This is a genomic window from Photorhabdus heterorhabditis (genome assembly GCF_001280945.1).
Lineage (GTDB): Bacteria > Pseudomonadota > Gammaproteobacteria > Enterobacterales > Enterobacteriaceae > Photorhabdus > Photorhabdus heterorhabditis.
This window is the reverse complement of record NZ_LJCS01000012.1, coordinates 1-57,671: the sequence shown is the minus strand read 5'-3', so window position 1 is coordinate 57,671 and position 57,671 is coordinate 1. Positions and strand designations below refer to the sequence as shown.

At 39.9% G+C, this 57,671-nt stretch carries 48 protein-coding genes and 1 other annotated feature (1 of these 49 running past the window's edge); of the genes, 17 read left to right on the top strand and 31 right to left on the bottom strand.

Annotation, left to right across the window (positions count from 1 at the left end; translation table 11 throughout):
- Positions 1-456: the start of a molecular chaperone DnaK gene (gene dnaK / locus AM629_RS06765; RefSeq protein WP_054477361.1), read on the bottom strand. Its footprint begins 1,455 nt before the window's first position; only the first 456 of its 1,911 coding nucleotides appear in the window; the start codon lies at positions 454-456; the stop codon falls past the left edge of the window.
- 439 nt (positions 457-895) lie between these two features.
- Between dnaK and satP the strand changes: the two genes are divergently transcribed.
- On the top strand, positions 896-1,468 hold the full coding sequence (satP, locus tag AM629_RS06760; protein WP_054477359.1) for an acetate uptake transporter: 573 nt from the start codon (positions 896-898) through the stop codon (positions 1,466-1,468).
- Between the two features lie 200 nt (positions 1,469-1,668).
- On the opposite strand, the gene mog is transcribed toward satP, so the two are convergent.
- The 5 genes from mog to AM629_RS06735 form a co-directional block, all read right to left on the bottom strand.
- Positions 1,669-2,244: a molybdopterin adenylyltransferase gene (gene mog, locus AM629_RS06755; protein WP_054477403.1), complete on the bottom strand. Its 576-nt coding sequence runs from the start codon at positions 2,242-2,244 to the stop codon at positions 1,669-1,671.
- Between the two features lie 89 nt (positions 2,245-2,333).
- On the bottom strand, positions 2,334-3,287 hold the full coding sequence (gene tal / locus AM629_RS06750; RefSeq protein WP_054477357.1) for a transaldolase: 954 nt from the start codon (positions 3,285-3,287) through the stop codon (positions 2,334-2,336).
- 167 nt (positions 3,288-3,454) lie between these two features.
- Complete coding sequence (locus tag AM629_RS06745; RefSeq protein ID WP_054477355.1) at positions 3,455-4,666, bottom strand: MFS transporter; 1,212 nt, start codon at positions 4,664-4,666, stop codon at positions 3,455-3,457.
- Between the two features lie 23 nt (positions 4,667-4,689).
- Positions 4,690-5,970, bottom strand: coding sequence for a tRNA lysidine(34) synthetase (locus AM629_RS06740; RefSeq protein ID WP_054477354.1), 1,281 nt, complete (start codon positions 5,968-5,970; stop codon positions 4,690-4,692).
- Between the two features lie 51 nt (positions 5,971-6,021).
- Positions 6,022-6,204: a hypothetical protein gene (locus AM629_RS06735; protein WP_054477352.1), complete on the bottom strand. Its 183-nt coding sequence runs from the start codon at positions 6,202-6,204 to the stop codon at positions 6,022-6,024.
- Positions 6,205-6,556: 352 nt separating this feature from the next.
- Here AM629_RS06735 and yaaA point away from each other — a divergent pair, with 352 nt between their 5' ends.
- Positions 6,557-7,333, top strand: coding sequence for a peroxide stress protein YaaA (yaaA, locus tag AM629_RS06730; RefSeq protein ID WP_054477351.1), 777 nt, complete (start codon positions 6,557-6,559; stop codon positions 7,331-7,333).
- A 176-nt stretch (positions 7,334-7,509) separates the two neighbouring features.
- On the opposite strand, the gene thrC is transcribed toward yaaA, so the two are convergent.
- The 3 genes from thrC to thrA are packed head-to-tail and all read right to left on the bottom strand — an operon-like array spanning position 7,510 to position 12,197.
- On the bottom strand, positions 7,510-8,802 hold the full coding sequence (thrC, locus tag AM629_RS06725) for a threonine synthase (RefSeq protein ID WP_054477349.1): 1,293 nt from the start codon (positions 8,800-8,802) through the stop codon (positions 7,510-7,512).
- A 3-nt stretch (positions 8,803-8,805) separates the two neighbouring features.
- Positions 8,806-9,735 (bottom strand): homoserine kinase, encoded by a 930-nt coding sequence (gene thrB, locus AM629_RS06720; protein ID WP_054477347.1) that lies wholly within the window; start codon positions 9,733-9,735, stop codon positions 8,806-8,808.
- Positions 9,736-9,737: 2 nt separating this feature from the next.
- Complete coding sequence (gene thrA, locus AM629_RS06715; protein WP_054477401.1) at positions 9,738-12,197, bottom strand: bifunctional aspartate kinase/homoserine dehydrogenase I; 2,460 nt, start codon at positions 12,195-12,197, stop codon at positions 9,738-9,740.
- Positions 12,198-12,222: 25 nt separating this feature from the next.
- Positions 12,223-12,342, bottom strand: a sequence feature (Thr leader region).
- 665 nt (positions 12,343-13,007) lie between these two features.
- Here thrA and arcA point away from each other — a divergent pair.
- Positions 13,008-13,724: a two-component system response regulator ArcA gene (gene arcA / locus AM629_RS06710; protein ID WP_054477346.1), complete on the top strand. Its 717-nt coding sequence runs from the start codon at positions 13,008-13,010 to the stop codon at positions 13,722-13,724.
- A 53-nt stretch (positions 13,725-13,777) separates the two neighbouring features.
- Here the strand turns inward: arcA and creA are convergent, their stop codons facing one another.
- Together creA and AM629_RS24970 are read right to left on the bottom strand one after the other, a co-directional pair.
- On the bottom strand, positions 13,778-14,263 hold the full coding sequence (creA, locus tag AM629_RS06705) for a protein CreA (RefSeq protein ID WP_072161831.1): 486 nt from the start codon (positions 14,261-14,263) through the stop codon (positions 13,778-13,780).
- Positions 14,264-14,538: 275 nt separating this feature from the next.
- On the bottom strand, positions 14,539-14,673 hold the full coding sequence (locus tag AM629_RS24970) for a hypothetical protein (RefSeq protein ID WP_262499887.1): 135 nt from the start codon (positions 14,671-14,673) through the stop codon (positions 14,539-14,541).
- A 100-nt stretch (positions 14,674-14,773) separates the two neighbouring features.
- On the opposite strand from AM629_RS24970, the gene robA reads away from it, so the two are divergent.
- On the top strand, positions 14,774-15,658 hold the full coding sequence (gene robA / locus AM629_RS06700; RefSeq protein WP_054477345.1) for an MDR efflux pump AcrAB transcriptional activator RobA: 885 nt from the start codon (positions 14,774-14,776) through the stop codon (positions 15,656-15,658).
- Here the strand turns inward: robA and gpmB are convergent.
- The gene (gene gpmB, locus AM629_RS06695; RefSeq protein ID WP_054477342.1) at positions 15,647-16,294 is read right to left on the bottom strand and encodes a 2,3-diphosphoglycerate-dependent phosphoglycerate mutase GpmB; all 648 of its coding nucleotides are present in this window, start codon (positions 16,292-16,294) and stop codon (positions 15,647-15,649) included. The two genes, robA and gpmB, sit on opposite strands and share 12 nt — an antisense overlap.
- A 54-nt stretch (positions 16,295-16,348) precedes the next feature.
- On the opposite strand from gpmB, the gene yjjX reads away from it, so the two are divergent.
- Positions 16,349-16,879, top strand: coding sequence for an inosine/xanthosine triphosphatase (yjjX, locus tag AM629_RS06690; RefSeq protein WP_054477340.1), 531 nt, complete (start codon positions 16,349-16,351; stop codon positions 16,877-16,879).
- Between the two features lie 35 nt (positions 16,880-16,914).
- On the opposite strand, the gene trpR is transcribed toward yjjX, so the two are convergent.
- Together trpR and sltY are read right to left on the bottom strand one after the other, a co-directional pair.
- Positions 16,915-17,235 (bottom strand): trp operon repressor, encoded by a 321-nt coding sequence (gene trpR, locus AM629_RS06685; RefSeq protein ID WP_054477338.1) that lies wholly within the window; start codon positions 17,233-17,235, stop codon positions 16,915-16,917.
- A 58-nt stretch (positions 17,236-17,293) separates the two neighbouring features.
- Positions 17,294-19,210: a murein transglycosylase gene (sltY, locus tag AM629_RS06680; RefSeq protein WP_054477336.1), complete on the bottom strand. Its 1,917-nt coding sequence runs from the start codon at positions 19,208-19,210 to the stop codon at positions 17,294-17,296.
- Between the two features lie 373 nt (positions 19,211-19,583).
- Here sltY and ettA point away from each other — a divergent pair, with 373 nt between their 5' ends.
- Positions 19,584-21,251 (top strand): energy-dependent translational throttle protein EttA, encoded by a 1,668-nt coding sequence (ettA, locus tag AM629_RS06675; RefSeq protein ID WP_054477334.1) that lies wholly within the window; start codon positions 19,584-19,586, stop codon positions 21,249-21,251.
- A 37-nt stretch (positions 21,252-21,288) separates the two neighbouring features.
- Here ettA and AM629_RS06670 read toward each other — a convergent pair whose 3' ends face one another.
- The 4 genes from AM629_RS06670 to serB all read right to left on the bottom strand — a co-directional run bounded on the left by AM629_RS06670 (position 21,289) and on the right by serB (position 26,474).
- Positions 21,289-22,071 carry an ABC transporter ATP-binding protein gene (locus AM629_RS06670; protein WP_235525409.1) on the bottom strand — a complete coding sequence of 261 codons (783 nt, stop codon included), beginning with the start codon at positions 22,069-22,071 and terminating at the stop codon, positions 21,289-21,291.
- A gap of 758 nt (positions 22,072-22,829) precedes the next feature.
- A complete protein-coding gene (gene nadR / locus AM629_RS06665) occupies positions 22,830-24,077 on the bottom strand; it encodes a multifunctional transcriptional regulator/nicotinamide-nucleotide adenylyltransferase/ribosylnicotinamide kinase NadR (protein WP_054477332.1) in 1,248 nt (415 codons plus the stop codon).
- Positions 24,078-24,089: 12 nt separating this feature from the next.
- Positions 24,090-25,472 (bottom strand): DNA repair protein RadA, encoded by a 1,383-nt coding sequence (radA, locus tag AM629_RS06660; protein ID WP_054477331.1) that lies wholly within the window; start codon positions 25,470-25,472, stop codon positions 24,090-24,092.
- Positions 25,473-25,496: 24 nt separating this feature from the next.
- On the bottom strand, positions 25,497-26,474 hold the full coding sequence (gene serB / locus AM629_RS06655) for a phosphoserine phosphatase (RefSeq protein WP_054477330.1): 978 nt from the start codon (positions 26,472-26,474) through the stop codon (positions 25,497-25,499).
- Between the two features lie 116 nt (positions 26,475-26,590).
- On the opposite strand from serB, the gene AM629_RS06650 reads away from it, so the two are divergent.
- The 3 genes from AM629_RS06650 (at position 26,591) to AM629_RS24515 (ending at position 28,343) form a co-directional block, all read left to right on the top strand.
- Complete coding sequence (locus tag AM629_RS06650) at positions 26,591-27,229, top strand: YtjB family periplasmic protein (protein ID WP_054477328.1); 639 nt, start codon at positions 26,591-26,593, stop codon at positions 27,227-27,229.
- A 578-nt stretch (positions 27,230-27,807) separates the two neighbouring features.
- A complete protein-coding gene (locus AM629_RS06645) occupies positions 27,808-28,155 on the top strand; it encodes a hypothetical protein (RefSeq protein ID WP_072161830.1) in 348 nt (115 codons plus the stop codon).
- The gene (locus AM629_RS24515; protein ID WP_235525408.1) at positions 28,152-28,343 is read left to right on the top strand and encodes a hypothetical protein; all 192 of its coding nucleotides are present in this window, start codon (positions 28,152-28,154) and stop codon (positions 28,341-28,343) included. Before AM629_RS06645 ends, AM629_RS24515 begins: the two co-directional genes overlap by 4 nt.
- 381 nt (positions 28,344-28,724) lie before the next feature.
- On the opposite strand, the gene AM629_RS23920 is transcribed toward AM629_RS24515, so the two are convergent.
- The 5 genes from AM629_RS23920 to AM629_RS06620 form a co-directional block, all read right to left on the bottom strand.
- Positions 28,725-28,868, bottom strand: a complete 144-nt coding sequence (locus tag AM629_RS23920; protein WP_161804217.1) for a hypothetical protein — start codon at positions 28,866-28,868, stop codon at positions 28,725-28,727.
- 133 nt (positions 28,869-29,001) lie between these two features.
- Entirely contained in the window at positions 29,002-29,472 is a 471-nt protein-coding gene (locus AM629_RS06635) for a MarR family winged helix-turn-helix transcriptional regulator (protein ID WP_054477324.1), read from the bottom strand.
- Positions 29,473-29,614: 142 nt separating this feature from the next.
- Positions 29,615-30,004 carry a nuclear transport factor 2 family protein gene (locus tag AM629_RS06630; RefSeq protein WP_054477322.1) on the bottom strand — a complete coding sequence of 130 codons (390 nt, stop codon included), beginning with the start codon at positions 30,002-30,004 and terminating at the stop codon, positions 29,615-29,617.
- Positions 30,005-30,013: 9 nt separating this feature from the next.
- Positions 30,014-34,408, bottom strand: coding sequence for a non-ribosomal peptide synthetase family protein (locus tag AM629_RS06625; RefSeq protein ID WP_054477321.1), 4,395 nt, complete (start codon positions 34,406-34,408; stop codon positions 30,014-30,016).
- Positions 34,398-36,236 carry a non-ribosomal peptide synthetase gene (locus AM629_RS06620; RefSeq protein ID WP_054477319.1) on the bottom strand — a complete coding sequence of 613 codons (1,839 nt, stop codon included), beginning with the start codon at positions 36,234-36,236 and terminating at the stop codon, positions 34,398-34,400. The genes AM629_RS06625 and AM629_RS06620 overlap by 11 nt, the downstream gene beginning before the upstream one ends.
- A gap of 810 nt (positions 36,237-37,046) precedes the next feature.
- Here AM629_RS06620 and AM629_RS25200 point away from each other — a divergent pair.
- From AM629_RS25200 to AM629_RS06605, 4 genes are read left to right on the top strand one after another with little or no spacing between them, the layout of a single operon-like run.
- Positions 37,047-37,274 (top strand): 3-deoxy-7-phosphoheptulonate synthase, encoded by a 228-nt coding sequence (locus tag AM629_RS25200; protein ID WP_152911980.1) that lies wholly within the window; start codon positions 37,047-37,049, stop codon positions 37,272-37,274.
- Positions 37,275-37,294: 20 nt separating this feature from the next.
- The gene (locus AM629_RS06615; RefSeq protein WP_054477318.1) at positions 37,295-38,080 is read left to right on the top strand and encodes an SDR family NAD(P)-dependent oxidoreductase; all 786 of its coding nucleotides are present in this window, start codon (positions 37,295-37,297) and stop codon (positions 38,078-38,080) included.
- A gap of 25 nt (positions 38,081-38,105) precedes the next feature.
- Entirely contained in the window at positions 38,106-38,738 is a 633-nt protein-coding gene (locus AM629_RS06610) for an isochorismatase family protein (RefSeq protein WP_054477316.1), read from the top strand.
- Positions 38,739-38,787: 49 nt separating this feature from the next.
- Positions 38,788-40,809 (top strand): chorismate-binding protein, encoded by a 2,022-nt coding sequence (locus tag AM629_RS06605; protein ID WP_083451887.1) that lies wholly within the window; start codon positions 38,788-38,790, stop codon positions 40,807-40,809.
- Between the two features lie 441 nt (positions 40,810-41,250).
- Here the strand turns inward: AM629_RS06605 and AM629_RS06600 are convergent, their stop codons facing one another.
- Complete coding sequence (locus AM629_RS06600; protein WP_054477315.1) at positions 41,251-43,509, bottom strand: ATP-binding cassette domain-containing protein; 2,259 nt, start codon at positions 43,507-43,509, stop codon at positions 41,251-41,253.
- A gap of 5 nt (positions 43,510-43,514) precedes the next feature.
- Complete coding sequence (locus AM629_RS06595; RefSeq protein WP_167338259.1) at positions 43,515-44,759, bottom strand: multidrug effflux MFS transporter; 1,245 nt, start codon at positions 44,757-44,759, stop codon at positions 43,515-43,517.
- A gap of 460 nt (positions 44,760-45,219) precedes the next feature.
- On the opposite strand from AM629_RS06595, the gene AM629_RS06590 reads away from it, so the two are divergent.
- A complete protein-coding gene (locus AM629_RS06590; RefSeq protein ID WP_054477312.1) occupies positions 45,220-45,594 on the top strand; it encodes a hypothetical protein in 375 nt (124 codons plus the stop codon).
- 132 nt (positions 45,595-45,726) lie between these two features.
- Here AM629_RS06590 and AM629_RS06585 read toward each other — a convergent pair whose 3' ends face one another.
- Together AM629_RS06585 and AM629_RS06580 are read right to left on the bottom strand one after the other, a co-directional pair.
- Entirely contained in the window at positions 45,727-47,781 is a 2,055-nt protein-coding gene (locus AM629_RS06585; RefSeq protein ID WP_054477310.1) for a hypothetical protein, read from the bottom strand.
- A 2-nt stretch (positions 47,782-47,783) separates the two neighbouring features.
- Positions 47,784-49,049, bottom strand: a complete 1,266-nt coding sequence (locus tag AM629_RS06580; protein ID WP_054477308.1) for a hypothetical protein — start codon at positions 49,047-49,049, stop codon at positions 47,784-47,786.
- Between the two features lie 477 nt (positions 49,050-49,526).
- Here AM629_RS06580 and AM629_RS06575 point away from each other — a divergent pair, with 477 nt between their 5' ends.
- Together AM629_RS06575 and AM629_RS06570 are read left to right on the top strand one after the other, a co-directional pair.
- Positions 49,527-50,894 carry a pyridoxal-phosphate dependent enzyme gene (locus tag AM629_RS06575; protein WP_054477306.1) on the top strand — a complete coding sequence of 456 codons (1,368 nt, stop codon included), beginning with the start codon at positions 49,527-49,529 and terminating at the stop codon, positions 50,892-50,894.
- A 21-nt stretch (positions 50,895-50,915) separates the two neighbouring features.
- Positions 50,916-52,070 carry a trans-sulfuration enzyme family protein gene (locus tag AM629_RS06570; RefSeq protein WP_054477304.1) on the top strand — a complete coding sequence of 385 codons (1,155 nt, stop codon included), beginning with the start codon at positions 50,916-50,918 and terminating at the stop codon, positions 52,068-52,070.
- A gap of 91 nt (positions 52,071-52,161) precedes the next feature.
- On the opposite strand, the gene deoD is transcribed toward AM629_RS06570, so the two are convergent.
- The 4 genes from deoD to deoC all read right to left on the bottom strand — a co-directional run bounded on the left by deoD (position 52,162) and on the right by deoC (position 56,440).
- A complete protein-coding gene (deoD, locus tag AM629_RS06565) occupies positions 52,162-52,878 on the bottom strand; it encodes a purine-nucleoside phosphorylase (protein ID WP_054477302.1) in 717 nt (238 codons plus the stop codon).
- 76 nt (positions 52,879-52,954) lie between these two features.
- The gene (gene deoB / locus AM629_RS06560; protein WP_054477300.1) at positions 52,955-54,178 is read right to left on the bottom strand and encodes a phosphopentomutase; all 1,224 of its coding nucleotides are present in this window, start codon (positions 54,176-54,178) and stop codon (positions 52,955-52,957) included.
- A 67-nt stretch (positions 54,179-54,245) separates the two neighbouring features.
- Positions 54,246-55,571 carry a thymidine phosphorylase gene (gene deoA / locus AM629_RS06555; RefSeq protein WP_054477298.1) on the bottom strand — a complete coding sequence of 442 codons (1,326 nt, stop codon included), beginning with the start codon at positions 55,569-55,571 and terminating at the stop codon, positions 54,246-54,248.
- A gap of 71 nt (positions 55,572-55,642) precedes the next feature.
- Positions 55,643-56,440: a deoxyribose-phosphate aldolase gene (gene deoC / locus AM629_RS06550; RefSeq protein WP_054477296.1), complete on the bottom strand. Its 798-nt coding sequence runs from the start codon at positions 56,438-56,440 to the stop codon at positions 55,643-55,645.
- Between the two features lie 690 nt (positions 56,441-57,130).
- On the opposite strand from deoC, the gene AM629_RS06540 reads away from it, so the two are divergent.
- Positions 57,131-57,671, top strand: a 541-nt coding sequence (locus AM629_RS06540) for a contractile injection system protein, VgrG/Pvc8 family (protein WP_268794955.1), incomplete at its 3' end; no start/stop codon positions are given.

Here is a 57,671-nt window from a genome sequence, read left to right as displayed (position 1 = left end):
CTGACGCTGAGCATCGTTAAAATATGCAGGTACAGTGATTACCGCTTCAGTTACTGGCTCACCCAGATAATCTTCAGCTGTTTTCTTCATTTTTTTCAGAACTTCAGCAGAAACCTGAGGAGGAGCCATTTTCTGGTCTTTCACTTCCAACCATGCGTCACCGTTATCTGCCGCAATGATTTTGTATGGCATGATAGCTACATCGCGTTGTGCTTCATCGTCCTGAAAACGACGACCAATCAGACGCTTAATAGCAAACAGCGTATTTTGCGGGTTAGTAACAGCCTGACGTTTAGCCGGTTGACCAACCAGAGTTTCACCATCCTGGGTATATGCAATGATGGAAGGAGTTGTACGATCACCTTCGCTGTTTTCTAATACACGAGCTGTCGTGCCATCCATAATAGCTACACAAGAGTTGGTAGTTCCCAGGTCGATACCAATAATTTTACCCATCTAAACGCCTCCACAAGAAATTCGTAATCAGTCAAGTTGCTAATCAATATGAGGATAAGTATCTGCTTTTCAATGGCACCTATTTTTATGCCTTTATGCGATTCCTCACCTTTGCTTATATACATCAGCTGTATAAGACAGCGGTTAGCAACTGCGGTTGATTATAAGATGGGGCCGTTAAAACCAGCATCAAGGGGGGGAGTGAAAAAAAAACCTTTTTATTATTTCACAGGTCATTGTTTCCTTGCTGACAGATCATTATGATTCGCCACCTTTGCTATTTATTACTTTTATACCCAGTAGATTTCAATTTGCAGCACGGTGGCAAGTGAACGCATTCTCAGGCGCATAGATAACGATGTGACTGGGGTAAATGAAAGCAGCCAACAAAGCAGCGACTTGAAGGATGAAGGGTATACGATTTTCTTTCAGAGGACTTATGAGCACTAATCAGTTGGCAAATCCCGGCCCTTTAGGTTTGATGGGATTCGGCATGACAACCATTCTGCTTAATCTGCATAACGCAGGTTTCTTCCCACTGGCATCAGTTATCCTGAGTATGGGTATTTTTTATGGCGGCCTAGCTCAAGTCATTGCGGGGCTTTTCGAATATAAGAAAGGCAATACTTTCGCCGCTACCGCTTTCACCTCCTATGGACTGTTTTGGCTCAGTCTGGTCGGGTTGTTATTCCTACCCAAAATGGGACTGGCAGAAGTCACCAGCAGTCAGTATTTAGCGGTATATCTTGGCCTGTGGGGTATTTTTACTCTGTTTATGTTCTTTGGCACTTTTAAAACTAACCGCGTGCTACAATTTATCTTCGGCGGCCTAACGCTGCTATTTGCTATGTTAGCTATCGGAAACTTTACCGGAAATACCGCTCTGCTAACCATTGCCGGTTATGAAGGGATAATTTGTGGTGCCAGTGCATTTTATCTGGCAATGGCAGAAGTGCTGAATGAGCAATATGGCCGTACTGTCCTACCAATTGGCGAAATAAAACCGTCATAAACCAAGTTTTTACCTTGCACGCCATAACCTATAACTCATCAAGGGCCGTTGCCCTGATATTATGGGTTATTTTTAGCCTGTTATGGGGTGTCAGCCCCAATAACAGGCAATCAATCTTTGTGGATTTATTTTCAGTGCTAGTCTTGATAGATGTCAGATTAAGCTCGATTTTTTGATTATTTCTACAGTTAGCTCATTGCTCAGCGACGAGCACTCTTCGGTCTAAAAGCAGCAACTACCTTGTCATCGGTTTCAACATACGGGCCATCCAGCAGTTGGATACAATACGGCACGCTGGCAAAAATGCCGGGTACCAGAACTTCACCATGTTCGCCTTTCAAGCCTTCCAGCGTTTCTGCTATTGCTTTTGGTTGCCCTGGTAGGTTCAGGATAAGAGCCTGCTTGCGGATCACGCCAACCTGACGGGACAAAATTGCTGTTGGAACGAATTTTAAGCTAATTTGGCGCATCTGTTCGCCATAACCCGGCATTTCACGGTCTGCAACCGCCAATGTGGCATCAGGAGTCACATCCCGACGAGCTGGGCCAGTTCCACCAGTAGTTAGAACTAAATGACAACCGATTTCATCCACCAATTCACACAGGGTTTGTTCAATAATGATCTGCTCATCAGGGATTAAACGAGTTTCTACATGGAAAGGTGTCGTAATAGCACTTTTCAACCACTCTTCCAGCGCTGGAATCCCTTTGTCCTGATAAACACCGCTTGATGCACGATCAGAGACAGATACCAGACCAATGCGCAACTCATTCATATAAACCTCAATCAACACAATTAACTAATAGCAAAAAGGCGGCTAATTATGCCGCCTTTAAAACTAAAAGAATAGTTTATGACCTATCATTACAGCAGATCAGCGATCATCTTCTCAAGTTTGCCCTGATCTACAGCAAATTTACGGATACCATCCGCCAGTTTTTCTGTTGCCATTGCATCTTGATGGTGTTCCCAATAGAACTGAGCTTCATTCAGTGGCTCTGGACGCGCTTTAACGTCACCGGTATAACCCAATTTACATTCAATCTCACCCTGAGCTTCAGATAATTCTTTCAACAGCGCAGGGGCGATAGTCAAACGGTCACAACCAGCCAATTCCAGGATCTCACCGGAATTACGGAAACTTGCTCCCATAACAACGGTGTCATAGCCATGTTGCTTATAATATTGGTAGATCTCGGTCACAGAAATAACGCCTGGATCTTCGTGTGGCGCGAATTCTTTTTTATCGCTGTTCGCTTTATACCAGTCAAGGATACGACCAACGAATGGCGAAATCAGGTAAACTCCCGCTTCGGCACAAGCACGCGCCTGAGCAAAGGAAAACAACAGAGTCAGGTTACAGTTAATACCTTGTTTTTCTAACTGCTCAGCCGCACGGATACCCTGCCAGGTTGAAGCCAGTTTAATCAGAATACGATCATTGCTGATACCCGCTTCGTTATACAGCTTTATCAGGCGCTTAGCTTTAGCGACACTGGCTTCGGTGTCATAAGATAGACGAGCATCTACTTCAGTAGAGATACGGCCTGGGATCAATTTCAGAATTTCCAAACCAATATTCACCGCCAGTTTATCGCTGGCATCTACAATCTGCTGCTCACGGGAGTTACTCTGTTCGCGCGCCCACGCAATTGCTTCATCAATTAGTTTACGGTATTCAGGGATCTGTGCAGCGTTAAGGATCAGAGATGGGTTAGTTGTCGCATCTTGTGGCTGATAAAGTTTCATCGCCGCAATATCCCCGGTATCTGCTACTACTGTTGTCAGTTTACGCAGGGAGGTTAGTTTATCGGTCATTTTGTCATATCTCATCGTTATGCGTGAAATTGTGGCATTGTGGCTGCGCCATCCATTGATAATAACACGGTAAGATCTTGCTGCAAGGCGGTAAAACGATCACTCACACCGGTCACAGAGTTATACTATGCTCCCGGGAATTAGAAGATAAATTTTTTCACAAAAAATTACTTTAATGTGAGTTTATTCTCAACGTCGGCACTTATTTTCTTTGCAACAAAAACTGAGCTCAAAGAACACATTGCAAAAAAGAGAAATAAAATACTACTTCCTAGCAAAGGGATTAACCCTATTATGATAATACCAAAGGCTGACTGGTAACTTCTTGAAATTGCATCCGAAGACGATATTATTCTAGCAAAATATTTTTCTGGGGTCAGCTCTTGCCCTGATGTATAGAGAGATATCCTTAAAAAAGAGAGTCCGATAAAAATAAGCATAGTTCCCAAAGTATAAAATAACAGGACACTTTTTGACAAAGGCATAGCCCAAAGAATACTCCCAACTGCAATCAATAGAGAACCAAGAAAGAAAGATTTTTTTAATTTACTTATATTGAAATAGTAGCTAGAAAAATAAGATCCAAATAACATCGAAACAGAAGCTAAAAAGGAAAAATAAGCAATTAAATCAGAAAAAGAAAACGAATATAATTCACTAAATAAAGAGACAATTGTTGCATAGTGAGAAGTCATTATATAGGTTGAAATCACTTGGTATGACACCATTGCAGTTAAAATACTTATCCTGAATAATAATATATTTCTCTGAGTATTATTCTTGATAATATATTCTAAACCACCATATTTCATAGAAATATCTTTTTCCTTTATTTTAGTTCCCCAATCACTGATAAAAAATAAAAATATAATTGATAACATAAAGCACATTGATTCAATAAGAAATAAAGATCGTATTGAAATCATATTTATCAAAAAACCTGCTATCAACGGAGAGGATATAGAGAGCAACCCATAATAGAATTGTTGCTTTGATATAAAAGCAACTCTTTCTTCTGAGCTGACAAATACTTGGTACGCCACTGACCTTATCGATATATTTAAACCTGAAAAAAATGACAGCAGGAAAGATATGAAAAATAATAAATACATATTATTGACAAATACAGCAAGAAATATTGTTACTGCCCGGAAGAAATCCGAAGAAATACAAATAGCCCGCATACTCAACCGAGCAGTTAGCCCGCCAATAACTACAAAAACTAATATACTCGCTGTTAACCTTAAAGATACCATTAAAGACGTATCTATCTCCGACTTGGTAATTGAATATACAAGTGAAAGAAGCGCTATTTCACTTATTCCTGTACCAAAGATAGATATTACATCAGAGGATAATAGCTTGTTTTTATTCTCCATATCTTATCCCATTTATATTTTATTTATCCAATCGATTTCATTAATGGTATTTCCCCGATTTCAATTAAATAAGAACAATGATTACAAACATGCCTAAATTTCCTATTATCAAAATCATCACCGTAAGCATGTGTATATGTAATTCCACAATTATCACATACATCATATTTAGGATTTTCTACATTATAATTTTTATATAATCGCTCAAGTGACTCAAAAAAATTGAATCCCAACCCTGGCCAAACACCCGATAATAAATCAGCTATAAAATAATTTATATCCCTATTATGATCTCCTCTATCATAGTCTGTAGGCGATCCCTGTTTCGAATGGTGTTCAGGAGCCACAATTTTAAGATATAATGTCAATTCTTTTTTAGTTATTGTCCATAATGGTGATACATGCGTAAACTCTCCCCACGTTTTCAATGGAGCCGACTCACCTAATAAGATTCCCAAAGTATATGTTCTAAATATACTGGTAAATAAATCTTCAAAATGGTAACCAAACGATAAATTAAAAACTCCCTTTTCTCTTGCAAATCTTTCAACACAAGCTCTCATAATGGTATGCCACAAAGTAATTGAACGCCCACGTCCACTTGTTACAAGCACTTTTTCAATAACGTTTTCAAAACCATTTGTAAAATGCATCGTTTCATTAACATAAGAAAGTGGTAATATTGTATAGTCTCTTACACCCAAATTTGCGATAGCCTCAGCAGCCACTTTAACATCTGCGCCTGATGCTGCCGTATCAGCAACAGTAACTCCAATTAACTCATGCTTTGGCAATTTATCCACATTTCTTCTCAAAAGATATAATAATGCCAGACTATCTCTACCTCCAGATAAGGCAAGTACAATTTTATCATTTTCCTTAATCAAAGACTTAGTAAGAATCCCTTGAACAAACATGTCATCAATATATTTTACAAAACTATCCTCATTAAATTGTGTTTGTTTTAGATCGCAAATACCATTCTCTTTAAACCAGAGTATTCTCTTAGTATAAATTGAATCTGTATTTTCCTGTGTTACCTCAACGCCATCATCTTCCCATAAACGTAAAGTTCTGCAATATTCTGGGAGTTGATATGCCCTTACCATATCCAAAACTATTTTATCGCTTTCTTTTACTACATAGCTTTGATCATCTGTTATTTTATCATTCACATAGCAAAGTATAGAGTCTTGGGGTATGTAATTCTCCTTCAGGAATCTTCTCAACGGGATCCCAGACTTTGCAGAAAGCACATGAATTTTATCTAACCTATCTTTAAGCAACACGGTATGTTTTTTCATAATAATCTCTTACAAGAAAGAGCCTGTTGTTAGATACAACAGGCTTCTATTTTAAATATGGGCGATACTCTCACCGACACTCATGAGCAAGTCAGCATCACGTTTAATACGTCCAATAATCATTTGATTGATTTCTTCGAAACCAATTTCATCCTGCGAAACACTAAATAACCTTATAGGTTCAGCTTTACGAGTAAATATAGGCTGAAATAGCTTTTGAGCTGTTGATTGCATCTCTATTCCTCCAATTTTATAAAAAACAAATTTGCAAGAAGTGCTCTCACCTTTAGAATAACTACACTATTACAGCTCAAGAAAAATAGATCAAACGCACAAAAATTAACATTTAAATAACTGCAAAAACTTAATTTAAATTTACATATAAATTTAAATTAAAATATATCTTAAGAAATCATTTAAATATTATTATCATTAAAGATAATATCGAACAATAAAATGGAATGTAAAATTATCAGCTGGTTACGCCACAGATAGCACGCACACAGTTTCTGTTATCATTGTTATTCATTCTCTATTATCCTATCTTTTGTTAAAGTCACTTAATCTGAACAACCGGGATAACATTATGCTTATCACTATTTCACCAGCAAAAACCCTTGATTATGAAAGCCCACTTGCCACGGAAAAATATAGTCAGCCAGCATTACTTAATCAGTCAGAACAGCTAATTAGCATCTGCCGTAAACTAACACCTGCCCAAATTGCCAGTTTGATGGGTATCAGCGATAAACTTGCCGGTCTGAATGCGGCCCGCTTTGGCGAATGGCATGCTGATTTCACGCCAGAAAATGCACGTCAGGCTATTCTGGCATTTAAAGGTGATGTGTATACCGGTATGCAAGCTGAAGGTTTTTCCGACAAGGATTTTGATTTTGCTCAGGATCATCTGCGTATCCTGTCTGGCCTTTATGGCATGCTTCGTCCTTTAGATCTGATGCAACCTTACCGGTTGGAAATGGGGATCAAGCTGGAGAATCAACGTGGCAGAGATCTTTATTCTTTCTGGGGAGAGCTGATCACAGAAAAACTTAATGAAGCCCTGGATCAGCAAGGCGATAATGTATTGGTTAATCTGGCTTCCGATGAATATTTCAAATCCGTTAATACAAAAAAATTAGCCGGTAAGATCATTAAACCTGTATTCCTTGATGAAAAAAACGGTAAGTATAAGATTATCAGCTTCTATGCGAAAAAAGCCCGTGGGCTGATGAGTCGGTTTATTATTCAGAATCAGTTAACACAAATTGACCGTCTGGTGGAATTCAATCTGGATGGTTACGCTTTTAATGAATCGTTATCCAAAGGGAATGAACTGGTATTTAAGCGACCGGAACAACATTAAAAAATTTTTGCGATATATACCAATGGATTTCAAGATGGATCGCGACGGCAAGGGGCGAATCCCCGGGAGCATAGATAACTCAGTGACCGGGGTGAGTGAGTGCAGCCAACCAAGAGGCAACTTGAAAAATAACGGGTATAAACGCCGCATGATCTGTGCGGCGCCTATTTTCTTGATTACTTAGGTGCTCTTTCCATCAGGAAAGTACGCAATTTAGCAAAATCTGCCAGTAAGTAATGAGATAACAATGTCAAATCAGCTCGTTCTGCCAGAGCTTCAGGCAGTGGTAATTCCTCACCCAGAATCTGCTCCACACTCTCTTTAAATTTCGCCGGATGAGCTGTACCGAGAAATAATCCGTATTCATCTTCCTGTAATTGATCACGCAAAACTCGGTAAGCAACGGCTGCATGAGGCTCAGAGATATAATCCAGTTTAGCCAATTCCTTGATGGTCCCTTTAGTGACTTCATCACTGACTATGCCATACCCCAATTCACTTAATTTCCAGGAGCGACGACAAAATAGTTCTTCAATACGCGGCCAGTTGTTTGGCTGACTCACATCCATTGCGTTGGAAAGCGTAGCAACCGTCTGATGAGGAAGCCATTTTCCATCCGCCAGATAACGTGGAACTGTGTCGTTAACATTAGTCGCTGCGATAAAACGTTTTACCGGCAATCCCATTGATTTTGCCAATAAACCGGCAGTTAAATCACCAAAATTCCCACTGGGTACAGAAATAACTAATTTTTTACGCTTATCTTCCGGTACCTGAGCCACCGCCTCAAAGTAATAGCAAATTTGTGCCAGCAAGCGACTAATGTTAATTGAGTTAGCTGAATTGAGATACAGAGCCTGTTTCAACTCTTGATCATCAAACGCCTGTTTAACCAGCGCCTGGCAATCATCGAAATCGCCATCAATTGCAACTGTGTGAATGTTACCGCCCAATGTACAGAAGAGTTTTTCCTGTAACGGGCTAATTTTACCCTGCGGATAGAGAATAACCACCTGTACATTATTCAATCCATAGAAAGCATGCGCTACTGCTGCACCAGTATCGCCAGATGTCGCGGTTAAAATAGTCACAGGCTGTTCACCCGCAACCTGTGCCAGTATTTGTGCCATAAAACGGCCACCAAAATCTTTGAATGCCAGAGTCGGGCCGTGGAATAATTCCAGCGTTGCAATATCATCTGTCACTTTTGCAACAGGTGCTGGAAAAGTAAAAGCATTCTCAATTCGTGCCGCCAGTTGTTCTGGCGGAATTTCATCACCAATAAACGCTGAAAGAATGCGACCACTGCGGGTAACAAAATCCAGTTTCAACAGTTGGTCAATTTCTTCACGACTGAATTCAGGTAAATCTTGCGGGAAGAAAAGTCCTTGCTGTTTACCTAACCCCTGTTTTACTGCCTGCGCAAAACTCACCTGCTCGCTGTTGTCTTTTAAGTTATACAGTTTCATCAGTTACCCTATCTGTCGTGCGCCTGCGAGATCCAGACGGCAAATGTGTACAAAACCTTCATCATTCTGAACATAATGCTGTTGCAGCCACTCAGCCATTTTCTCTGCGGTAGCCATATCATTACAAATGGAAAACAACGTCGGGCCGGAACCAGAAATACCACAGGCCAATGCGCCTATCTCTTTTGCTGCTTCACGAGCTTTATTAAAACCTGGTAACAGTTGTCTACGGTACGGCTCAGCAACAACATCTTTCATCAATCTGGCTGCCAGTTCAGGTTGCTGTGTATGACAAGCATGAATAAAACCAGCAAGAAAACGCCCATGGTCGATAACATCCCGCTTCGAGTACTTAGCAGGTAAAATTGCTCTGGCTTCTGAGGTAGAAACTTTAATGCCCGGATAAGCCATCACCCAGAGCCATTCATCAAATGAAGGCACTGACTGACAGATAATATCCCCTTGTTCCATAATCAGTTGCAAACCGCCAAGGTAACATGGCGCGACGTTATCATAGTGAATGCTGCCTGAAATACGCCCTTCCAACTCGCCCATCATTTCCAGTAATTGACCTTCGCTGAACGGGCGTCCCGTAAATTCGTTGAGTGCCATTAAACCCGCTACAACAGAACAAGCGCTGGAACCAAGACCAGAACCAATTGGCATATTCTTTTCTAGCGTCATCTCCACAGGTAATTGTTTACCTAAACGCTGGCAGAATAACTGCCAACATTGATAAACGATGTTGTTCTCCTGTTTTTCAGGTAGCTTCCCCACAAATCGTCCTTCATTACGCAAACTGAAACTATCCGCCGCACGAACAGCAACACAGTCACCTAACAAAGTCCCATCAACTGGAGAAACTGCGGCTCCCAGTACATCAAACCCAACACTGACATTCCCAATAGATGCGGGAGCATAGACTTTAATCACAATTAAACTCCCTGTTTCCAGGATAAAGTACGCAGCATATCGGCAAAAACCCCGGCGGCTGTAACATCATTACCGGCTCCGTAACCACGCAGTACCAACGGTATCGGCTGATAGTAACGAGTGTAGAATGCCAGCGCATTTTCGCCATTTTTAACTTTATAAAGCGGGTCATTGCCATCTACAGCAGCAATTTTTACTCTGCAACGACCATTCTCAATCATGCCAATATAACGTAACACTTTCCCTTGAGCTTTCGCTTCTGCTACACGCTGGTTGAAAACCTGATCAAGCGAGGATAGACGTTCAAGGAAAGTCTCCACATTGCCGCTATCATCAAAGGAAGCGGGTAACACCGGCTCTACATCAATATCATCCAATTCAAGCTCACAACCTGACTCACGTGCGAGGATTAACAGCTTACGGGCAACATCCATACCAGAGAGATCATCACGAGGATCTGGCTCGGTATAACCTTTCTCTTTCGCCAGTAAAGTTGCCTGAGATAATGATATCCCTTCATCCAACATACCGAAAATAAAGGAAAGAGAGCCGGAAAGAATGCCATTAAACTGAACCAACTCATCACCCGCATTCAGCAAATTCTGTAAGTTTTCAATAACAGGTAGACCCGCTCCCACATTGGTGTCATACAGGAATTTTCGTTTGGATTTTTCTGCTGCCTTACGGATCTGATGGTAATAAACCATTGATGCAGTGTTAGCTTTCTTATTCGGCGTTACTACATTAAACCCATCACTCAGGAAGCTAGCATACTGATCTGCAATTTGCTGATTAGAGGTACAATCCACTATCACCGGATTAAGCAAATGATACTCTTTCTCCAGGCGGATCAGACGACTCAGGCTAAATGGCTCTTTAACTTCTGACAAACATTGCTGCCAATTATCGAGACAAATACCTCTCATATCCGTCAGCATAGCCCGTGAATTAGCGATACCACATACCCGTAAATCAATGTGTTTTTGTTTTAACCACGCTTGCTGGCGACGGATTTGCTCAATTAAAGCGCTACCAACACCACCGACGCCGACAACAAAAACCTCGATCACCTGATCAGTGTTAAATAACATCTGATGGCATAGGCGAACTGCGGTAGTAGCAACTTCATTGTCGATAACCGCCGAGATAGAACGTTCAGAAGACCCTTGTGCAATGGCAACAATATTGATGTTACCGCGAGCGAGAGCCGAGAAAAAACGGGCAGAAATGCCGCGCAGAGTACGCATACCATCACCCACAACAGAGATGATAGAGAGATTTTCCATCACATCCAAAGGATCAAGTACACCATCTTTCAGTTCTAGATAGAATTCTTCACTCAATGCCTGACGTGCACGTTCCAGTTCACGTTGAGGCACACAGAAACTGATGCTGTATTCTGAAGATGACTGAGTGATTAACACAACAGAAATCCCTTTGCGGGACATAACCGCAAATACTCGTGCGGCCATACCAACCATACCCTTCATTCCGGGACCTGATACGTTAATCATGGCCATATTGCTGAGGTTGGTAATACCTTTCACTGGTGTACTTTCATCTTTCTGCCCATCACCGATAAGTGTTCCCGGCGCATCAGGATTGGCTGTATTTTTAATCAAACAAGGAATCTGAAATTGAGCAATCGGAGCAATAGTCCGCGGATGGAGCACTTTAGCCCCAAAATAAGAGAGTTCCATTGCTTCCTGATAGGACATTCCTTTTAATAAACGTGCATCTGGCACAATTCTTGGATCACAGGTATAGACACCATCGACATCAGTCCAGATTTCACAACATTTAGCACGCAAACAAGCAGCCAAAACAGCGGCAGAATAGTCAGAACCATTACGTCCTAAGACAACCAACTCTCCTTGATCATTCCCAGCGGTAAAACCCGCCATCAGGATAATATGATCATCAGGAATATTTAGAGAAGAAATGCGCGTTGTAGACTCATTAATATCTACTGTAGATTCAAGATAATGACCTTGTGCCAACAGATTTTTTACCGGATCAATCACTGTGACCTTATGACCACGCGCCTGTAATACAGATGCCATAATGGCGATAGAGAGTTTTTCACCACGGCAAATCAGAGAAGCGTTAATACTGTCCGGGCATTGGCCCAATAATGAGATACCATGCAAAACCTGTTTTAATTGAGCAAATTCTTGCTCAACCATCATTTTTAACCGTTCATAATCAAAACCGGGTTGCGCCTGTACTAGCCCCTGCAATAAATCAGCAAAGATCTGTTCAGCATCGTGCATATGGGTAATAACGTCTTGCCCAACCACAGTTTTTTCGATCATGGCGACTAAATGATTAGTTATTTTTGCCGGGGCAGAAAGCACTAACGCAACCCCTCCTTGAGAAAGCTTTTTCTCAGCGATATCGGCGACACTCAGCATACGCTGGCAGTTAGCGACCGAAGTCCCTCCAAATTTAAGCACTAGCATTGACATTTTTCTCCTGATTCAGCGCCAAAAAAAAACCCGCATCTGATTTAGATGCGGGCTTTTTTATCTGTTTTGTGTATGCGTCAGCCCGCCCCGCAACTTGTAGTTCCGGTGGTAGTAATAATTGTGGTTTTCAGGCTGATTGTTTGCATAAGTTCCTGTCTGTCATTTAATGAGTTCGACCCTATATTGGTTAAAGGAATCTGTGCGCAAAGTCAAACATTTTCTTTAGACAACCTTATATTTTCGATATTTCTTGCATTGAAATAATTTATTCTATAGTCACCAATGCAAACAAATATATCCAATTTAATGCCTTCGTTCAGTTGTTAACTCTATTTTTAACAAAATTAACAATATATTTTGTCTTTTAGTAAAAATCAGGTATTTTTGTTCACCGGCAAGCACAAGAAAGACTATTTTTTATACAAAAGTATTTTGCATGTTAACAGAAATTTTTCATTTTCCTGCATAATACAAAGTATAAAATAACAAATATAAATAATATTAACGTGCTACAATCAATTTTGATGTACGTCAATAAAAGGTAGTTTTTTTAGATGGTAAATGCATTGCAAGCTGTTATATTGCTGTTAATAGACTAACATAACACTGTTTAACCAGTTTTTTCGGGTACATGCCCACCAAAGGAAAAACAACTTTTACTTTCAGTGTAAAACATATCAATAAATGTTATTACTGACTTAAACTATAATTTCAGTGATGACAAACAATAACCAGTAAATATCCTGAGATAAGAGTAGTTTGAGTCATTCTGATTTTATTTTTAAGCGATTTTAGGTAGCAACCATGCAAACCCCGCACATTTTGATTGTTGAAGACGAAATTGTCACTCGCAACACCCTGAAAAGCATTTTCGAGGCTGAAGGGTATGTTGTTTATGAAGCCACCGATGGTTCAGAAATGCATCATATTCTGTCAGACAACGACATTAACCTGGTGATTATGGATATCAATCTTCCAGGCAAAAATGGCTTGTTACTTGCCCGCGAATTGCGTGAACAAGCGAATGTTGCTTTGATGTTCCTGACCGGCCGTGATAATGAAGTGGACAAAATCCTTGGGTTGGAAATTGGGGCAGATGATTATATCACCAAACCATTTAACCCACGTGAACTGACCATTCGCGCCCGTAACCTGCTTTCTCGCACCATGAATTTGAGTAACGTCAGCGAGGAACGCCGCCAGATTGAAAGCTACAAATTCAATGGTTGGGAATTAGATATCAATAGCCGCTCTCTGATCAGCCCTGCTGGTGAACAATATAAATTGCCACGTAGTGAGTTCCGCGCCATGCTTCATTTCTGTGAAAATCCGGGCAAAATCCAGACTCGCGCAGACTTGCTGAAAAAAATGACAGGCCGTGAACTGAAGCCCCATGATCGTACTGTTGATGTGACAATTCGTCGTATCCGTAAGCATTTCGAATCTACCCCAGATACTATGGAGATCATTGCCACTATTCATGGTGAGGGTTATCGTTTCTGTGGTGATTTAGAAGCGTGATTTGAATTAAATAACAGGATGGGATGTCTTTGTAGAAACCCCATCCTATTCTCTCAATTTTCCGCAACCTTCCACGGCATAATTGGCACAGCACTGAGTGCGTTCTTCGGCGAACCATCAATTACTTTGTCTGAATAAGTCAGATAAACAAGTGCATCACGGTTTGCATCATAGAAACGGACAACCTGGAGTTTTTTAAACACCAATGAAGTTCGCTTCTGGAAAACAACCATGCCTTTCTTACCACTCTTTTTAATCTTGTCTGTTAGCTCAATAGGACCCACCTGTTGGCAGGAAATAGCCGCATCAGCGGTATCTTCCGCAAGTCCTAAGCCACCTTTGATTCCACCTGTTTTTGCCCTACTTAGATAACAAGTCACATTTTTCACATCAGGATCATCAAACGCTTCAACCACAATTTTATGATCAGGCCCGATAAATTTAAAAACAGTATCTACCGAACCAATCTCTTCGGCCTGAGTTGCCAGAGGTATGAACAACAATATGGTTGCTACGAATATCTTTCTGATCTTTAACATATATAATCCCATACCTTAATCAATTCAGTGTAAAACTTCACCACAGTGATACCAGATAGAATGGTAATACTATCAATAACAATAGTTACATATAAATATAATTTCACAAAGTAATGAGTGAAATAATAATCTTAACAAGTATCCTATTGTAAATAGGAGACTTGTTTTACACTTAGTGCTTATATCCAGTAGAGTTATTGCTGAATGCTATTCTTGTCAATAAATTGTGAACATGGGCAGCACGTGGAAACCAGAACGTACATACCCAATAGATTTCAAGATGCATCGCGACGGCAAGGGAGCGAATCCCCGGGAGCATAGATAACTCTGTGACTGGGGTGAGTGAGTGCAGCCAACAAAGAGACAACTTGAAAGATAACGGGTATATGTAATACACGAGAATGACTCATCTCGCTCACCCTACGTATTTGTTCAGAATGGCAAACAAAATAGCCTGGTGGTATAGGCTCTTATATTATTCTTTCTGGTCTTACATGACTAAGGAGATGTATGGATCAAACCAACATCATTCGTGATTTATTGCGTTGGCTAGATAATCACTTAGATCAACCATTATCACTCGACAATGTTGCAGCCAAAGCAGGCTATTCTAAATGGCACCTGCAACGTATGTTTAAGGACGTTACCGGCCAAGCTATCGGCTCTTATATCCGTGCCAGAAGGTTGTCACGGGCAGCCGTTGCCTTACGTTTAACCAGTCGCCCTATTCTGGATATTGCTTTGCAATACCGGTTTGACTCCCAACAAACTTTTACCCGTGCATTTAAAAAGCAGTTCAACAAAACACCTGCATTTTATCGACTCAGTGAGGAATGGTGTGCCACAGGTATCTGCCCCCCGATATTACTGGATAAAAGGCATATTCCTGAAGCAACATATATCACGCTGGAAGAGCTGCAACTGGTTGGTATAGAGCAGTCCTGTTCCTATATGCTGGAACAATGGTCAAGTTTTTGTACTGAAATGCGCCACAATTTCTGGACATACTATCTGCAAAATGCAGAAGTGCTACCGCCAGTGCTTTATGGTCTTCACCATGCGATTCCCAATCCAGAAAAAGAGGATGAGCAAACCGTATTTTACACCACTGCGGTAGAACCCAAATATGCACAGTTTGATGTGGTCGGCAGCCAGCCCGTTACATTACCGGCTGGGGAGTATGTCTCATTCAGTTACTATGGCACCAAAGAAGGCTTACAGAATTTTCTGTTCACCGTCTATGGTATTTGCCTGCCAATACTGAATCTGACCCGCAGAAAAGGATACGATATCGAGCGTTATTATCCCACTCATATAAATGACAGAGACAAGGAAGCGAAGAATCATATCATAGAATTTCAGTATCTTATCCCCATCCAACCGTTAACGCTGTAATTCATCCAGTGCAGGCGTATCCAAATGTGTGATATCGCCTGCCATTTCTACAATCCAACCAGATGCCAGCCATGGACTGTTTTGGTAATCCACTCTGGACAAAGAGCAATTACGCAAACGAAGACGACGTTCAGCATGAGCGGGTAATCCTAATATTGTGCCAACTAAACATCCCAGAGCAATTCCATGGCTAACTAATAACGGGCGACTGCCACCAGGCAGATTACGGCAGTTTTCCAGCGCGGCTCTCATGCGCACTGCCAATTCATCCATAGATTCGCCTTCAGGGATACGCCCGCCAGGTGTACCATCAAGCATTTTCTTACGCCAGATTTCCTCTTCAGAGGTTAGTGAATCAATATTTCTGCGCTCAAGCACTCCCATATTCAATTCACGTAAACGTGGCTCCAGAATAATTTCACAACCACAAACCTCAGCAATGATTTCTGCGGTACGGCGTGTGCGTCCGAGATCACTGGTAATAATATGAGTAATACTTTCAGACTTTACTCTTTGCGCCACTAATCTGGCCTGATATTCGCCTGTTTCAGTTAAAGGGCTGTCAGATTGTCCCTGAATACGACGCTCCGCATTCCATTCTGATTCCCCGTGGCGAACAAGATATACCTGTAACATTTTCATTTTCCGTTATACTGCGTAAATATTAGTTCAAAGGATAACTTATCTATTATGTATCACGTTATTGCTGCAACCACCAACCCCGCCAAAATTAAGGCCATTAGTCTCGCATTTGATGATATTTTTGGGCCAGGTGCTTACCGGATTGAAGATATCAACGTAGACAGTAGTGTCCCACAACAACCCATTGGTAACACAGAAACCCGTACTGGTGCCCGTCAGCGTGTAATGGCTGCCAGACAGGTTCGCCCCGAAGCAGATTTTTGGGTTGGTGTGGAAGCAGGTATTGAAGATGATATGACATTTGCCTGGATGGTAGTAGAGTATCAGCAAATTCGTGGAGAATCTCGCTCAGCCAGTCTGATGCTACCAGAAAAAATTCTTAATGGTATCCGTGAAGGCCGAGAATTAGGGCATGAAATGGCTTACCTTACAGGTATTGACAACATCAAGTGGAAAGGCGGTGCCATTGGCTTTTTCACCAATGGTATCCTGACTCGTACCAGTGTATACCATCAAGCCCTGATACTCGCTTTAGTACCTGTATATCATGAAATTTATAAAGAACTGGATGGCCGCTAAACAAGCATTCATCATGGGCCGCAGCCGGCGGCCTGTTATTTCAATAATTGCTCTTCTAACCAAGCTTTCACATCATTTGGTGCAGATTTTAGACTATTAGAGCCACGTGTGATAGTCGCAATTCCAACCCCAAGTTCATTTTTCAACTCACGTTGGCTCATTTGCCCACTCATCAATTCCTGGATAATTCGGACTCTTGTAGCCAGCGCTGTTCGTTCATCCGGTGTCAATAATAACTGCAAAATCGGGTGCTGTAAATTTTGTGTAAAAGCCTGTTGGAGTAACGTCACAAAGCGTTGCCAGTCTTCATTATTTTGTGGCGAAAGTGCCGGATCTGTCAGATGATTTGGAGTCATAATTAATCAGTTTCATACTATTCAACTAGTACGGCAGAATAACATAGTTTGCCATAAATCAGTAACGCCTTTGCCATTCTGCGTTAGTCAACACATTTGATGATTTACCCATGAAATTACCGTAGAAAACATCATAAGCCAAAACATTTTTGACATAATTCCGAGTTTCGGAAAATGGAATACTTTCAATAAAGGCTATCGCGTCCAACCGTCCACCGCTGTCAGATAACCAGCGATCTACACGAGTTGGGCCTGCATTATAAGCAGCACTGGCAAGTATCCGATTATTCCCAAAACGCTGATAAACAGACTCAAGATAAGCAGTACCAATTTCAATATTAGTCAATGGGTTTATCAGTTGGCTACTGTTTGCATATCCCTGAATACCATTTTGCTTAACCGTATATTCCGCCGTTTCCGGCATCACCTGCATCAAACCAACTGCACCGACAGAAGAACTCGCTTGCGGGTTCCAAGCACTTTCCTGACGCGCTATCGCCATTGCATAACTCTGAGAAATGCCTTTATCTGACGTAAAATGGTTAAATTCCTGCTGCCATGCCAATGGGAAACGCTCTTCAAGGTGGTCCCACATTTTTCCGGTTATTGTCGCCTGTACACTAAGAGCCGCCCATTTTTGGTTAAAAGCATAACGGGCAAGTTGCTCTTGTTTTGATTTACTCTGACTAGCAACCAGATAGCTCCACTCTATACGAGCAAGATTATCCATTTGCCAATATATCAGTTCCCTTACTCTCCGCACTTCAGGTATTGCAGCAATAGCAGCATCTGGTTTCTTTGCTGTATTAATGATTAGTGGATAGCTGATATTCAGTTTTTGCGCAGCAACCATTGGATAAAAACCACGACCTTCTGTCAGCTTACGCAGTATTGCCTCACCTGCACTTTTTTTACCCTGTGCCAATAAAATATTAGCTCGCCAATAACGCCAGTGCTCTTTATTCTGGTTCTCTGACGGTAACAATTTGATCCACTGATCCAGACCACGCTCATCTGCGTTACCCAATGCCAAACGAACACGACGCTCAAGCAGTGAAACAGATTGGGTATCGCGGATTACATCATCACGCCACTTTTCCTGTTCATAGGTCACATTCCCCATCAACTGCCATGCAACAATCTCTTTTAACCGCTGGCGCTCACTTTCATTCATCTTTTGCACTCTAACAATTGATGGAATGATCGTTCTTGCCTGATCCGGATCTTGACGGGCAAAACGTAAGAAGGCGGCTACGGTAGCTGCACGAGTAAAATCAGTCGGTCCAGCATTATTAGCAAAATCTAATACAGTAGCAGGATCATCCTGCAACTTAATCAGGCCATCACTGATACTTTTGTATCCTGGTGACAATCGCTTAGCGAGGTAACTGACCAGAGAAGTATCCCCTGCTTTCAAGGCGAGATTAATACGCTGTAATACCAATTCCACCGATAAATAGCCTGCCTGCTGCCAGACATCCAATAATTTATCGCAGCTGGCTGGTAAAGAGCGCCCATTCAACCAGACATCTTTTGCTCCCTGCCAAGCAACCGACTTCTCACCTGTAGCCCATTTAGCAAAATAGTAATTACAACGGGCCGTAATAGATTTCGGGACCGTGGGACTGAATACCAGCACACCACTCCAATCTTCACGACGTGCAAGCTCATTGATAAAACGGGATGATAAAGAACGTGCTGGTGGTAAATTAGGATAACGATCAATAAAGTCACGGATCTGTTCTGATGTCACAAGAGCGAGATCATAATTCAATTCTCGATATTCCAAGTAAGGATAAAGCGGATAATCTTTTAATGTTGGCATCAATCTCGCGACTTCAGCCATATCGCTGGCATCCCACGCTTGCTTAATCTGCTGATATCTTTGTCGCTGATTATCCAGAGAATCAGCGTTTGCTGCTACAGATACAAAAACCAACCCTACAGTCACCGCAAGGTGTTGCCATCTAGCCATTACCACACTCCTCCCGGAGATCAAGTTGAATAGGTTGATATTCGCACACACATGAACATCATAATAATATGATTAATACTAATTACCACATTAATTTATCCCATTATGAAATATTTAACCATATATCTCATTAAGGTAAGCTTTTTATCTAAATAAATTAATCACACTTAATAAATTCAACCCAGCATCATTTCATTCCGGCAATTGGGTTATAGAGTTTATTAACTTAAATCGGGTAAACTGTGACAAATCGTGTTCAAATGAGCATAAATAACCTAACTTGATATAATCAAACACCAACACGCCCTGTTCTTACAACTTACTTTGCAAAACAGGCATTATAACAATCAGAGATAGCGAGGCTCATAGCAACGTGGCTCAATATGTTTACTCCATGCATCGGGTCGGTAAAATTGTTCCCCCGAAACGTCATATTCTGAAAAATATCTCCCTGAGTTTCTTCCCGGGAGCAAAAATTGGTGTTCTTGGTCTTAACGGCGCAGGGAAATCCACCTTATTACGTATTATGGCCGGTATTGACAAAGACATCGAAGGAGAAGCCCGTCCACAGCCAGGGATTAAAATTGGCTATCTACCACAGGAGCCAAAATTAAACCTTGAGCATACTGTGCGTGAAGCTGTGGAAGAAGCGGTCAGTGAAGTAAAACATGCACTGACGCGTTTAGATGAAGTCTACGCAGCCTATGCTGACCCTGATGCTGATTTTGACAAACTGGCTAAAGAACAAGGTGAACTAGAAGCGATTATTCAGTCACATGATGGTCATAACCTTGATAATCAGCTTGAACGTGCCGCTAATGCGCTACGTCTGCCATCATGGGATGCAAAAATTGAGCACCTATCCGGGGGTGAACGCCGCCGCGTAGCAATCTGCCGTTTACTGCTAGAAAAACCAGATATGCTGCTATTAGACGAACCAACTAACCACCTTGATGCCGAATCTGTTGCATGGCTGGAGCGCTTCCTGCACGATTATGAAGGTACTGTTGTTGCAATCACTCACGATCGTTACTTCCTTGATAACGTTGCAGGCTGGATTCTGGAGCTTGACCGTGGTGAAGGTATCCCATGGGAAGGCAACTACTCTTCATGGTTGGAGCAAAAAGATGCTCGTCTGGCTCAGGAAGCATCGACAGAAGCCGCCCGCCGTAAATCTATCGAGAAAGAATTAGAATGGGTTCGCCAAAATCCAAAAGGCCGTCAAGCGAAAGGTAAAGCACGTCTGGCACGTTTTGAAGAATTGAACAGCGTTGAATATCAGAAACGTAACGAAACCAGTGAACTGTTTATCCCACCGGGATCACGCTTAGGTGACAAAGTTCTGGAAGTGGAAAATTTGACCAAATCCTATGGCGACCGGGTTCTTATCGATAATTTGAGTTTTTCCCTACCAAAAGGGGCGATTGTCGGGATTATTGGGCCTAACGGTGCCGGTAAATCTACCCTATTCCGTATGCTTTCCAACCAAGAGCAACCTGATTCCGGCACTATCACGTTAGGAGAAACCGTCAAACTAGCTTCTGTAGATCAGTTCCGTGACGATATGGATGACAAGAAAACCGTCTGGGAAGAGATTTCTAATGGTCAAGATATCATGCGTATCGGTAACTTTGAGCTCCCAAGTCGCGCCTATGTTGGGCGTTTCAACTTCAAAGGTGTTGATCAAGGTAAACGTGTCGGTGAACTGTCTGGCGGTGAAAGGGGCCGACTGCACTTGGCCAAACTGTTGCAAGTTGGCGGTAACATGCTGCTGCTCGACGAACCAACCAACGATCTGGATATTGAAACCCTGCGCGCATTAGAAAATGCCCTATTGGAATTCCCAGGCTGTGCAATGGTTATCTCCCATGACCGCTGGTTCCTTGACCGTATCGCAACCCACATCATTGATTATCAGGATGAAGGAAAAGTGACCTTCTTTGAAGGTAACTTCAGTGAATACGAAGACTATAAAAAGCGGACTCTGGGAGCTGAAGCACTAGAACCACATCGCATTAAGTATAAGAGAATTAGCAAATAATCATATTAAGAACGGCCTGACAACAGGCCGTTTTCCTCTAATTATTATCCTCATATAAACTCATAGTCTTATTCACAATGCTATATGTAAGATGCGTATCATGGATAATTTTCCCTTCTTTCAGCGTAATAATACGATCTGCATGTCTAATAAGCCTATTATCCTGTGAAGCTACAACAACCGTTCCCCTTTGATGATGAGCAATAAATCTTAAGATATCAATGGCTGTCTGACAGTCATATTTATCAAGATAACAAGTTGGCTCGTCAGCAAACAAATACCGGGGACTATTCACAATTGCTCTGGCTATTGCTACGCGTTGTTTTTCACTATCACATAATTCCCTGGGATATATATCTTTCTTATGTTTCAGACCAACAGTATTGAGTGCCTTAGTTGCCCTAGCTATCGATTCCTGATGAGAAGCAGTGATTCCACAGGACAGGGATAATAGCAAATTATCCAATGCTGTGAGTTCATTAGATAAATTAATTCTTTGAAAAATAAAACCACAATTTATCGAATGAAATCTATCTAATTCACAGTGATTCAGTTTACCCAATTCGTGATCAGCAATTAATATTTTTCCGCTGTCGAGACGCAACAACCCAGAAGTCATTGCCAGCAAAGTACTTTTTCCTGAACAGAGATCCCCAGTAATCAAAGTAAATTCACCTGGAAAAATAGAAAGATTGATGTCCGAAATCATTTTTTGGTTAGTTTGACTGTTTGAAAAACCATATGAAATGTCAATGGCTTCAATCGTAGCGATTTGATTCAAATTCATTATCTCAGCATAATAGTGTAAGAAATCTGGCATTATCGGTAACACTTACAGCCAGAACAATCCGTAAAAATACAGATATTCATCATTATAAGATTACACAAACGAAGGGAAATCATATAAGAAATATCTTAATTAAAAGTATATCAATATTTCTACCAGTGACTATTTCAAATGGCTACCTGTATGCTAAAATCAAAATTTCACTAAACAAGATCAACCCATTCCTATCAAAAATTCATTAACAGCAGAGCATTATTTGGTTAGTTCAAATACAAAAATAACATCAGATAAATAATTTTTTATAGATAAAAACACCCTAATATCATAACAACAGGTTAAAGTTAATATTTAATTTCCGTAATAACAAAGACACATCAAACATTAAAATATTTAATATAAAAATCAACCTTATCTTATTTTCAAATAAACCACAAAGCCAAAAAATTTATTTATAAATCAACAGGGAAGTATTTAATTATTAATTTTGTTTTTATTCAAGAAATAAATAATCAATAGAAGTATCAAAAATATTAATAGCTATTATATATTTTATTACTTATAAGAAGTAAGAATATCCAACCACAACTCACATCGCAGTCAGACATATATTTAATATATTTATTAGTTTATCATATAAAATATTATATATGAATCTAATTATACCCAATAGATCTCAAGATGGATCGCGACGGCAAGGGAGCGAATCCCCGGGAGCATAGAGAACTCTGTGACCGGGGTAAGTGAACGCAGCCAACAAAGCAGCAGCTTGAAAGATGAAGGGTATAAACGATTCAACTGATGTTCGGCTTAGGGTTAACAGCTAAAAGTTGCTGAATAAGGTCAATACAACGCAAGAAACGTTGGTCATAATCTGGTGAATCCACCTTAACATATTCAGTATTATTGTCTTTTAGAATATCCTCCAACAATTGCTGGAACGCTTTACGATCCTGATCGCTACCGAGGCTACGCAAACCATCAGCAACCCAAGGGGTATTATTTTCTAGTAGAATGACTAAATCAAATCGGTATTCATCAATCAATGCCTGAACAAACGGATGCTCACGCCCTTCATATCGCTTGCAGAATGCTTGGGTAGTCACGAAATCAGTATCTACAAATGTAACCTTATTCGCATATTTTACTGCAAAATCAATATACTGTGCTTGACCCAATGCGATTTTGTCATAGTCTGAATATTGTAACGCCATCTCATCACCTCCCAGATGAGAGAAAACATAATCACGACCATACTCCCAAGCACTGGTAGTATTAAAAATATTTGCCAATTTGTTAACCAACGTGGATTTACCACTAGATTCTCCACCAAGAATAGCTACTGTACGGACAAAGAAAGGTTTTACTTCTGTAGGAATATATTCCCAATGACGGAATGGGTCTTGGCGAATCTGTCGACCACAGATCTTCATAAATGATCGTTGTGGATCGATAAGAATAGTTTCAATTCCCAATTGTTCTTTATAACGGGGAGCATCCTGAGTTTCACTGGAATAGATATAACTTGGATTAATCCCCTCCTTTGACATAAAGGCTTTCATGCCTTTACTCCACACATCCCAACCATGTGGATATGGCTCAATTCCCTGTTCATCAAAAGAATGAATATGAATATTTTTCTGATATTTAAATGTCTGAAGTAACCAACGCAGACGATCACTAACAGTAGGTTGCTGCGACATGGAGCTATTCACAAACAGCTCTTTATCCCTCGGTTCATCATGACAAAGGATGATATGTAATTCATCGACCTGACTACAAGCCCGTTGAATGAGATAAATATGCCCGGTATGCAATGGATAAAACTTACCAAATATCACGCCAACTGTTTTATTCTGCACAGGATATTGCAACCCCAGATAGTTATGGAGAGAAGCCAATTTTTTGGCACTCGGGCTTTTGATTTTGTCATTAATTAACTGGCTGAGATAACCTTTAGTCATACCGCTTGCATCAGCAACCTGTTGCAACGTACAACCCGTTTGTTTAATCGCTTTTTTAAGGTAGTCAAATTGACCCATATCTCCCCCAGTTTAATCAAGATCTTCCATAACAGATAAAGCATCTGCCAGCTTTCTCACACCAAAAACTTTCATCCCTGGCAGCTCTTTTTTCGGCATATTGGCATAAGGGACTATCGCCCGTTTAAAACCATGTTTAGCCGCTTCCGATATCCGTTCCTGCCCACTCGGTACAGGACGGATTTCACCGGCCAGCCCCACCTCACCAAATACAACCAAATCACGGGGTAAAGGCCGATCCCGAAAACTGGAAACTAAAGAGAGAAGTAAAGCGAGGTCTGCACTGGTTTCCGCTACCTTAACGCCACCGACCACATTGACAAACACATCCTGATCGGACATTTGCAAACCACCATGACGATGAAGAACCGCCAGTAGGATAGCCAACCGGTTTTGCTCTAAACCAACAGCCACACGGCGTGGATTATTCATCATCGAATGATCCACCAGCGCCTGAATTTCCACCAATAAAGGACGGGTACCTTCCCATACCACCATGACCGAACTGCCAGCCGTCACTTCATCACCACGGCTAAGGAAAATCGCTGACGGGTTACTCACTTCGCGCAACCCCTGCTCTGTCATAGCAAATACTCCCAGCTCATTGACAGCACCAAACCGATTTTTATGGCTGCGTAAAGTACGGAAACGAGAATCAGCCTCACCATCAAGCATTACTGAACAGTCAATACAGTGTTCCAATACTTTCGGGCCGGCCAGCGAACCATCTTTAGTTACATGACCCACCATAACAATGGCAACACCACGGGTTTTAGCAAACCGAGTAAGATAAGCAGCGGTTTCCCTGACCTGAGCAACACTCCCAGGAGAGGATTGAATATCCGCCATATGCATCACCTGAATGGAGTCAATCACCATCAGTTTTGGCTGTTCCTGCTCTGCAATCAAGCAAATCTGCTCAATGCTGGTTTCTGACAACATATTCAGATTATCAACCGGCAACCCCAAGCGGTGAGCACGCATAGCAACCTGTTGTAACGACTCCTCTCCAGTGACGTATAACATTTTCATTTGCGTGGATAACTGACACATCGTCTGCAACAGTAAGGTACTTTTTCCGGCTCCTGGGTTACCACCAATCAGAATGGCACTACCAGGTACAACACCACCGCCCAGAACCCGGTCAAATTCTTTGAATCCAGTGGAAAAACGAGGAAGTTCTTCCAGACTAATCTCTGATAATTTTTGAACCCTGCTAACACCCCCATCTCCCGCATAACCACTGAATCTGTCACTACGAGAGGAAGATGCAGCGGCTAAACGCATCTCAGTAATAGTATTCCAAGCATGACATGCACTACATTGACCCTGCCAGCGCGGGTAATCTGCCCCACACTCATTACAGACAAACGCTCGTTTTGCTGCTTTCGCCACTCTGCACTCCCTAAAACAACTTCATTAACGTTCTTCGTGTTTAAGACCACCACTTAACACACACAATACCCCCATCAGATCAGCATGCCGAATTGTCACCTTCGACTGAGCATAAACCTTTGGTTTCGCATGATAAGCAATACCCAGTCCCGCTTTACGGATCATTTTTAAATCATTAGCACCATCACCAATAGCCACAGTTTGTTCCAATGGGATATTCAGTTTTTTCGCCAATCTCACCAATGTGGCAGCCTTATATTTGGCATCAACAACTGGCCCTTTAACCTTACCTGTCAACTTGCTATTTTTTACTTCTAACTGATTTGCTACCGCAGCAACCAAACGTAAATTCTGGCGCAGGTGATCCGCAAAATAGGTGAATCCCCCTGACGCGATTGCCACATGCCAATCAAAGGACTGCAACTTACGCACCAGACTGGTCAACCCTGGCATAAGTGGTAAATCTTCTACAACCTGCCGCAGAATATCAGCATCAGCTCCTGCAAGCTGAGAAACCCGCTCCCGCAGACTCTCAGAAAAATCTAACTCGCCTTGCATTGCCCGCTCAGTAATTTCGGCCACCTTGTCACCTACGCCTGCCAAACGAGCTATTTCATCAATACACTCAATTTGAATTGCCGTTGAATCCATATCCATGACCAACAAACCTGGCGAACGCAACCGTGGAATCTGCCCCAAAGGAACAACATCCAGCCGACACTCATCAGCAAGTCTTTTAATACGCGGCGTCAGACTTCCAGCAATACGCACTACCTGATAATCATCAATACGCCATGAAGAGACAATAACAATTGCCGCACCAAGCCGATGCTGAAAGTTACTGATACGTTGTTTATCTAAACCACGACCATATATCAACCAACCACTGTCACCAGCCCGGTAATCCAATGGCATAACTTCTTCACCACTTAATGAAAGTGGTAATCCCGGCCACTTATGGACCTCTTCCGGCAAATAACGATAAGCTAGGTTATTAGACATTAATCCCTACTCCTGTAATCCTACATAGCTCTGACTGCAAAAAATGGCATTTCAAACTATCCTCTCTGTATCGCATCTGGCAACATTGAATTAACCACAGCCAGGAAGAGATAACTATGATCAAAGCTAAATTAAAATTCCGACTGCATAAAACAGCTATTATATTGATCTGTATTGCCTTATTAGTATTTCTAATGCAGGGCGTTTCTTATTTTAGCCGTTCTCACCAACAAGCTCAGATAGATCAGTTTGAGGAATTGGCCAAAACCCTAGCAAAACAAGTCGCATTCAGCTTATCCGATTATATGGAGAGTGGCAGCAAAGATCTTAATAATGAACAGATACTGGCTAATTTGAATCATCTGACCAAAAACAGCCGCATACTTGATGCGAGCGTTTACCTTAAAAATGGAACACAAGTTGCACATAGTGGTGAAAGTGTGCCAGTACGCGATCGTTTATCGCTGGGTGGTAAAAAAGCAGGAAGTTATTTTAACCACCAGATAGTCGTTCCCATTCCAGGAAAAGATGAACCAAACGGTTTTCTGCGCCTGACACTGGATACCCACAAACTGGCAACAGAATCCAAACAGGTAGACAACACCACCAATCTGCTCAGGATCATGATCCTACTGGCTTTGGCAATTGGTTTTATTCTGGCACATAATTTGTTGCAATTAACACCAAGCCGCTGGCAGCAATCGCCTTATTTGCTGACAGCCAACAGCAAATCAAGTGAAGAAGAAGAGAAATAAGGTAAAAACTTTCTTGTTGAATCATTATTTCACCTTGGTGATTAATTCCGACAATCACCAAGGTAGTGAATAAACCCAAAAGTCGCTATAAACGAAATGAGAATGAATACCATTACTTCTTAATCAGCAATAATTTGGCCCATTCGCATACTCGCTGAAAAAAACACCCAACAATGAATTAAGAAATAATCAATCTAACCAGAGAAAACAACATTCCTCATTCATTTAATACCTAAGATAATAATTTCAAATATCACCTTAACAACAATTACATAATAATATTCCTAGTTATATATATTACATGTTTATCAATATATAGAATTAAATCAAAAATACCTGACACCAGCCATATAACTCATTAATTAATAAATCATTTTATATTCTTGTTTATTTTTCAAAAAAACATATCCAGTTGTTTTTATTGAAAATTTAAAATAAGCCATATTTCTCAATCATATCACTACGTAAATTCACATAATGAAGCTGGCTGGATACATGCGGATAAAAACCTGACTCTAGATGGGAAGCAAGGCAAAATAACCAACCGCAACAACCAACCTGCACAGGGCATCTCAAGCTTGGGAGAGTTGACAATAACCGCAGACACCATCGATAACCAACAGGGAAGAGTTATCGCCGATAAGCAGCTCAATATGACATCAACAGGAACCGTTGATAATACAAACGGCAACATGGTCAGCCAGTATCAACAACTAAATAATGCAGGTCTTCCTGATACTAAAGTTAATAATAATATGATAATAAGTAAGCTATTGGATTCAGCAAAAGATGTTACACCTGAAAACCGGAAAACATCAGTTGTTGTTTCAGGAAATAATGGTTCGGTTAGAGTGTATGCAACTTGGACAATCCTGCCTGATGGTTCGAAGAGATTAGCCACTGTTCAAACAGGAACTTTCAAATGACAGAAAGAATAGAGTTTATTGAGTCGATTTCAGGATTAGATAGTTATCTTGAAAATGGCTATGTAAATGCGGATTCATACGAAGATCCTTCTGATGATGCGATAGATTATTTAGGAGAACTTTTATTGAAAGATTCTGAATGTTGTTTGGCTTTTTGTAAAAAAAATCTTAAATTCGGATCTTTTTGATAATAATTCTGTCAAATCTACTGCTTTGGATTTTTTGATTTTATCGGAATCTAATTGGTTTGAGGCTTTTAGCTATTTACTCAATAAAACTGAAAAACTATCTATTCCTGAATTGGAAAAAGCATTGTTCTACTTTTATTGCGCAAAAAACGATCCGAAACCATATCCTGTTCCTGAGGAGCTTTTTGATAAATTGATAGAAAGGTATCAGGGATTAAAAACTGAGTCTGACGCAAATTTTTATCATCTGCATGAAACATACAATGATTTTATTAAAGCTTATTCATTGAACTTTTGATTAACTGTAAATCCTGGCCACTGTGAACTGCACCCCGAAAGTTAGACACCCAACAAGTAGGGGGGAAGTTCTCAAGTGTAAAGTCATGCCACATTACCACTGGCCTTAACCTCTCTGTTAACATCAACCATAGCAAAGGCCGTGAAAGCGGCGACGGCGTCAGCCATAATGAAACTACGCGGGATGCAATGGTCAAAAAGAACGAGGAATAGGATGAGGAGTACCATAAAATTACATCATAAAAATATTGTGTAAGACAGTTGCGACTCAACTCAAACCCCAACATCTATCATACCTGCTGCACTTAATATGTTAATTCAGTTTTAGTTTTTGTGAAGCGTGATTTCATCTTCATAATATTTAATCCTCATCATTAATTAGTGTTTGTGCATATAAAAGATCTGCGGCACGATGACAAAGTTCTGTAAATATGGCTATTTCACCTTGGGACATATTAGATGCCACAATATCAGCCATATTGTGTCTGTTGGACTCGACTCGCTGCAAAAACATTAGCCCCTTTGGACTCAATTTAGTGACCAACTCGCGTTTATCGTTTTTTCCTGTTTCTTGTTTAATAAATTCGTTATTTTTTAGCAATCTCAGAACTTTAGACATTTTAGAGCGAGTAAAGCCGAGTTTTTCGCCAATCGCAGTAGGATTCATAGATTGATATTGTCGAAGTAAATGTAAAGTATCATATTCTGCCCATGAAATACCCTCTGGGTTTGTGATAGTCCTTCTTGCAACAAGGACACACTGAAGCCTGCTCAATGCATCTTCAAAAGGTGTTATGGTAGTATCACAAGTATCTTGATTATCTGTTGTCATGTGGGCTCTTTTATAACCTGAATATTGAATAAGAAATCGAGTTAACTGCCTGTCCCATAAATAAAAATTTACAAAGAAAAGTGATTTTTTATAGAACAGGCTTATAAATATTTACTTAATTTACAATTAAAAACAGCCAAAATTAAGAGAAAATGGCTGCTCGATTAAGAACATCCTCATAGTCATGTAATTCTTTGATTCTACCGTTGTTCAATTTAAATACATTAATATATAAACAATAAAAATCTTTTTTATCTGGCAAGGTCTTACCATTTAGTCGATATTCAACGATAAAAATATCAGGATTATCTGTAGAGTACAGTTCTACATCCTGAACAGAAGTAAAAACCAGAGGTGCCTGACCAAAACTTGCTGAATAATGCTCAAGTATCTGTGACTGGCTCTCAATTGCATCGCGACTGGTGCGAAATGGTAACCTCAGAATGCCATCGTTACAAAATAGAGCAGCAAGTTTTGTTGGTGATTTTTCCAAAACTGCTTCTATATATTTATCGAACACAACTTTAAACATCATTTCTCCTTAGTGTCTTACATATTGTTTGCTTTCAGGGTTATATGACCGTATGATTTCTTTATTCATAAAATAAGAAATTAGTTTTGAGAAAGTTTTTACATTAATATCTGGAAAATCGAGACCCAGGACTTTAATGGCTTCGCGTGTACTTCGATTGTTATAGGTACTATTACCAATATTCAAAGCATTTTCTTTAAAAAGGTGGATCAGTGACCCCAGAGCCACGTCATCGCCATTGACAACCATCTGTTCGAGTTTTTCTAACCATGCTGATTCAGAAACCGTTGTGATGTCATACTCTGTTTGTGTAATAGCCAAATATGCTGGGGTAAAATCTGTGCCTTTCGGATGAAATAAATGGAAGTTTTGATGCTCATGTATCTTATTAGAGGCTGATAATGCCACAATGGCCTGACTGACGAAATCAACTGGCAATAGATCAGTAGTTAGCAATTCAGGGTATGGTGCAATTCCCATTTGGATAAAGCTTTTAATTTGTAGCCATAAAAAATCATCTTCTTGACATGCACCGGTCACACTGTCACCTGATATACGCCCTATCCGATAAATATTGATATCAACACCTTGATATCGGGCCTGCTGTACATACTGTTCAGCCACCCATTTACTTTGGGTATAACCGATAGATAGTGAGTTCGGATAGTCAGGGAGACTATCTTCTGTTATTGGCTGTTTGGGATAGTCCGGTGCAAAGACGGCAATAGTAGAAATATACTCCAGCTTCTTACGCTCATGGTGACAGCAAAAATTAATGACTTCCACGATACCATCAACATTCGCTCCCTTAACAGAACTGTATGGGAGAACAAAATTAATATGGGCAGCTGCGTGATATATTTTAGATACTCTTTCTGATAATGATTGGTATTCTGCCTCTGTTAGATCAAATTTCGCTTTGGCAATATCCCCCACCACAATTTCAACACGTGAAAAATCAATGTTATGATCGATGCCATAGCAATGAGCATTTTTTATTATACGGCTCAATCCGGCATTGTTATTTGTGGCCCTGACTAAACAAATGACTCTACCCGTAATTTGTTGCAGTAAAGCCCGAAGCAGATAGATACCTAAAAAACCGGTAGCACCTGTGAGTAATACATCACTACTCATTGATGGATTTAATTGGAGCGTATACGTCCAATCATGCTGGATGAAAGCATCGTTAATAAATGTATTCTTTATTTCATCATCTGATTTTTTGTCGTTATTCAGATACATCTCAACCGAATCAGCCATCTCACGCAAAGTAGCAGCATTAAATAGTGATTTAATCGGGAAATCGACATTAAATTCTTTTCGCAGTAAATATACTAGCTGTGTTGCTAACAACGAATGCCCTCCGATATTGAAAAAATTATCTCCTAGGTTAATCGCTCGATTCGGAAAAATTTTTTGCCAGAGTAATTTTACTGTTTGTTCAGTTGAAGTCAAAACCTCTTCAATGTCGTTTTTTTCAACATCATCTGACATTTTAGTTATTTCAATGTGATGCAGTGCTTTTCGATCAATTTTACCACTGGGAGTAGTTGGAAGATCAGACAAAAATATGAACTCATTTGGAACCATATAATCTGGTAGATAGCTGCGTAACCTAGTTAACAATTCAACGCGTTCTAATGGCTCAGTTGTGATTATGAAAGCCACCAGCATTTTGTTACCTGCTGATATTTCCTTTCCAATGACTGCAGATACTTTTACACCATCCAATGAATTGATAACTGCTTCTATTCCTGATGGTTCAATGCGGAATCCTCGGATTTTTAACTGGTTATCCAAACGACCAAGATATGTAAATGAGTTATCGGATTTTAGTTTTATTAGATCACCAGATTTATAAGCATGTTGGCTCAGTGTACCTAGCCAGTTTCCGGTTAAAAATCGTGCTTGAGTTTCATGATCTTTGTTGTGATAACCTGGAGAAAGAAAATCACTGATAATCCAAAGTTCACCTGCGACACCAGCTGGAACTATACGTCTGTGTTCATCTAATATAAGCATTGTAAATCCGGGTAGTGGATACCCTATTGATGCGCTGTCTCCCCACGAAGATATATCTGCCGGCATGACATAAGCAGAACAAACATGACTTTCTGAAGGACCATAAAGGTTAATCAGTCTTCGGTTGGTACTAAACATATGTTTAATATCAGAAGTAAGAACCAGCTGTTCACCTGTTGAGTAAACTTCATCAAGCATTGATAGTTGAGCTTTATTCGTGGCTGTTAATTGAGCCAAATGTTGAAGTGCCACATAGGGAAAATATGCCCGGCGGATCTCGTTTAACTCAATGATACTTTGTAAATGATGTAGATCCTTACGTTCGTCTTCATCTGCAATATATAATTTTCCACCAGTACATAAAGTGCCAAATATTTCCTGTACAGAAACATCAAAAGATAAAGACATATAATGAAGTGTGCAATCACCTTCAACGCAAATAGTGATCTCTTTTTGCCATGTAAGAAGATTGGACAGTGTCTTATTTAGTAAACGCACTCCTTTGGGTTGTCCTGTTGAACCGGAAGTGTAGATGACATATAACTCATCTTCTGGCTTCCGTTGCACTGATTGCCAGTTAACATCCCGTATAAATACCGTTTCATCTAATAACACAATTTTATGAATGGTCGCAGATAATGTCGTGACAAACTCACTTGTGGTTATGATGCAATCCACCGCTGCGTCCCGGAGCATATATTCAACACGTTCTTGGGGATAATTGGGGTCAATGGGAACATAAGATGCACCTGTTTTCAAAACGGCTAGCAAAGCGGCAATAGAATCTTCATTTCGGTTTAGCAATAAACCTACTCGTGAACCCACACTGATTGTATGATTTGCATACATGAATTCAGCTAACTGGTTGGCGCGATGATCTAACCATCCATAAGTCCAGTGACCGTGACGTGTTATTAATGCAATACTGTTCGAATGAATTTTTGCATATTCCTCTATCTCACCAATAAAACATGGGTTGTTCATATCAACTAATGGAGTACTTGAACGATTTACGATGTATAGTTGTTCATCTTGAGTGAGTATTTCAACTTCACCTAAAGTCTTTTCACCCCACTCTCCCATATATAAAACTGTTTGTCTATATAGCTCCAGCCAATATTGGATGGTGTTGCCTCTAAATAGTTCGGCATTAAATTCCATAATTAACTGATGAGATATACCCGTTTCAACAAATAGGGTTAAATCATATTTAGCGGATTGAATATACTGCTCGGTGACCTTTATTGAGTAAGGGAAATCCTGTAATGCACCATTGATAGTATCGAGATTGACCAGTAATGTTTGAAACACGGGGTTATCTAAGCCAAAGTTCTGGCCTGTATTTGCAACAATCTCAGTAAACGGTAATTGCTTATTAAAGTGTGCCTGAATAAAGCAATTACGGACTGATACTGCAAACTGATTCACTGTACTACTTGAATCTAAATGAGATCTAAATGGTAAAGTATTAACTAAATATCCCACAGTTTCTTCAAATTCACTGTTATCCCTTAGCGTAAAAGGGATACCAATTGTGATATCTTTTTGACCAGATAAACGATACAGCAAAAACTGCCAGCACATGGTCATATACATGAAAGGAGTCATTGCAAGATTTTTTGCCTGCTGAGATATTTTCAATGCGTCATCATGGCTAAGTTGCAAATTCCGATAACCTGCTTTGGTTCCTTTGCACTCCTTTCTGGGGTAATCAGTTGGGAGATCTATCATAGAAGGGTACGGAGTAAGTACCTCCTTCCAATAGTCTTTCATGGTGGAAATTTCAGGTTTATCTAATTGCTCTTTTTGCCATTGAGTGAACTCCAAATAATCAGCACTGATTTTCAGATAATTAAACTCTCTATTTTCAACTAAATGAGCATAACATTCGAGAATATTCTTTATAAAAATAGTCACTGATGGCGCATCAACGATAATATGATGAAAACAACACGCCAACCAACATCGTTTTAATTCCCCTGTTATCAAACAGATATCGAATAACGGTCCTTTTGCCAAATCATATCGTTTTGACGCCATTTGTTGAATAATTTTTTCTGGATGATTCGCCTCAGTGATAGCTTTGTGCATAATATGAATATAATAGGGTTGTTCTATAACTTGATAAAGCTGATCTTGATGAAATGTAAAGTGTGTGCGTAAAACAGGAGTGACTTCAGCAAATTGAGTAACAGCCTTTTCCAGTAAACTATGATCTAACTGAGTCCCCACTTCTATAAGTAATGGGATATTGTAGCTTTCAGGTTGACTCAGCACCTGATCAAGTAACCATAACCCTTTTTGCCCTTGTGTACTGGGTATATATGTTCTGTTATCCCATGTATCCTTTACTGATTTGTTCAATGATTCATTGCCCATTTTTTCTCTCCAAGTCGTTTTTCCCAAACTTAGCTGCTAATTTTTTGACACTATCCACTGAAAACACATCGGCAGATGAAACATGAATACCAAGTGTTTTACTGACAAGAGAGGCTAATTTGATTAGATGAAGAGAATTTATCCCCTGTTCCCAAAACGAAGTTGCTGGATCAAGATTCTTATAACCCGTTATCTCCTCCCATATTGAGAGAATTTTTGATTCTACGTTATCATCTTGTTGTTTGTGCATTCCATCAGCAATAAGCTGAGCCATTTTATTTCGGTCGCGTTTACCATTTTTATTCATTGGCAAGGAATTAACCTGTGTAAACCGTTCTGGAACCATGTATGATGGCAGTCTTGAATTCATAAATTCGCGAAGATTGGTGTTGGATAGAGAGCCTGATTTATTCAGATAACAGGCATGTAACAGGGGTTCATTATCTGTCTGCTCTATAGTGACAATGACATCTTCTATTTGAGGATGCGAACGTAGCGTATGTTCCACTCCGGTGATTTCGACCCTGAAACCACGAATTTTGCACATGTGGTTGGTGCGTCCTAGTAATGTAAAATTACCGGATTTATCTCTTTTAGCTTGATCATTAGTACGGTAATAACGCTCGTGATTACCATTAATATCCAACCAGACAAAACACTCATTGGTTAATGCAGGATCTGAATATCCTACCGCAAGCCCTGCACCGCTGATGTAAAGTTCCCCAAGTATATCCGGAGCACAAATTTCTAAATTATCATCCAGGACGACCATATTGACGAGAGGTAATGGGCAACCAATAGGAACTGGAGAATTAGCATCAAATATTTCACCGGGTAACACCGGATAAACAGAAGTGAGAGCTGAATTTTCCGTACATCCCATTCCATTGAATATTCGCCCTTTACCTGCTTTCGCTGCAGTTGAAAACAACCTAGGGTTAATAAAATCACCTGAAACAATGACACAATCAGGTTTATGTAAAGTATCTGGAGAAACTTCTACAAATAACCGGAATAGTCCGCCAGATAAGAAAAGAATAGAAATATGCTGATGACTAATGATGTTATCTAGTTCTTCTAAATCGGGGACGTCTTTTGGATAAATAACTAGTGTGGCTCCGGTCAGAAGACTGATCCAAATTTCATTAGCACTTGCAGCAAATGACGGCTCTGCAAGTTGTAAATAACGGTCATTATCTGTGTTACCTAACTGGCTGATAGGGATTGCAAGACGAGTTAAACCACAATGGCGAATAATCACACTCTTAGGTTTACCTGTTGAGCCTGACGTCAACAATATCATGGCTGGGTCTGTCACAACTAACATTTCGGACATGGATTCAAATTTTATTGGTATACAATTTAAATCTCTGGCTTGAGAAAAAAGTTTTTCTACAGAAATAAACAGGAAATTTATTTTTAGATAATTTAATTTTGAACTATTTTTTTTAAATTCAGATGGCTCGAAGTGATCAGTATCTGAAATCAGTAAACTAACGTCAGCAGCTTTGATACAATCTGCTATATACTGTTTTGAAATATTATTAAATGAATTACTTAATGGAACAATAACAGCTCCTAACCTTATTATTGCTATCAGCGTCAGATATAACTCAAGACTACGAGTTATATTAATTGCTACTTTATCTCCCTTTTTTACCCCCATTTTTTGTAAAACAAATGCTACTTGGGCTGATTGTTCCCAAAGTTCACGATACGATAATTTTTTCGAATGAAATATTAACGCTATTTTATTAGGATATTTATTTACTATTTCACTCAAAACACTTGGTATGGTACACAATTGTTTAACCTGTTTTTTAATCATGCAGGAATCCTTCTCATACTTAATATGAATTAAAGTAGCTAAGATATAATAAAATACCCCGATACGAGTAGGGGGTATCTTAAAACCATCAATTTACACCATAGGTGGCGGAGAATTAGACCCTAAGAGCTAATAGTTTAGTTGTTTAAAGATATATTTAAACAATATATGTTCATTTGGGTTTGTTTCTATCTATTGTCTGAGGTGTTAATGAATCGAAGTCTACAATATAATCTTAAAACCAGTCAAATGATTTCCAAAATAAAAAACCATCTACTAAAGTAATTAGGTTAGTAATTAACGTACTGAAAGTGTAAAAATAAAATAATACTTCTTTGAGCATCACCCCCACCTATAATTTAAATTGTTTAAAATCAATTAATTATGATTTTTTTATATGATAATTTTATTTTAATGGTTGACAAGATATAGGTAAGTTATGGATGATTAATATCATCAAATCGGTGATTATTTATATATTCATAAAAGTTATTAATATAGAACAACTGTATGGCATGAGTGGAAAAATAACGATCAATTCAAGTGATAAAAAGCTACCTTGATGCCATTTCATAAAAAAATAACTATTAAATTTATCGTCATTGATTAATCATAAAAATTTTACGTATATTTATAAACAATTGGAAAAATTTTGGCTAGATAAAGCGGTAATAATTTAAATTAGTGATTGTGCTTAACGAGTTATTGCATGTGACCAACAATCGGTTACTCCGAAAGTCGATTTTTTACATAATTTATCAGAAATTTTTCTACTTTATTGAATAAAACTGTGATCACAGTTGGTCGTATATTGCGGGTCAATATGCAAAACCACATTCTAATGCATTTGAAAAATACCAAAATATAACATTACCAGTATGGAGCGGCGACTGTATAAATAGTCCGGAACCTGTTTTAGCTGAAGATATCGCCGAATATTTTGGTTGTGGCTTCAAACCTAAAGAGTCCGAATTATCAAACATTATATGCGGCCCACGATTAAATAAAATACAGGCAATTGAACTAATTAAACTATGAAAAATTGATCAGGAAACATTATGACATTTGACAAAAAGTATGTTGCAGTTATTACCGGTGCATGTGGTGGTATCGGAAAAGCCATCGCTAAACGATTGGCGATGGAAGGAGTAATCTTAGCACTTATTGATAAACAGGCTGATGTTTTGCAATCTCTGGTGAACAAACTCAGCCATGAATATTCTCAACCAATTATCGGTTTTTCTGTGGACGTTACCGAACCTCAACAAGTTGGTAGCACATTTCTTGCGATCAGAAATCAACTTGGACCAATCGGCTATTTGGTGAATGGTGCTGGTGTATTACATCACGGTTCTGTTGAAAATACAGATATTGATGCATGGAATCATATCGTTGCTGTTAATGCGACGGGGGTATTCAACGTCAGTAAAGCTGCAGCCAGTTATATGATGGAGCAAAAAAAAGGTAGCATCGTGACTGTTGCTTCAAATGCCGCACGAGTCCCTCGGGCAACGATGGCAGCATATTGTGCTTCAAAAGCGGCAGCCCAAGCCTTTACATATGCACTTGGGTTAGAGGTAGCTCCATTGGGAATCCGGTGTAATGTTGTGGCTCCTGGTTCAACAGATACGCCAATGCTACGCAGTATGTGGGAAAATGAAAATGACAAAAGTCGCACATTGGACGGTAATCCAGAGCAATTTCGTATCGGTATCCCTCTACGCAAGATTGCCACATCAGATGAAATTGCCGCAGCTGTTTGTTTCTATCTAAGTGAAGAATCAAGTCAAACTACGTTGTCAACTTTATTGGTGGATGGTGGTGCTGCATTAGGTAGCTGTTAGTACATAGCAAACAAAGAGATACAAAATGGAAAAAATATTATCGTACCCATTACCTAAATATACAGATTTGCCCAAATCGGCAGCAAATTGGCTTCCAGATCGGCATCGCACCGCTTTATTGATCCATGATATGCAAAAATACTTTGTGGATTTTTTTGAAACCGAAGCCAGTCCGATAAATAGTGTCATCAGAAACACCCATACACTATTAAGTATTGCTAGAAATTTTAATATCCCTGTATTTTATACTGCTCAACCCGGTAGTATGACCCCAGAACAACGGGGATTATTAAAAATAATCTGGGGTGAAGGCATGAAAGCAAAAGGTGAACATCGGGAAATTATTCCACTCCTGACCCCTATTAAAGATGAAACTGTACTAACTAAGTGGCGTTACAGTGCGTTCGTCAAATCTAATCTGCTACACCATTTAAGGGATTTGAACCGCAATCAACTGATCATTTGTGGTGTGTATGCACATATAGGATGTCTGGCCACCGCTATTGATGCTTACTCACATGATATCGAGACCTTTTTTGTATCAGATGCTGTGGCAGATTTTTCAGAGGAAAAACACCGCATAGCGTTGAATATAGCGGCAGAAATATGCTCTGTAGTGGCATCAACAGAGCAAATCATTGCAAATCTAAAAAAATAATACATCGGGAGACTAAAGATCCTGATAAAACAGATTATAAGGGGAAATAATGTCGCTGAAAGAATTACCACAAAGAGAGCTGAAATCAAATGATGCAAAAAATCTCTTTAGCCGTTTAGTTAAGACAAATAAACCTTTTGCATGTATTTATCGCCCATTATCTGATGCTAAAGACTCTTTTTTATTATTTGAGGGGGAAATAAAATACAGCCATTCACTCTCAGAACTAGAGCCAATTTCGTTGGAGCCAACTCTTTCATTGAAATCAGACGATTTCGGTACGATGGATATAACACCTTCCGGAGAACTGAGTGCTTCTCAATTAATTATTATTCCATTTAATCAAATCGCTGAAAAAGGGTTTGCATGCCATAACGACAACGAACCTATCATTATCATGAGCATAAAAACACAAACTCGTTATCAAATAAATAACTGGGGAGTTATTGAGGATAGCAAGCCAATAAAAGCGTCTAATATACATTTCGACATCACAGATAAAAATTACAGCCAAGTGGTGGAACATGTGATCAACGATGAGATTAATGCTGGAGAAGGCAGTAATTTTGTTATGTCGAGAAGTTTAGAGGGTGATATTGAAGACTTTTCATTGGAGAATGCCCTTTCGCTATTTAATCGATTATTGATAAACGAAAGTGGTTCTTATTGGACGTGGATTGTTTATACTGGAGAACGCTATCTTATCGGCAGTAGTCCAGAGCAACATATTCTAGTGGATGGTAAAGATGTTGCCATGAACCCAATAAGTGGTACGTTAAAATATCCAGAAAAAGGAATAGAACAGGCTTTATACCATTTTATTAACAACAAAAAGGAACAGAATGAGCTCTTCATGGTCGTTGATGAGGAGCTAAAAATGATGAGCCGTATATGTGACAGTGATATTACGGTAACTGGTCCTCAATTAAAAATGATGTCTCGGGTTGCACATACGGAATATTTTATCCGTGGTTCAACATCACAGACAATTCAAACTATCCTGAAAGAGTCATTGTTCGCACCAACTGTGACCGGAAGCCCCGTGGAAAATGCATCTCAAGTCATTAAACGCTGGGAAAATCGTGGTCGTGGGTATTACAGTGGTGTTATCGGAATGATTGGCGTTAAGAATAACCAACGTTATCTGGATTCTGCTATCTTAATCCGAGCTGCTGATATTACGAAAAATGGGCATTTCCGATTGACATCAGGGGCAACAATTGTTCGTGATTCAGTTCCAGAAAATGAAGCTGAAGAAACCAAAGCAAAATTGAGTGGTTTAATGAATTCTTTTTTTGAGGAGAAAAAAAGTATTAATCTAACCAATAATACCCATTTATCTGAATATGTGTTGAGTAATATCACTACAATATTACAGCAACGAAATCAGAAAGTGTCTTCCTTCTGGTTAGGGAATTCTAAAAAAATTGCATTAACAACCAGTTCCCTCCCCTCCATTACACTCATTGATATGGAAGACTTGTTTACTGAGATGATTGCTCACCAACTACGTTATATAGGACATGATGTAACGATAGTTTCATGGTTTGAGTCTGGTATACGTTTGCCTCAATTAATGAATACAGGTAAAACAGATATCCTTTTTATTGGTCCAGGGCCAGGAAACCCAAACGCTGTTAATCATGACAAGATGGTAATGGGGCGGACACTGATTACAAATCGTTTAAAACAAAATTTACCACTAATTGGAACTTGTCTGGGACATCAACTTATTTGTGCTGAATTTGGTTTGCCCATCAAACAGCTTCCCAAAACACGGCAAGGAATGCAGTATAAAATAGCTATTGATAGTATGACCTGCTATGTAGGGTTTTATAATAGTTTTGCCGCGATGCACAAATTACCACACTGGTTTACGCCAAAATACAATCGATTGGTTTATCTTGAACGATTAGATAAAAGTGAAATTATTGCTTTGAAATCTAATAATGTGGCATCAATACAGTTTCATAACGAGTCTTTTTTAACTACTGATGCATTTCCTATTTATAACTGGATGATTAATAATGCTATAGGTTACGCAGATAAGCAGGGTGTGAACATACTTTGATTAATATTTGGATTTAAAGTGTCAATATTGTTCTTTCACTCTTTAGTTTACTATAAAATCCTAAAAAATTATTTAATTAAATTTCATTCGATATAAACATTATTAAAGTTGGTTTTTAAGAAATAATCGTCTTTAAAAAATGGCTAAAATAGTGTGCTAGCGCCCTACGCAGATAAGGAATTGCAAATCAATACATTATAAAGTAACGTATTACTTATATACCCGTTATCTTTCAAGTTGCCTCTTTGTTGGCTGCACTCACTCACCCCGGTCACATAGTTACCTATGCTCCCGGGGATTCGCTCCCTTGCCGCCGCGATCCATCTTGAAATCCAATAGGGTATAGGATGTTGTTGGGACAATTGGTGTGGTATGCGAATAATACACTTGGTTGTCCCCACTGAGCCAATTAACGCTTTACTTTTTTGTTGGTTTTATTTATTAGCAATGCTGACGTAAGTAATCCGCAGTCAATGAATTACCCTCTTCAAACATCGTTTGTGGTGTGCCACTGAACATTACCTGTCCACCAGCAGTCCCCGCACCTTCTCCTAAATCAATCACCCAATCCGCTTCTGCAATAACTTTTATGTTATGTTCAATGATCAGAACAGAATTTCCCTGTTCGACAAGGCGACGAAACAACGTCATAAGTATCGTTACATCTGAAGGATGAAGCCCGGTTGTTGGTTCATCAAAAATATACACGTCACTTTCATTATTAAGGTAAGATGCCAGTTTCAGTCTTTGGCACTCTCCCCCAGACAGATGGTCAAGCGATTCACTAAGGCGCATATAGCCTAACCCAACATTCCGAATATTCCCTAATGTTAGCTGGATCTGGTTGTCTCCCGCGAAAAAATTTGACGCCTCCGTAATACTCATATCCATAAGCTCAACAATCGTTTTACCTCTGTATTTATAATTCAGGGATTGTTGATTGAATTTTTGTCCTTGGCAAGCATCGCAAGGTAAGGTTACTGAATCCATAAAAGCCAAATCAGTTTCAATGACACCCAATCCTTTACATTCAGGGCACGCTCCTTTGGCATTTGGCGAAAACCACGATTTATCCACCTTATTAGCCAAGGCAAAACGTTCCCTGATATGTTCAAAAATACCACTCCACGATGCAATATGAGAACGTTTCGAGGTGTGAATAGGTTTTTGGTCGATAACGACAGCATTGGCACATTTCGGGACAACCTCTCCCATAATCAGGGAGCTTTTTCCTGAGCCTGCTACACCACTGATCACGAGCATTATCCCCAATGGAATATCGATAGAGATCCTTTTAAGATTATGTAGCGTTGCGTTTTTAACAGGGACATAACCAATCGGCTTTCTTGGGTTTCGGTTGAGCTGGATTGTCTGAGAAAGATATTTTCCTGTTAATGTTTCAGAAATTAGCAACCCGTTCAGATTTCCCTGATAAGTGATCGTTCCACCGTTATCACCTGCGCCGGGACCTAAATCAATCACATGATCTGCAATTTTAATAACATCGGGATCATGTTCGACCACTAAAATAGTGTTGCCTTTATCACGCAGCTGCTGGATCAGCGTATTCAGTTTTGTAATATCAGCTGGATGTAAACCGGAACTAGGTTCATCAATAATATAAGTCATTCCAGTGAGGCTACTGCCTAAATGTCTCACCATTTTTAGCCGTTGGGACTCTCCACCTGATAATGTTGCCGTCGGGCGGTTAAGATTCAGATAACCCAAACCAACAGAACACATTGATACTAAACGTTCTTTTAAAGCATTAATCAGCGTATTAACAGAAGGGATATTTAGTGTTGCTATAAACTGACTCAACTCAATAATCGGCATATCAATACAATCGCCGATACTGTTACCCTGAATTAAACACGATAGTATATGTTTATTAAGCCGCTGACCATAGCAGGCAGAGCACTGTTTTATTGAAACAATTTTCTGAAATTCTTCATTTTTGTACTCTTTGTTGTTTTTCACAAGATAATTGCGCGTGAATCTGGGAATAATCCCTTCAAATCGAGCCGATTTAGGCCAACCTGAGGATGGATTTTCTGGAGTAATATTATCCGCATATAGTAAAATCTGGCGTTCTTCGGCAGAGTAATCGGCAATTTTCTTATTATTATCAAACAAACCAGAGTGAGTATACCGACGCCATCGCCAGGTGCCTGGTGCAAATGTGGTATATTCAATTGCACCGTCATTCAGCGATTTGTTTTCATTCACCAGCTTATTAACATCTATTGTGCTGGTAATGCCCAATCCTTCGCAATGTGGACACATTCCTGACGGATGATTGAAAGAGAAAATGTTGGAATACCCGATGAATGGTGTGCCTATTCGGGAAAATAAGAGGCGCAGTAAGGTATAAATATCTGATGCTGTACCAACCGTTGAACGGACATTTTCACCAATACGCTTTTGGTTGATGATAATTGCGGTAGTGAGGTTATTTATTTCATCCATATCCGGTTGACTATAGTATGGTAACCGATGCTGTATATAAGGTGGAAAAGTGTCATTAAGTTGTCGTTGGGATTCCGCTGCAATTGTATCGAATACCAAAGAGCTTTTACCTGAACCAGAAACACCGGTAAATACTGTGATGACATTTTTAGGAATACGTAAATCAATTCCTTTAAGATTATTTTGCCTAGCACCAAGAATTTCAATCGTGTTTTGTTTATGATCCCTCACTTCATTTATCTCCTTACACGTACTAATATTAAGGAAAATAGAGTCATAATCCCACATCCGATTAATACAATAGATACAGGAAACAGAGACACAGATTTGCCAAGACCAGTTAAAAATGCCGTCAAAGAAGCTATTCCAAACTGAAGGGCACCAAGGACAGCAGAGCCTGCCCCCCTTAAATCAGGAACCGCTGTTAATGCTAAACTGGCTGCATTGCCGAAAATTAACGCCATCGTAAACATAAGCATCATGAAAATGGCCGTAGTTAACTCAAGTTGATAAACACTGAGATAATTTACAATCAGTAACAAACAAGATAAGACAAAAGTTGTTACAACACCAACCATGACAAGCCTTTTAGCGCCGATCCGTTCAACCCATCGGGCACTCAATATGCTGCTGAACATCATAATTCCGGCATTAATTGCGAACACAACAGAAAAAAATCCTGGGGTGAAATTAAACATGGACTGGTATATAAAAGGTGATGCTGAAATGTAGGCAAACAGTGCTCCAAAGGTGGCCGAGAATACTAACGTATATCCCATATAGATTCTATTTCTGAACAGTTTGAAAAACTGTTTAACTAAACTGTTCTTAATCCCGCTATATGCTGATTTATTTGGCAAACTTTCTGGCACATAAGCAAACGTTAAGACGGTGAGTATCAGTGAAATAACCGTTAAAAAGACAAATACAACTGGCCACGGAAAATGTGCAGCAATGCCTCCTATCAATGGCGCAATTATCGGCGCTACACCTTGTATCGCTAACATCAGATTGAAATAGTATGCGGCCTTGTTACCAAAACTAAGGTCAGAAACAATGGCTCGTGTCAAGACAATACCTGATGCACCACCAGCACCTTGAAAAAAACGGCTAATGGTTAACATCTCAATACTTGAAGAAAATGAACAAGCAATTGATGCTACAGTTAGCAAAACCATACCGCCTAATAGAAGGTTTCTCCTACCAATAACATCCGACCAAGGGCCAATAATTAATTGTCCAATCGCGAGGCCAAACATAAATGACGTTAGACTTAATTGAATACCAGCTTGAGTTGTGGTTAGTGCGTGAGACATAGCGGGAAATAAAGGGAGGTACATGTCAGTCGAAAGAGCGCCAATAGCACTCAACATTCCCAGAACCAAAACAAGTTTGAATCCCAGCACACCTTTTTGGTAAGACGAAACATTCAAATCTAAGCAATTGTCATTTAGTATATTTTCTGATTTTTTCACTGTCATTCATCTCATATAATAAATATGTCATGAAGACTGTAGCACCATAGAAAAATGATTTCCATTTAGAAATCATTTTTCTTGTTTGCTTGGTGTTACTATTGAAAGTGCTATATTTTCGATAGTAAAGCCTTGTTTCAAGGCGGAGTGTTGAGAGGAAACCGGGTTGTATTACCGATCAAAATCGGCAATTTGATAGGTTTCGTTGGGTAATTAACGCATTCACTTTGCTTAGGATGACTTGATAGAGCAGGTAATAACTGAAGTAACCACGATCGAAAATAACAACAGCATTTTCTCCCAGACACGCAAGGTGTCCTTTTGCATAGTCTCTCATTATTATGATTAATAAAATCAATATTATACACTACTGAGTTCAGTACATCATAGAGGCAGCTTATCATGGCATAGGAGTAATATCTGGATGTGTTTTGGGGGTCTTGTAACATCAAAGGATTAATTTATTATGTCATGTTACTTATATTCATCAGAAGAGCTACCAAAAGGATTTAATTTTCCATCGCATTTTTTGAAAATAGTAAATCAAGAATCTATTTTGGATTTAGAACCTTGGTGGTTTTTGTGCGAATTTGAAAAATTCTCTAAATACTGGTTGTCTGAAATGAATACGCAATATCCAGCAAGGCAACTCGTGCCATTTGCAAAAATATCTTATTCTGACGATATTGCTTGCTTTGATGGCTCTGATGTCTCAGGTGATCCAAAAGTATTTTTTATCCATGCTTTTGCGTCAACTGGGTGGGAAGATAGAGGAGGTCTTAATAATTTTGATGAGTGGCTAGAATTAGCAAAGGAAGAATACGAGGCTAACGCCCCGTAGAAATTCTTCTCCCGCCTTATGGCGGCAGGAGTACCTTTGCGAAGGAAAAAATGGCACCGTGACTTTTAGCATGGCCTCGGTGCCGCCGGTGTAATCCTTCCACTTTTTCGGAGAAAACCTTTTAATTTCCACCTAGTTTTCAATGTATATCTTAGCTATTTTCTCAAATAAAGAACTTTTACTGACTTCCTTTAACCTTAATACATCGTTGGTAAAAGAACGTAGGAAAATAGATGTAATATTTTGTTCCATCGCATTTATCTGTTTGCCCTCTTTATCCATAGTCAGAATATTGTAAATTAAGTTCTCTTTTGCAATCGTTTGATTAGGTGAATTGCATGGTGATACAAAATACAATAAGTCATCTCCCCTCGGTTGAAGATAAATATGTTCATACTGACTCTTCTGTTTAGGCGCTAAGTAATAGGGTAAAACTGTTTCAATTGGATTACATACTCTATTCACTAAACTTTCATCTTCCAAAGCATACTCAATATTATCTATTCTCTGATTACCGATGATTCTAGGAATCCTATCCGAGTGATATCGACTAAGACATATTTTTTCAACCTCATCGACTAAATAAAAAGAGTCATTATAAAACGTTTTTATATTTTTCATAAATGGACATTTTTGCTCAAGAGTCCTTGCATTCTTTGCAAGTGAATGCCCCTTGATAAAAAGCGTTTTATTACTAATATAAACATCCACTATTGAAGCAAGTATCTCTTCTCTTTTCTTAATGACTCCCGGAGCTCTAATATATATAAGAGTCATCTTTGAATCTGGCAGATCAATATTTTCAACCTTCCTCTCTTTGAAAATTTTTTCTTTTAGCCAAAGTTCACTTTTAATTTTTTGAATTTTTATAAGTACTTTGCTACTTAATTTTTCCAAACCAGTTTTCTTATCATTCTCTACAATGTTATTATCTAAATCTATACCCTGAATGACTACCTCACCCTGCGCTTCAAACCTATGAATTTTCAGTTCCGTATAATAATCCAAATCAGCATTCTCTATTCCCTTGCCCCTAACGTGATCAAATGCATCCCATATCGTATTTTTCCTTTTACCCTCGACTAAAATACTGGTTTTAGCTTCATCAACTAATGAATTAAGAACCAGATAGTTATTACTTTTATCGAGTGATTCAAAACTTTGAACAGGAGCATAAGCTAATTCTTGTAGATCAAATATTTCTTTAACCTCTTTCTCAAAATATATTTTCACTTTCTTATCAGACAAATGTTCTGGAATTCTCGCATCAATCAACACCAAAGGATACGAAAAATTTTTATCCACAGTTATAAAATTATGAAGAACATAATCAGCTCTGAAGTATCTCTCACTAAATGGAATCTCAGCATGATTTAATATTTCTTTTATTTTCTGAATAACTAAATTCTGAGAATAATTTTTACTGTTTCGATACCCTTCTTTAAAACGCATAAATTTTTTCTTAGAATACTCAGTTGCATTGATATCACCTGTAACTTGAAAGTCATTTTCCTTAGTTCTAAATGATAATTGCGTTTCTTCTGTATTCCCTGACATTACCTTTTTTGTTTCAATTCGGAAGACCTTTCTGTGCAAATTCACCACCAACTCTTTTTGCATAGAGAAGTAAAAACGAGGATAAAAAGCATCAATAATCTGGCTATACTTCTCGGCTGATAAATAAAGCTCTGAGTTATAGAATACAGGTTCTATTTCATAATGTTCGTCAAGCTCTTTAAGCAAAGTTCGTTTAATATGCAATCCTACGATCGCTGAAAAAACCTTACATAAAAAATCGCTATCTTCTTCAAATTTATCAACAAATTCTTTTATGCCAGATTCCTGGTGAGACAAATAGAAAAAATGAATTTCTTTACTTCTCGAAAAACTGCCGTAATTCTTCCAAAAACTATCATAAACCACGTTTTCTAATGAACTCAGCGTTAATTTTTTTCGTATAATTTGCTGTATTTCTTTGTGCACTCTGGCATAAAATCTTTTATTATTCTCTCCCTCTTCTTTAAAAAATTTCTTTTGACCATGGGTGACATATAATCCACTGGAATCATCCACTTCAAATAATTTATTGATATTATCACATATATTGCCATCAATATCTAAAATATTCGTTTTCGCTATAGGAGAAATCTTAGAGCAATCATTAACGAAATCAATTAACTTCATCATTATCAAACACCTTGTAATAAATTAAGAATCTGATTATTAATACGAATTTCTTTAACTAACTTACTGCCTGAACCTATACGATCATTCCTATCATAATCTTGCTTTTTGTATCCAAAAGACTCCTTAAATAAGTTAAGATAATAGATTTTACTATCTTTGGAAACTTCTTGTTCAAGGTTTAGAGGATTATTCTCCATCCGAGTATTTAAGTATACGAACTTAATTGATTCATATTTATCACCAATATCATCTAAAATAGTTTCAGCTTTTCTCTGAGCATTATCATGAGTTTTTAAAGATTGGTATTTTTTATCTAAAGTAGATGACCAATTTTTTGAATCAACACAAATCAAATTCCCTCCTGCCTCAATGTAAAAATCAAATAATTCATATACTCTTTTCCCTATTTTTTCACTTAGTAATCTCGATGCTATTGGCTCACAATTATGTAGCTTGGTTAAAAGTAGAGTAAACAAATATTCACCAACATTCCCTTTAAGCAATGGGATAAAGCTGGGATGTGGAATACAATCCTTAAATACATTTTTATTTAGACTTGCAACTTCTTTTAAAAGATATGTTACATATTCATCCCTTCTATCACCAATTCGATTACCAATACCTGCAAGTATCCATTCTTTAGGATTATATATTGAACTACCGTGTTCAATATCTGTGAGTGTCACTGTATCATCTTCATGATTTTTAATACATAACTTCAATTGCGGAGTGAAAGATATATCAATATACAGCGCATCAATAGCATCCATCATTGTTTGATACTTTTGAACATGAGGGTTTAATTTTAATTTTCTTATATAGCTTGATGGCAATATCATACTTTCAATAGATCGAAGCTGTTCATTAAATGCAATTGCATCAATATCACCTTTTCTTGCATACGATAATACTTTGGGTACAAAATCTTCAAAAAATTCCTCAAGCAATACGGAATTCCGAGCTATTTTTTTCTCAAATGATTTTCTCTCTTCGCTCGATCTAAAGCTACACATGGATCTTTCTTTTTCACAGAGCTGCATAAATTGATGATTTAATAATGACATGCTCTCCAAGATAGGGTGATTATTCTTAATACGATTCAATTGATTAAACTGAACCATTCCATTTTCCACTGCACTATCAGGAATGAATATTTTTGTTTTCATCTTTGTATCTTTACGCTCAACACGACCAATAGCCTGCATTAAATCTTTTAGCTTAGAAATCATATGTTCACGCATTAAGAATTGGTAATCATCACCACTCACTAAATTGATATCAAAATCTTTTAAGAATTTTTCCTCATCTGAATCAGAACATTATTTCATTAAAAAACGATTGTAATACCTAAACCTATTTAAAATTGATCACTAACGTTATTTACTTAATTACTTAATTACTTAATTACTTAATTATAAAAATAACTTTTTTAATGCAAACCATAAGACACTAATAACAGAATAAATTATTACATCTATACCCAATAGATTTCAAGATGGATCGCGACGGCAAGGGAGAGAATCCCCGGGAGCATAGAGAACTATGTGACCGGGGTGAGTGAGTGCAGCCAACAAAGAGGCAACTTGAAAGATAACAGGTATAAACGTCTATACCTCTTTACTTCTAAAAAAAAATTAATATATTCCATTTCGCTATATATGGTTGCTATTCATTCTTTCAAACAAGTACATCTACAGAGTTATCCTCCATAACTATATGAATACAACGGATTATCTGGAGATGATATGACCACATCACGCTCTGTTCTCGATATGATTGGTAATACCCCATTGCTGGAGTTAACGCATCTGAATACCGGTCCGTGTCAATTATTTATTAAACTGGAGAATCAAAATCCCGGTGGCTCTATTAAAGATCGCGTTGCACTTTCAATGATCGAGCAAGCGGAGAAACAGGGCTTACTCCAGCCCGGTGGTACAATTATCGAAGCCACTGCCGGCAATACTGGTATTGGATTGGCATTAGTCGCCGCCCTGAAAGGTTATAAGCTGATTCTGGTTGTCCCAGATAAAATGAGCCGGGAGAAGGTGTTCCATCTGCGTGCACTGGGTACCGATGTTCGCCTGACCCGTTCTGATGTCAGTAAAGGTCATCCAGAATATTATCAGGATTATGCCCTACGTCTGGCTCAAGAAATACCAGGCGCTTATTACATTGATCAGTTCAATAATCCAGCCAACTCAGCCGCTCACATTGCTACCACCGGCCCGGAGATCTGGCAGCAAATGGATCATAACGTCGATGCCGTGGTGATCGGCGTCGGTTCCGGCGGGACGCTAGGCGGTCTGAGCAACTATTTCGCTCAAGTCTCACCAGAAACCGAGTTTGTATTAGCCGACCCAAGTGGCTCTATTCTGGTAGATTACATCGAACACGGTGAATATGGTGAAGCCGGAAGTTGGCAGGTGGAAGGCATCGGCGAAGATTTTGTTCCTCCCCTAGGTGATTTTAGTCGGGTGCACCACGCCTACCGTGTCAGTGATGCAGAAGCCTTCTCCAGCGCACGTGATCTACTGCTAAAAGAAGGTGTGCTGGCAGGTTCTTCCAGTGGAACTCTACTGGCCGCCGCACTGCGTTATTGCCGCTCACAATCCACGCCAAAGCGTGTGGTTACGCTAGCATGTGACAGTGGGAACAAGTACCTGTCAAAAATGTTTAACGACTACTGGATGCTGGAACAAGGATTTCAGTCACGTATGCCACAACATGATCTGAGTGACTATATCACCTATCGCTATCAGGATGGCGCTACGGTTTTTGTGTCGCCAGAAGATACGTTGAAAACCGCGCATACTCGAATGCGTCTGTATGAAATTTCTCAGTTACCCGTGCTAAAAGATGAACAAGTTGTCGGCATTATCGATGAATGGGATTTGATGCACACAGTGCAAGCTAATCCACACAATTTTACTCTACCCGTTAGCCATGCCATGACCCATCAGGTTCACACTCTGGATAAAAGCGCTTCTTTGCAACAATTGATAGCAACGTTCGACGCCGGGCATGTGGCACTCATCGTCAACCATGGCTGTTTCCTTGGACTCATAACTCGCACAGATGTGCTGAACGCATGGCGTCAGCAACTTAATTGATTTTCTCGTAGGAATAATATTATGACCAAGTTTGATACTAAAACTGTTCACGCTGGCTATACACCTGACCACACTGGCGCGGTAATGCCAGCGATTTATGCCACTTCGACCTACGCCCAGACTGCGCCCGGCCAGCACACTGGTTATGAGTATTCCCGCAGTGGTAACCCGACACGCGACTCACTGGAAAACGCGATAGCTGAACTGGAAAATGGCAGTCGAGGCTATGCTTTCAGTTCAGGGCTAGCAGCCAGTTCCACGGTGTTGGAACTGCTGGATAAAGATAGTCATCTGGTCGCAGTAGATGATCTGTATGGTGGCACTTACCGGCTGCTGGAAAGGGTACGTAGCCGTACTGCTGGTTTACGTGTTACTTACGTGAAAGCAGATGATATCGCTGGCCTTAAAGCGGCAATTCGTCCCGATACAAAAATGATTTGGGTGGAAACGCCTACCAATCCGTTGCTAAAACTGGCCGATCTGGCTGCTATCGCGCAAGTAGCTCAACAGCATGGAATTATTAGTGTCGCGGATAATACTTTCGCCTCCCCATATATCCAACGCCCACTTGATCTGGGATTCGATATCGTCGTGCACTCTGCGACTAAGTATTTGAATGGTCATTCCGATGTTATTGCTGGATTAGCTGTCGTAGGCAAAGATGCAGAACTAGCCGAAAAGCTCGGTTTTCTGCAAAACTCTGTAGGCGGCGTGCTCGATCCATTTAGTAGTTTTCTGGTTCTGCGTGGAATGCGCACGCTTGCTCTGCGTATGCAACGTCACATTGACAGTGCAACAAAGATTGCTCACTGGCTGGAACAACAACCACAAATCGAAACTGTTTTTTACCCCGGCCTCGCTTCGCATCCTCAGCATGAGCTGGCGAAGCGTCAAATGAAAGGTTTTGGGGGTATGATTTCTGTTCACTTAAAAGGTGATGACGATTATGCCCGTCGGCTGATTCAAGAGTTGAAGTTATTCACACTCGCGGAGAGTCTGGGGGGCGTGGAGAGCTTGATAAGCCAACCTTTCAGTATGACTCACGCATCTATTCCATTAGAAAAACGCCTTGCTTCTGGAATCACACCACAGTTAGTACGTATTTCTGTGGGTATAGAGGATGCCGAGGATCTCATTGCAGATTTGGCTCAGGCGTTGAAAAAAGCCGCTCAATAAAAGAGCAATGCCAGCCAATTTTCTCAACTGGCTGGCATTTCAATAAAAAGTGGTTCTTTTTATGCAATCAAAAGCAAATGTAGAACCAGGATTATTTATCACCCAACAGAACAGATTCCAAGGCGATTTCAATCATTTCATTGAAAGTCGTCTGGCGTTCCTCGGCGGTCAGTTTTTCATGAGTACGGATGTGGTCAGAAACGGTACAGATAGTCAGCGCTTTTGAGCCATATTCAGCCGCAACACCGTAAAAACCCGCAGCTTCCATTTCTACACCCAGAATGCCATATTGTTCCATTACATCGAACAGTTGTGGATCAGGTGTATAAAACAGCTCAACCGAGAAGATGTTACCTACACGTACATTGATGTTTTTTGCTTTAGCAGCATCAACAGCGTTACGAACCAGATCGAAATCAGCAATCGCCGCAAAGTCGTGATCTTTAAAACGTATACGGTTAACTTTGGAATCAGTACATGCCCCCATGGCAATAATCACATCACGCAATTGGACATCTTGACGTACTGAACCACAGGAACCTACACGGATAAGAACTTTAGCGCCAAAATCGGTGATCAACTCTTTCGCATAGATAGAGCAAGATGGGATACCCATACCATGCCCCATCACAGAAATCGGGCGGCCTTTATAAGTACCGGTAAATCCCAACATACCGCGTACATCGTTTACTTGTCGCACATTTTCCAGAAAAGTTTCAGCAATGTATTTTGCACGTAGTGGATCACCCGGCATCAAAACAACATCTGCAAAATCGCCCATCTCAGCATTAATATGGGGAGTGGCCATAATTAAGTTCCTTGTTTCTTATTTAATAACTATTTTAGTGAGTATATGACTACCCGAAAGCGGTCAGTAATCAGATTCAAAACATAGACTTGCCGTATTCCATTGGCGACAAACCAAAATATTTAGCAACAGTCTGTCCAATGTCAGCAAAACTTTTACGGTGGCCTAGTGAGCCAGGTTTTATCTTCGGTCCATAAATCAGGACTGGAATGTGCTCACGAGTATGGTCAGTGCCAGGCCATGTAGGGTCACAACCGTGATCTGCCGTCAAGATCAAAATGTCATCATCTTTCACGAGTTTCAGCATTTCAGGCAGACGACGATCAAACAGCTCCAATGCAGCAGCATAACCCGGAACATCACGACGATGACCATAAGAAGAGTCAAAATCGACAAAGTTAGTGAATACGATGGTGTTATCACCCGCTTTTTCCATTTCAACTAGCGTTGCATCGAATAGTGCATCAATGCCGGTCGCTTTCACTTTTTGCGTAATCCCGACGTTTGCATAGATATCTGCAATTTTACCGATAGAAACGACTGTGCCATTTTTCTCATCAACCAATTTTTTCAGCATGGTTGGCGCGGGAGGTTCAACAGCCAAGTCGTGGCGATTACCAGTACGCTGGAAATTGCCAGTCTTATCACCAACAAATGGTCGGGCAATCACACGACCAATATTATAACCACCGTCTGTCAGTTCTTCTCGGGCAATTTCGCACAGCTCGTACAGGCGATCCAAACCGAAAGTTTCTTCGTGACAAGCAATCTGGAATACTGAATCAGCAGAGGTGTAGAAAATCGGTTTACCCGTTTTCATATGCTCTTCACCTAGTTTATCCAGAATGACAGTACCAGAAGAGTGACAATTACCCAGATAACCCGGCAGATTTGCGCGTTCTACCAGTTTGTCCAACAGTTCCTGTGGGAAGCTGTTTTCTTCATCTTTGAAATATCCCCAGTCAAACAAAACCGGTACACCTGCAATTTCCCAGTGACCTGATGGCGTGTCTTTACCTGAAGAGAGTTCGCTGGCATAAGCGTAAGCACCGATAATATCTGCGTCTTTATCCAGACCTACAGGAAAAGTTCCACAGGACTCCTCCGCCGCTTTACCCAAACCTAAATGGCTTAAGTTCGGCAAGTACAGAGGCCCTTTGCGACCGACATCGGCATCACCACAAGCACAGACTTCTGCAATATGCCCCAAAGTGTTAGATCCTTTATCACCAAATTTTTCGGCATCTTCACTGGCTCCAATGCCAAAAGAATCCAATACCATGATGAATGTACGTTTCATAATTTTCTCCTGCGTCAAGTCACGCTAACAATGCGGAAATGCCACCGCAGTTTAATAATAAGTCTGGTTATGATTCGCCGATTTGGCGATAAACCATCGGTGTGGCTGGTTTGGCTTCTACCCCCAGAACAATAGCTTTACGTACTGCCTCTGCCGCTTCCTGCCATTGGTTCTCATTATTGGCATGAATGATAGCTAAGGGAGTATCTGCACTCACTTCTGAACCCAGAGCAACAATATTGCTCAGCCCCACACTGTAATCAATGAGATCCACTGCTTTACGGCGCCCTCCACCGAGGGAAACCACAGACATACCCAGAGCACGGGTATTCATATCAGTGATAAATCCATGCTGTTCAGCTAATACCGGCTTACTGAACGAGGCAGTTGGTAAGTAACGGTCGTAACGCTCAACGAAATCAGTCGGACCTTGCTGTGCAGCGACCATGCGACCAAAGATTTCGGCTGCTTTACCGTTATCTAATACAGACTGGAGTTTATTACACGCATCTTCACGATCTGTCACCAGATTACCCGATACCAGCATTTCAATACAGAGCGCCATTGTAACTTCGAGTAAACGTGGATTGCGATATTCACCCGTCAGAAAGCGAACGGCTTCACGAACTTCAAGTGCATTACCTGCACTGGATGCCAAAACCTGATTCATATCCGTCAACAGTGCAGTCGCTTTACAACCTGCACTATTAGCCACACTAACAATGGATTCTGCCAATTGCTCTGATTTTTTATAAGTCGGCATAAACGCACCTGAGCCAACTTTGACATCCATCACCAAAGCATCCAAACCTTCAGCCAGTTTTTTGCCAAGGATGGATGCCGTGATCAAAGGAATAGAATCCACCGTTGCGGTAATATCACGGGTAGCATAGAAACGTTTATCTGCCGGTGCCAACGAATGAGTCTGGCCGATAATCGCAACACCAACATCCTGAATAATTTTACGAAAACGCTCGTTATCAGGGAAAATATCAAATCCAGGGATCGCTTCTAGTTTGTCCAACGTACCACCGGTATGGCCCAGACCTCGGCCTGAGATCATCGGCACATAACCACCACAGGCAGCTACCATCGGGCCAAGCATCAGGGAAGTGACATCACCAACACCACCGGTCGAGTGTTTATCCACAATCGGGCCATTCAGATGCAAGTTTTTCCAATCCAAAACCGTACCGGAATCGCGTATAGCCAGTGTCAAAGCCACACGTTCTTCCATCGTCATGTCGTGGAAATAGATAGCCATCGCCAGAGCAGCAATTTGCCCTTCGGAAACAGAATCCTCACATATGCCATTAATGAAAAAACGGATCTCTTCTTCATTCAATGGATACCCATCACGCTTTTTACGGATGATTTCTTGTGCTAGCAACAAAGCATTCTCCTCATTATTTAACATCGGAAAAGTTCAGCAAGTCACACACTGACTGATGAAGTGCATGATTATCAGTAATTGCTGCTTTGTTTTTGCCCCTGATGACCCAGAGTATTTAGCAAATCCCCTAACAGGCTGGAAGCACCAAAACGGAAATGACGGGCATCAACCCATTTGTTACCCATGATACGATCAGCCAATGCCAGATATTGTACTGCTTCTTCAGTAGTACGCACACCACCCGCGGGTTTAAAGCCAACAGTTTCACCAACGCCCATATCATGAATAACCTGAATCATGATTTCAGCACTTTCCAGCGTGGCGTTAACTGGCACTTTACCAGTGGAGGTTTTAATAAAATCAGCACCTGCTTTAATTGAAATTTCAGATGCCTGACGGATTAGAGATGCTTCTTTCAGTTCACCCGTTTCAATAATGACTTTTAGCAGAACACCCGCTTCTGCACAGGCTTCTTTACATGCTTTCACCATCTCAAAACCAATTTGTTCATTACCGGCGATCAAGGCACGATATGGGAAAACTACATCTACCTCATCAGCACCATAAGCAATAGCTGCACGGGTTTCAGCTAAAGCGATATCAATATCGTCATTACCGTGTGGAAAATTTGTCACTGTTGCAATACGGATTTCAGGCGTGCCCTGTTCACGTAATACTTTACGAGCCAGAGGAATAAAACGGGGGTAGATACAGATAGCCGCCGTGTTACCTGCCGGGCTTTTCGCCTGATGACAAAGCGCCGTCACTTTTTCATCGGTATCATTATCATTGAGTGTCGTTAAATCCATCAAACTCAGCGCACGTTGTGCTGCTGTGGTTAAATGTGCTGCTGCGGTTAAATCGGTCATAAAACTCTCCAACGTTATTATCGTGGCCAGCTTCGCGCCGGGGCCACACATTCTTTTAAACAATTGTTTGTTGGCGAGTGGACTTGGTTCCTTAAAGATGTAGCGGTGGTATGCCCACGGCGACAGTTGAACTCCTTTTCACCGCGCTATGCTCTATCTTCGGCTTGTGATCCCTAATGCGAGCCTCGCCTTTATCCGTGAAATTATTGGCACATCTTTATTTGAACATTTAGACGCTCAAAAAATTGTGTCTGATGTCACACTAATAAAATGTAATTTGCAAGATAGCAATTTAAAATTTGACATAAATCACATTAATACAAATTTACTCTCTGCTTTATCTGCAAATCAGGTACTGCTGCCACTTTAAATAATACACGATAAAAAATATAACTCACTGCCAAACAGAGAACTTTGGACAGGAATACCCTGTTTTTTCATTAATTAACCTTACTTCTGTTGTAAGAACATTCAGTTCATTTAATTACACGATGGATAACAGTGGTAATGTCAGGTTAAATATTGTACGAACATGCACAACCATCATTTTAAATTCATCTAAACTGTATTGTTTCTATTCAAAATTCTTATTGAATTCTTTGGTTAAAAAACAACACAATCGATTCTTTTTCAATCATTCCATTTGGGTTATATTGCGATCTTATAGCTCAATATAGGTAATGATTGCTTATGGTTAATGATTTTAATTCAGAACGAAGCGGATTGATCTTTACACTCACCGCAAACGATCTCCCAGAGAAAACATTTGCTGTAGCCGAGTTTTCTTTGCAGGAAGAATTGTCCCAACTGTTTACTCTGTCTTTAACTCTGGTCAGTCAACGGGCCGATATTGATTTAGAATCACTGTTATTACAGTCGGTGAAATTCCGGGTGGTTTTTAATGGCGTTGAACAACGTCAGGTCAGTGGTGTTATCGCCCAGGCGGTATTAAGAGAGACTGATGCTCATCGTACCCTTTATTCCCTCACTGTCCGGCCCGCTCTTTGGCGAATGACCCTGAATCAGGACAGCCGGATTTATCATCGGCAAAGTGTGCCGGCCATTCTCAACAGTTTGCTGAAAAAACACCACGTGCTGGCTGATTCCCAACTGAATGAGTTTCATTATATTCGCGAGTATGTGACGCAGAAACGGGAGTCCGATTATGACTTTTTTGCCCGGTTAGTCGCTGAAGAAGGGCTGAATTTCTGGTTTGAAGATGACAAACTGT

Coding starts and splice junctions, on each gene's coding strand:
- AM629_RS06630 (WP_054477322.1), bottom strand. CDS start 30,004: ATGTTTAAAGTTGTGTTCGATAAATATATAGAAGCAGTTTTGGAAAAA.
- AM629_RS06635 (WP_054477324.1), bottom strand. CDS start 29,472: ATGACAACAGATAATCAAGATACTTGTGATACTACCATAACACCTTTT.
- AM629_RS06740 (WP_054477354.1), bottom strand. CDS start 5,970: ATGAAAAAACATACCGTGTTGCTTAAAGATAGGTTAGATAAAATTCAT.
- AM629_RS06570 (WP_054477304.1), top strand. CDS start 50,916: ATGACCAAGTTTGATACTAAAACTGTTCACGCTGGCTATACACCTGAC.
- AM629_RS06605 (WP_083451887.1), top strand. CDS start 38,788: ATGTCGCTGAAAGAATTACCACAAAGAGAGCTGAAATCAAATGATGCA.
- satP (WP_054477359.1), top strand. CDS start 896: ATGAGCACTAATCAGTTGGCAAATCCCGGCCCTTTAGGTTTGATGGGA.
- sltY (WP_054477336.1), bottom strand. CDS start 19,210: ATGGCTAGATGGCAACACCTTGCGGTGACTGTAGGGTTGGTTTTTGTA.
- AM629_RS06625 (WP_054477321.1), bottom strand. CDS start 34,408: ATGGGCAATGAATCATTGAACAAATCAGTAAAGGATACATGGGATAAC.
- trpR (WP_054477338.1), bottom strand. CDS start 17,235: ATGACTCCAAATCATCTGACAGATCCGGCACTTTCGCCACAAAATAAT.
- nadR (WP_054477332.1), bottom strand. CDS start 24,077: ATGGGTCAATTTGACTACCTTAAAAAAGCGATTAAACAAACGGGTTGT.
- AM629_RS06670 (WP_235525409.1), bottom strand. CDS start 22,071: ATGCCAGATTTCTTACACTATTATGCTGAGATAATGAATTTGAATCAA.
- creA (WP_072161831.1), bottom strand. CDS start 14,263: ATGTTAAAGATCAGAAAGATATTCGTAGCAACCATATTGTTGTTCATA.
- AM629_RS06595 (WP_167338259.1), bottom strand. CDS start 44,759: ATGACAGTGAAAAAATCAGAAAATATACTAAATGACAATTGCTTAGAT.
- arcA (WP_054477346.1), top strand. CDS start 13,008: ATGCAAACCCCGCACATTTTGATTGTTGAAGACGAAATTGTCACTCGC.
- mog (WP_054477403.1), bottom strand. CDS start 2,244: ATGAATGAGTTGCGCATTGGTCTGGTATCTGTCTCTGATCGTGCATCA.
- AM629_RS06575 (WP_054477306.1), top strand. CDS start 49,527: ATGACCACATCACGCTCTGTTCTCGATATGATTGGTAATACCCCATTG.
- AM629_RS06735 (WP_054477352.1), bottom strand. CDS start 6,204: ATGCAATCAACAGCTCAAAAGCTATTTCAGCCTATATTTACTCGTAAA.
- robA (WP_054477345.1), top strand. CDS start 14,774: ATGGATCAAACCAACATCATTCGTGATTTATTGCGTTGGCTAGATAAT.
- serB (WP_054477330.1), bottom strand. CDS start 26,474: ATGTCTAATAACCTAGCTTATCGTTATTTGCCGGAAGAGGTCCATAAG.
- deoC (WP_054477296.1), bottom strand. CDS start 56,440: ATGACCGATTTAACCGCAGCAGCACATTTAACCACAGCAGCACAACGT.
- thrA (WP_054477401.1), bottom strand. CDS start 12,197: ATGCTAGTGCTTAAATTTGGAGGGACTTCGGTCGCTAACTGCCAGCGT.
- AM629_RS06620 (WP_054477319.1), bottom strand. CDS start 36,236: ATGATTAAAAAACAGGTTAAACAATTGTGTACCATACCAAGTGTTTTG.
- deoD (WP_054477302.1), bottom strand. CDS start 52,878: ATGGCCACTCCCCATATTAATGCTGAGATGGGCGATTTTGCAGATGTT.
- AM629_RS06590 (WP_054477312.1), top strand. CDS start 45,220: ATGTCATGTTACTTATATTCATCAGAAGAGCTACCAAAAGGATTTAAT.
- deoB (WP_054477300.1), bottom strand. CDS start 54,178: ATGAAACGTACATTCATCATGGTATTGGATTCTTTTGGCATTGGAGCC.
- thrC (WP_054477349.1), bottom strand. CDS start 8,802: ATGAAACTGTATAACTTAAAAGACAACAGCGAGCAGGTGAGTTTTGCG.
- tal (WP_054477357.1), bottom strand. CDS start 3,287: ATGACCGATAAACTAACCTCCCTGCGTAAACTGACAACAGTAGTAGCA.
- AM629_RS24970 (WP_262499887.1), bottom strand. CDS start 14,673: ATGAGTCATTCTCGTGTATTACATATACCCGTTATCTTTCAAGTTGTC.
- AM629_RS24515 (WP_235525408.1), top strand. CDS start 28,152: ATGACAGAAAGAATAGAGTTTATTGAGTCGATTTCAGGATTAGATAGT.
- AM629_RS06610 (WP_054477316.1), top strand. CDS start 38,106: ATGGAAAAAATATTATCGTACCCATTACCTAAATATACAGATTTGCCC.
- AM629_RS06745 (WP_054477355.1), bottom strand. CDS start 4,666: ATGGAGAATAAAAACAAGCTATTATCCTCTGATGTAATATCTATCTTT.
- gpmB (WP_054477342.1), bottom strand. CDS start 16,294: ATGTTACAGGTATATCTTGTTCGCCACGGGGAATCAGAATGGAATGCG.
- AM629_RS23920 (WP_161804217.1), bottom strand. CDS start 28,868: ATGGTACTCCTCATCCTATTCCTCGTTCTTTTTGACCATTGCATCCCG.
- yaaA (WP_054477351.1), top strand. CDS start 6,557: ATGCTTATCACTATTTCACCAGCAAAAACCCTTGATTATGAAAGCCCA.
- yjjX (WP_054477340.1), top strand. CDS start 16,349: ATGTATCACGTTATTGCTGCAACCACCAACCCCGCCAAAATTAAGGCC.
- AM629_RS06615 (WP_054477318.1), top strand. CDS start 37,295: ATGACATTTGACAAAAAGTATGTTGCAGTTATTACCGGTGCATGTGGT.
- AM629_RS06650 (WP_054477328.1), top strand. CDS start 26,591: ATGATCAAAGCTAAATTAAAATTCCGACTGCATAAAACAGCTATTATA.
- AM629_RS06585 (WP_054477310.1), bottom strand. CDS start 47,781: ATGATGAAGTTAATTGATTTCGTTAATGATTGCTCTAAGATTTCTCCT.